At 63.5% G+C, this 41274-nt stretch carries 37 protein-coding genes, 1 rRNA gene and 2 pseudogenes (1 of these 40 running past the window's edge); 20 read left to right on the top strand and 20 right to left on the bottom strand.

What is annotated here, in order from left to right:
* The first annotated feature begins 99 nt into the window (after positions 1 to 99).
* Positions 100 to 213: ribosomal RNA gene (rrf, locus tag A3AC_RS0119310) — 5S ribosomal RNA — on the top strand.
* Between the two features lie 1323 nt (positions 214 to 1536).
* Here the strand turns inward: rrf and A3AC_RS0119300 are convergent.
* On the bottom strand, positions 1537 to 1791 hold the full coding sequence (locus A3AC_RS0119300) for a GlsB/YeaQ/YmgE family stress response membrane protein (protein ID WP_025600889.1): 255 nt from the start codon (positions 1789 to 1791) through the stop codon (positions 1537 to 1539).
* A gap of 350 nt (positions 1792 to 2141) precedes the next feature.
* Between A3AC_RS0119300 and A3AC_RS0119295 the strand changes: the two genes are divergently transcribed.
* Positions 2142 to 2678 carry a hypothetical protein gene (locus A3AC_RS0119295; protein WP_025600888.1) on the top strand — a complete coding sequence of 179 codons (537 nt, stop codon included), beginning with the start codon at positions 2142 to 2144 and terminating at the stop codon, positions 2676 to 2678.
* Between the two features lie 95 nt (positions 2679 to 2773).
* Here A3AC_RS0119295 and A3AC_RS0119290 read toward each other — a convergent pair whose 3' ends face one another.
* Complete coding sequence (locus tag A3AC_RS0119290) at positions 2774 to 3937, bottom strand: metallophosphoesterase (protein WP_025600887.1); 1164 nt, start codon at positions 3935 to 3937, stop codon at positions 2774 to 2776.
* Positions 3938 to 4317: 380 nt separating this feature from the next.
* Here A3AC_RS0119290 and A3AC_RS0119285 point away from each other — a divergent pair, with 380 nt between their 5' ends.
* Positions 4318 to 4656, top strand: coding sequence for a hypothetical protein (locus A3AC_RS0119285; RefSeq protein ID WP_025600886.1), 339 nt, complete (start codon positions 4318 to 4320; stop codon positions 4654 to 4656).
* 12 nt (positions 4657 to 4668) lie between these two features.
* Here the strand turns inward: A3AC_RS0119285 and A3AC_RS29340 are convergent.
* Positions 4669 to 5240 (bottom strand): annotated as a pseudogene (locus A3AC_RS29340) (malonic semialdehyde reductase).
* Between the two features lie 265 nt (positions 5241 to 5505).
* On the opposite strand from A3AC_RS29340, the gene A3AC_RS0119275 reads away from it, so the two are divergent.
* The 5 genes from A3AC_RS0119275 to yjfF all read left to right on the top strand — a co-directional run bounded on the left by A3AC_RS0119275 (position 5506) and on the right by yjfF (position 11504).
* Positions 5506 to 6120: an alpha-ketoglutarate-dependent dioxygenase AlkB family protein gene (locus A3AC_RS0119275; protein WP_025600885.1), complete on the top strand. Its 615-nt coding sequence runs from the start codon at positions 5506 to 5508 to the stop codon at positions 6118 to 6120.
* A gap of 449 nt (positions 6121 to 6569) precedes the next feature.
* On the top strand, positions 6570 to 7508 hold the full coding sequence (locus A3AC_RS0119270) for an ABC transporter substrate-binding protein (RefSeq protein WP_198018013.1): 939 nt from the start codon (positions 6570 to 6572) through the stop codon (positions 7506 to 7508).
* A gap of 245 nt (positions 7509 to 7753) precedes the next feature.
* A complete protein-coding gene (locus A3AC_RS0119265) occupies positions 7754 to 9370 on the top strand; it encodes a sugar ABC transporter ATP-binding protein (protein ID WP_025600883.1) in 1617 nt (538 codons plus the stop codon).
* Positions 9367 to 10410 (top strand): ABC transporter permease, encoded by a 1044-nt coding sequence (locus A3AC_RS0119260; RefSeq protein WP_025600882.1) that lies wholly within the window; start codon positions 9367 to 9369, stop codon positions 10408 to 10410. The genes A3AC_RS0119265 and A3AC_RS0119260 overlap by 4 nt, the downstream gene beginning before the upstream one ends.
* Positions 10407 to 11504, top strand: coding sequence for a galactofuranose ABC transporter, permease protein YjfF (yjfF, locus tag A3AC_RS0119255; protein WP_025600881.1), 1098 nt, complete (start codon positions 10407 to 10409; stop codon positions 11502 to 11504). The genes A3AC_RS0119260 and yjfF overlap by 4 nt, the downstream gene beginning before the upstream one ends.
* A gap of 48 nt (positions 11505 to 11552) precedes the next feature.
* Here yjfF and A3AC_RS0119250 read toward each other — a convergent pair.
* The 10 genes and pseudogenes from A3AC_RS0119250 to A3AC_RS0119205 all read right to left on the bottom strand — a co-directional run.
* Positions 11553 to 11990, bottom strand: a pseudogene (locus tag A3AC_RS0119250) (MFS transporter); the annotation flags it as partial.
* A gap of 117 nt (positions 11991 to 12107) precedes the next feature.
* Positions 12108 to 13040, bottom strand: a complete 933-nt coding sequence (mdcH, locus tag A3AC_RS0119245) for a malonate decarboxylase subunit epsilon (protein WP_025600879.1) — start codon at positions 13038 to 13040, stop codon at positions 12108 to 12110.
* The gene (locus A3AC_RS0119240) at positions 13040 to 13735 is read right to left on the bottom strand and encodes a malonate decarboxylase holo-ACP synthase (protein ID WP_025600878.1); all 696 of its coding nucleotides are present in this window, start codon (positions 13733 to 13735) and stop codon (positions 13040 to 13042) included. The genes mdcH and A3AC_RS0119240 overlap by 1 nt, the downstream gene beginning before the upstream one ends.
* A complete protein-coding gene (gene mdcE, locus A3AC_RS0119235; protein WP_025600877.1) occupies positions 13735 to 14550 on the bottom strand; it encodes a biotin-independent malonate decarboxylase subunit gamma in 816 nt (271 codons plus the stop codon). Before mdcE ends, A3AC_RS0119240 begins: the two co-directional genes overlap by 1 nt.
* Positions 14547 to 15434, bottom strand: a complete 888-nt coding sequence (locus tag A3AC_RS0119230; RefSeq protein ID WP_025600876.1) for a biotin-independent malonate decarboxylase subunit beta — start codon at positions 15432 to 15434, stop codon at positions 14547 to 14549. Before A3AC_RS0119230 ends, mdcE begins: the two co-directional genes overlap by 4 nt.
* Positions 15431 to 15745, bottom strand: coding sequence for a malonate decarboxylase subunit delta (locus tag A3AC_RS0119225; protein WP_025600875.1), 315 nt, complete (start codon positions 15743 to 15745; stop codon positions 15431 to 15433). The genes A3AC_RS0119230 and A3AC_RS0119225 overlap by 4 nt, the downstream gene beginning before the upstream one ends.
* A 5-nt stretch (positions 15746 to 15750) precedes the next feature.
* Positions 15751 to 16815, bottom strand: coding sequence for a triphosphoribosyl-dephospho-CoA synthase (locus tag A3AC_RS0119220; RefSeq protein WP_025600874.1), 1065 nt, complete (start codon positions 16813 to 16815; stop codon positions 15751 to 15753).
* A complete protein-coding gene (gene mdcA / locus A3AC_RS0119215; protein WP_025600873.1) occupies positions 16815 to 18476 on the bottom strand; it encodes a malonate decarboxylase subunit alpha in 1662 nt (553 codons plus the stop codon). The genes A3AC_RS0119220 and mdcA overlap by 1 nt, the downstream gene beginning before the upstream one ends.
* Positions 18477 to 18480: 4 nt before the next feature.
* Positions 18481 to 19167, bottom strand: coding sequence for a GntR family transcriptional regulator (locus A3AC_RS0119210; protein WP_442856512.1), 687 nt, complete (start codon positions 19165 to 19167; stop codon positions 18481 to 18483).
* 261 nt (positions 19168 to 19428) lie between these two features.
* Complete coding sequence (locus A3AC_RS0119205; RefSeq protein WP_025600871.1) at positions 19429 to 20358, bottom strand: DMT family transporter; 930 nt, start codon at positions 20356 to 20358, stop codon at positions 19429 to 19431.
* 101 nt (positions 20359 to 20459) lie between these two features.
* Here A3AC_RS0119205 and A3AC_RS0119200 point away from each other — a divergent pair, with 101 nt between their 5' ends.
* Positions 20460 to 21350 carry a LysR substrate-binding domain-containing protein gene (locus tag A3AC_RS0119200; RefSeq protein ID WP_025600870.1) on the top strand — a complete coding sequence of 297 codons (891 nt, stop codon included), beginning with the start codon at positions 20460 to 20462 and terminating at the stop codon, positions 21348 to 21350.
* Between the two features lie 44 nt (positions 21351 to 21394).
* On the opposite strand, the gene A3AC_RS0119195 is transcribed toward A3AC_RS0119200, so the two are convergent.
* The gene (locus tag A3AC_RS0119195) at positions 21395 to 22939 is read right to left on the bottom strand and encodes a carbohydrate porin (protein WP_025600869.1); all 1545 of its coding nucleotides are present in this window, start codon (positions 22937 to 22939) and stop codon (positions 21395 to 21397) included.
* 320 nt (positions 22940 to 23259) lie between these two features.
* On the opposite strand from A3AC_RS0119195, the gene A3AC_RS0119190 reads away from it, so the two are divergent.
* From A3AC_RS0119190 to hutC (A3AC_RS0119150), 9 genes are all read left to right on the top strand, one after another.
* Positions 23260 to 23952: a hypothetical protein gene (locus tag A3AC_RS0119190; RefSeq protein WP_025600868.1), complete on the top strand. Its 693-nt coding sequence runs from the start codon at positions 23260 to 23262 to the stop codon at positions 23950 to 23952.
* Between the two features lie 33 nt (positions 23953 to 23985).
* The gene (locus tag A3AC_RS0119185; protein WP_025600867.1) at positions 23986 to 24822 is read left to right on the top strand and encodes an arylamine N-acetyltransferase family protein; all 837 of its coding nucleotides are present in this window, start codon (positions 23986 to 23988) and stop codon (positions 24820 to 24822) included.
* A gap of 16 nt (positions 24823 to 24838) precedes the next feature.
* Positions 24839 to 25519 carry a methyltransferase family protein gene (locus tag A3AC_RS0119180; protein ID WP_025600866.1) on the top strand — a complete coding sequence of 227 codons (681 nt, stop codon included), beginning with the start codon at positions 24839 to 24841 and terminating at the stop codon, positions 25517 to 25519.
* Positions 25520 to 25799: 280 nt separating this feature from the next.
* Positions 25800 to 26660, top strand: a complete 861-nt coding sequence (locus A3AC_RS0119175) for a transporter substrate-binding domain-containing protein (RefSeq protein ID WP_025600865.1) — start codon at positions 25800 to 25802, stop codon at positions 26658 to 26660.
* 88 nt (positions 26661 to 26748) lie between these two features.
* Complete coding sequence (locus tag A3AC_RS0119170) at positions 26749 to 27471, top strand: ABC transporter permease (protein WP_025600864.1); 723 nt, start codon at positions 26749 to 26751, stop codon at positions 27469 to 27471.
* A gap of 13 nt (positions 27472 to 27484) precedes the next feature.
* Positions 27485 to 28240, top strand: a complete 756-nt coding sequence (locus A3AC_RS0119165; RefSeq protein ID WP_025600863.1) for an ABC transporter permease — start codon at positions 27485 to 27487, stop codon at positions 28238 to 28240.
* 34 nt (positions 28241 to 28274) lie between these two features.
* Positions 28275 to 29066 carry an ABC transporter ATP-binding protein gene (locus A3AC_RS0119160; RefSeq protein WP_025600862.1) on the top strand — a complete coding sequence of 264 codons (792 nt, stop codon included), beginning with the start codon at positions 28275 to 28277 and terminating at the stop codon, positions 29064 to 29066.
* A gap of 84 nt (positions 29067 to 29150) precedes the next feature.
* Positions 29151 to 30797 carry an HAL/PAL/TAL family ammonia-lyase gene (locus tag A3AC_RS0119155; protein ID WP_025600861.1) on the top strand — a complete coding sequence of 549 codons (1647 nt, stop codon included), beginning with the start codon at positions 29151 to 29153 and terminating at the stop codon, positions 30795 to 30797.
* Between the two features lie 221 nt (positions 30798 to 31018).
* Positions 31019 to 31702 carry a histidine utilization repressor gene (gene hutC / locus A3AC_RS0119150; RefSeq protein WP_025600860.1) on the top strand — a complete coding sequence of 228 codons (684 nt, stop codon included), beginning with the start codon at positions 31019 to 31021 and terminating at the stop codon, positions 31700 to 31702.
* A 43-nt stretch (positions 31703 to 31745) separates the two neighbouring features.
* Here the strand turns inward: hutC (A3AC_RS0119150) and hutC (A3AC_RS0119145) are convergent, their stop codons facing one another.
* The 5 genes from hutC (A3AC_RS0119145) to A3AC_RS0119125 are packed head-to-tail and all read right to left on the bottom strand — an operon-like array spanning position 31746 to position 35704.
* A complete protein-coding gene (hutC, locus tag A3AC_RS0119145; RefSeq protein ID WP_025600859.1) occupies positions 31746 to 32555 on the bottom strand; it encodes a histidine utilization repressor in 810 nt (269 codons plus the stop codon).
* A gap of 48 nt (positions 32556 to 32603) precedes the next feature.
* Complete coding sequence (locus tag A3AC_RS0119140; protein WP_025600858.1) at positions 32604 to 33470, bottom strand: amino acid ABC transporter ATP-binding protein; 867 nt, start codon at positions 33468 to 33470, stop codon at positions 32604 to 32606.
* A gap of 17 nt (positions 33471 to 33487) precedes the next feature.
* Positions 33488 to 34150 carry an amino acid ABC transporter permease gene (locus tag A3AC_RS0119135; protein WP_025600857.1) on the bottom strand — a complete coding sequence of 221 codons (663 nt, stop codon included), beginning with the start codon at positions 34148 to 34150 and terminating at the stop codon, positions 33488 to 33490.
* A gap of 18 nt (positions 34151 to 34168) precedes the next feature.
* A complete protein-coding gene (locus tag A3AC_RS0119130; protein ID WP_025600856.1) occupies positions 34169 to 34819 on the bottom strand; it encodes an amino acid ABC transporter permease in 651 nt (216 codons plus the stop codon).
* 57 nt (positions 34820 to 34876) lie between these two features.
* Positions 34877 to 35704, bottom strand: coding sequence for a transporter substrate-binding domain-containing protein (locus A3AC_RS0119125; protein ID WP_025600855.1), 828 nt, complete (start codon positions 35702 to 35704; stop codon positions 34877 to 34879).
* 253 nt (positions 35705 to 35957) lie between these two features.
* On the opposite strand from A3AC_RS0119125, the gene A3AC_RS0119120 reads away from it, so the two are divergent.
* Together A3AC_RS0119120 and A3AC_RS0119115 are read left to right on the top strand one after the other, a co-directional pair.
* On the top strand, positions 35958 to 36932 hold the full coding sequence (locus A3AC_RS0119120) for an isopenicillin N synthase family dioxygenase (protein WP_025600854.1): 975 nt from the start codon (positions 35958 to 35960) through the stop codon (positions 36930 to 36932).
* Positions 36933 to 36951: 19 nt separating this feature from the next.
* Positions 36952 to 38385 carry an FAD-binding oxidoreductase gene (locus A3AC_RS0119115; RefSeq protein ID WP_025600853.1) on the top strand — a complete coding sequence of 478 codons (1434 nt, stop codon included), beginning with the start codon at positions 36952 to 36954 and terminating at the stop codon, positions 38383 to 38385.
* Between the two features lie 11 nt (positions 38386 to 38396).
* Here the strand turns inward: A3AC_RS0119115 and A3AC_RS0119110 are convergent, their stop codons facing one another.
* On the bottom strand, positions 38397 to 41274 hold the 3' portion of the coding sequence (locus tag A3AC_RS0119110) for an alpha/beta fold hydrolase (protein WP_025600852.1). 533 nt of this gene lie beyond the right edge of the window; 2878 of the gene's 3411 nt are visible here — the last part of the coding sequence; its start codon lies off the right edge, out of view; the stop codon is at positions 38397 to 38399.

Raw genomic sequence — 41274 nt, 5'->3', positions numbered from 1 at the left:
AAACAGCACAGCCCTATACCTTATAAGGAGAGGCCTCCTCTCCACTACTTCTTCCCGATTGGTTGTGCCGCCCCACAGGCGACACGACAACAAGTCATGCCTGATGACCATAGCGAGTCGGTCCCACCCCTTCCCATCCCGAACAGGACCGTGAAACGACTCCACGCCGATGATAGTGCGGATTACCCGTGTGAAAGTAGGTAATCGTCAGGCTCCCCAGCAGTGCCCGCAACCCCACCCCATCAAGGTGGGGTTGCGGCGTTTACGCGGCAGAAAAACGCGGGCTAACTCGCTGGCGTGCCGAGACCCACGGTTGCAATGTAAGCCTAGTCAGACTCATCGGCCGCTGCAACGCACCGCGAGCGCTCATCTACGTCGGCGATGCGCATATGCTGGTCGTTACCGCGGGCGGGTCAAGGGGTAGCTTGAGTCGAATAGGTCTGAAGCGAAGATCCAGGCGACATTCGCACAGCCTTCAGGATCAGGCATCTGCCACGACAGCGTCAGCGCAGTGTCGTCATCTAGAAGAAGGTCACGAGGGCGCTACATCACCGGCTGCCAGCAATGGCGACCAACACTTATCGTGGGGCGTATCGTCGATCGCGGTTCCGAGCGACTAAATCGCGTGGCGGTCCCGATCAGAGACCGTCTCTATAGCGCCGCCCGATGACACACGAGCGAGAGCCATTGCCTGCCATCCCGCAAAACTTAGGCATGAGTTATCGCGTAGAAGTGTGACGGGTCCTTTGTCGCTCTTGCAGGCGCGCATCACCGTAATCGCGATGTCGGCATTTTGGATGTTTTCGATGCGCTGTTTGACGCCATCAGAAACTACTCGTAAGTGATGCAGGACTCGATTTGCGCCTGGAGATGCCAGCAGTCGGCCGCCTTTTCAGGCATCGCTTTCGTTATCGGCTGCGCGTTACGAGCATGTGTTCGGCGAACTCAAGCGTCATCGCCGTCGCATCGTGTTGCGTACGCAAGAAGTCATAAACCAAGCTCAAGCGATTCGCCGGCATGGCCATATCGCATTGAATGCCGGGTTGATACTCGCCATTTAGGGCAACGGGAGTCAACCTGCGTCGGCAGCACACCTGCGATAGATGGCGTCGGCGCGCCCGGCGATTTTTCGCGCGATGTGTCATCTGCGTTGATGAGAGAACAAGCCGTAAGCGAAGCGCGGTTGAGTTTTCATCATTGCGTCCAGGACTTTGCATTGCGGTGCGAACAAACAGCTCGTCGACGTGGCTGCCATGCAGCAGGGCTAGGCTGACCTCAGAGGCCTACCGCCATGCTCGCAACTCGAGCCTGCGGGCATCCACAAAATCTCAGCACGCGTCGCTATGCGATGGAATTGCATTGGGAGCGGAGGCCACGCCAATTCCGCCTGCGCGAAACTTTGCCGACTGAAGCATGAGCACGCGTCCGCTCATGCAGGAGTAAGTCCAGGAAGCAAGAAAGCTCAAGCGTAAGTCGGTCAAACGTAAAGCCGGCGTCAGCCACATTTGGCTGACGCCGAAGACGCCTATGCTTGCGTCACCCGCCTCGTCGGACGAGCCGGATAATAAACAGCAGGATGACTGCGCCGATCACCGCGGTGATGATCGAGCCGATCCAGCCGTTGCCAAGCGAAATGTGCAGCACGCGGGCGAGCCAACCGCCGATGAACGCGCCCACAATCCCGACGATGATGTCGACGATAAGGCCGAAGCCACCGCCCTTGACGAGTACGCCAGCTAGCCAGCCGGCGATCGCGCCGATGACAAGCCACGCAATGATGCCGTGTTCCATAATCGAAACTCCATGGTTGTGTGTGAACAATGCACGGTGAGAGAGCTTAGTCGAAGCTTCCGGCGCAGTCCATATTCAGGATACGGAATTAACATTGTCTGAATGTGTTGCAAGCGGACTGTAGGCCACACGTGTGTATCGGCATCGCTAGGAAATTTCGACAAACTGTGCAGACCGATCCACAAACTAATACGGAGTCCAAATCTTGACGTCGACCATCACAAAAAACACACTCTTCGAACGCTCCGTGTCTGTTTGCGCATGACAACGGCTCTAAGCCCTCGCACACAATGCTGGTTCACATCACATCACAGCGCCCGCTACAGGCCGTTCACGTCAATGAGGAATGTATGAAAGCCAAAGCTCTGGGAATTATTGCCGGCGCGTTCATCGCCGCCGCTTCATTCGCGTCGTTCGCCGCAGGGCTCCCCCCGCCGGTTGAAGGAAGCAGCACCTTGCAGGCCGAAGGAGTCGTGAAGTCCGTCGACCGCGCAAAGCATTCCGTGACCGTGCTCGACGCGCAAGGCGGCGAGGCGTCATTCGAGATCACGGACAAGGGAGACATTGAGACCATCAGGCAAGGTGGAAAAGTCCACATCCGTATGATGCGCAATGCGCTGATCAGCGTCACGCGTGGCGCAGATGCGGCAGCCGCGCCTGCTGCCGCAGTTGCGTCAATCGGGACGACGAGCCCAGAGCGGAACGTCAGCGCAGAAGTGCAGGCAGTCGATCACGCTTCGGGTGTCATGGCTTTGAAGGGGCCAAACGGCTCGGTGTTCCACATCCAGGGCCGTGTTCCGGCACAACTGGCGAACGTGACGCCGGGTATGCAGGTGCTGGTGGCATTCGCGCCGCAAGTCAGTGTTGCAGTAGCGCCGGCGCCATGACGGGCATATGACCTCACGCATTGTCCCCAACGGGGCGAGCAAAGAAAGGCCTGGCTATCTAGTGCCACGGTTCGCGCTCTGCCTCGATAGTGGCATTACTCCGGCTCGCCTGGCACAAGCCGTAATCGTGTGATTTCCGAGGGCGCGCCGAGCCGCTTTGGCGGTCCCCAGTAACCGGTGCCTCGGCTCGTGTATACCCACAGTCCGTTCAAGCGGGCGAGGCCCGCAGTGAACGGTTGCTGAAACCGCACAAAGAAGTTCCAAGGGAAGAACTGACCGCCGTGCGTATGACCTGAGAGTTGCAGCGTGAAGCCGGCCTCGGCGGCGGCTTCTGCGGAGCGGGGCTGGTGCGCGAGAAGCACCTTGATCAGCACGTCGCCTGGCGCACCGGCAATCGCGGCCATTGGATCGCTGCGATGTAGCGGATCGTGATGACCGGCCGAATAGTCGGTCACGCCTGCAATGACAGCGCGCGCCCCATCGTGGTCGACGACCACGTGCTCGTTCAGCAGGACATTGAGTCCGAGGCGTCGGAACTCGTCGATCCACGCATCGGCTCCCGCGTAGTATTCGTGGTTGCCGGTTACTAGAAACGCGCCGTGACGCGCACTCAACCTCGATAGAGGCTGCGTGTGATGAGTCAGCTGCGGGACGCTGCCGTCTACCACATCGCCTGTCACAGCTATGAGGTCAGGCTTCAGACGATTCACTGCATCGACAATCGCGTCGACATAGCGGCGTTTGATGGTCGGGCCCACGTGGATGTCGCTGATCTGGACGATTGTGAAGCCGTCGAGAGCGGCGGGCAAGTCGTCGATCGGCACCTCGATCGTCACGACTCGCGCGCGGCGGCGGGCGTTGAAAAGACCGATCAGTGTCGACAGTATTGCGAGCAATGGCACGGCTGCCGCGGTGCCGGTCCGCCAGTGGGCGAGAGCGATCAGGCCAGGCCAGATGGCGTCGACGGTCATCGTTGAAGCAAGCGCCAGGTCCCGTACAAACGTCAGGACCAGCAGCGAGGAGAAGAAACCCATCGCGAGCAGGCCGATCCACGCAAGCCGGTCGCCCAGTGGCTGCCGCTTGATGGTGCGCGCGAGCATGCCTAGCGGGATAAGAATGACGGAGAGCACGAGCCAACATCCCGACAGCCAGCGGACGATGATGTTAACCGGCATGTCCGGAATCAGGCGGAAGCCGACATAAACGTGCAGCAGGATGCCAATAGCAATTAGGCGTGCAAGAAACGATGAGCGGCGCATAGAGAGGATCAAGGCGGGTAAAGCCGGCATAACTTGAGCGGAACGCCGGCGGCGGCCAGGCGCCGCGGCGAGGCGGCTAACGGGCCGGACCATTCTACCGGCATGCGTAGCAGCGTGCCGGGCGCACGAGAATTAGCCGGCAAGGCGGCCGCGCTTTGCTGCAATGCAGCGATGACCAGGGAGGCGAGCGCGTTATTGTCGAGCTGAGAACGTGGCCCGGACGCGCCCAGTACGAATGCCCCGGATAACCCTAATTAAATGGGCTTTGAATTACGGATGCACCTGGACTATGCTGGAAGTGAGCTGTCGGCACAAAGAGTCGCGACAGCGGCCAGCTCAGTTGTCGTTATCGCCGGCAAACGGCGAGGCAGGAGGCGATCATGAAGCTGCTCGGATCAGGTCATCGTTTACATCACGGGGACCCTGCGCACCGCGCGCATCACGTCGGGCACGAGGGCAGTCACGTAATGCTGCCCCTGGTTGGCGTGTCTCTGATGGCGCTCGGCTTGTATCTCGGCGTGCGCAATATCGACTTCTCCGAACTAGGCAAGAGCGCGCTGTTTGACGTTGTTATGCTCTGTGTCGCGCTGGGCATTGCGGGGCTGTTCGGCGTGGTCGGCGCATGGCTGCGCTCAAATGGCGAGGACACCGAAGAAAGCTTTTGCTTTGTTGGCGCGGTGATCGGCGTGGTGGTGTTCTACATCGCGATTTTCAGTTAGAAGCGATGCGCTTTAGTCTATCTGAGCCTCTTCGTCAAAGCTGAAGCGTGTGCTGCGCGGATACGGTTTCGACGCATCGCCGTAGCCAGGGGTGGTCAGGAAGTCTGATCTGATCGTCGGGCCGCCGAAGAACGCCCGATCCACTTTCGCGGCCTCGGAGCTTGACATCGGGCCGGCGCCGAGGCCGGGCGCGCGGGCCGGGAGGATCAGATTGCCGCCCTGCAGCGTCGAATCGCGAAGCGCAGTCTCGGCAATCGCCCTTGTCGTTTCCGGTAGGTAAGCCAGCTACGAACGACGGCAGCTGCCACCAAAACGCCATGTCCATTGCGACGATTACCGTTCCCGGTGCCCCCATGGTTTTCTCGACGTTGCCAGCTCATAAGGCTGCCCCCGCAGCCTCTCCTTGGCGGCCGCGCTTTTCACAAAGACGAAACGTCCCGGACTGGAATTAGCCGACGTCGGGCCGACCAGCGTCAACTCGACCAGTTGCTCGAGCAGCGCGTCGTCGCAGGGTTCCGGCTGCAGGCATTGTAGGTGCGCGCCTCGCAAAACAGCTGGTTGAGCACTTGATCGGACACGGCCATGGCAATGGCCCACTGCAAGGTCGAGAAATGCAAAGGGCAGTTGCCGCGGAACTCAGCAAACGAAAGGCGCGACTGCTCACAGCCGCGAAGCGCAGTAGAAACACATCAAGCGGCAGCGAAATGCGCGGTGAAAACCGGAGCCCAACCGGAGTCGAGCAGAAGACGAAATCGCAACAAGATCCTAATGAAATCGCAAACGGCCGCCCTCCCGTTGCCGTCATAATATCCACCGTACCCCCGCCCAGCGCGCGCATCCCGCAATGTTATGACCGATCTTTTCGACGACCTTCCGACACCTGACGTCGACTGGCATCCCGACTGGCTTGCGCCGAAAACGGCTGGGCAGTTCCTCGCGCGCCTCATTGACGAGGTCGAATGGCGGCAGGACACCATGGGCACGCCCGGCGGCCGCGTCGCGCTGCCGCGGCTGACTGCATGGCAGGGTGACCCCGAGGCGGTGTACATCTATTCCGGCATCCGCAATGTGCCGCATCCGTGGACGCCAGCGGTCGTCGAACTCAAGACTGCTGCCGAGGCCGTCTGCGGCGCGCGGTTCAACAGCGTCCTGCTCAACCGCTATCGCAGCGGCGCGGACAGCATGGGATGGCACGCCGACCGCGAGCCGGAGCTTGGGCCCGAACCGGTGATCGCATCCGTGAGTCTGGGCGCAGCGCGCACCTTCGACCTTAGGCACAACAAGACCGGCATCGTCCGGTCGTTCTCGCTGAAAGGCGGCAGCTTGCTGGTGATGAAGGGCAAAACGCAGGCGGAATGGCGGCATCGAGTGCCGAAAGAGCCGCGTGTCACAGGCGAGCGCATCAATCTGACTTTCCGGTGGGTCACGCCGCGAACGCAGAGCGGCCTGTCATCGCGCCTGTAATCGCGCCTGTAGCGTCGCATTCGCGACGATTCCCGCGGCGCCGTCGAACCGACCGGGGCAGCGCAGGGGTCGGCTGGTAGTAAGTGCATAGAAACCAGTGACGACCCAAGCCCAAGCCCAAGCCCAAGCCCAAGCCCACGCCCACGCCCAAGCCCAAGCCCAAGCCCAAGCCCACGCCCAAGCCCACGCCGCGCCACCCGTACAACCTGACTCCCGCCCCACGCCCACTCACAAGAGCACCAACGCCCGTCCTATACCAAAATTGATATTGCCGACGCGAATCATATGATTGGACTGTTAACGCCTCGCACACTACGCTACATCACGATCCACGCATCGCGATGGCCGCAAGGGCCGCGGTTTCGATGGATCGCCTACACAACAACGATCAGGAGACAGTCATGGCGAATACACGACGCGCCGCATGTCGTGCGTTGGGTGCGCTCGCGATGTGTGCGGGTTTCGGTGCGCTGACGCTGGCAACGCCCGGCGCCTACGCGCAGGATAAGCAGATCACGCTGGGTTTTGCGCAGGTCGGCGCGGAAAGCGCCTGGCGAACCGCTAACACTGAGTCGGTGAAATCCGCGGCCGCCGACGCCAAGATCAAACTCAAATTCTCCGACGCGCAGCAAAAGCAGGAAAACCAGATCAAGGCGATTCGCTCGTATATCACACAAAAAGTCGATGTGATCGCGTTTTCGCCGGTCGTCGAGTCCGGTTGGGAACCGGTGCTGCGCGAGGCCAAGGCCGCGAAGATTCCGGTGATCCTGACCGACCGCAACATCGACGTCAAAGACACTTCGCTGTACGTGACCATGATCGGCTCGGACTTCCTGGAAGAGGGCCGGCGCGGAGGGAAATGGCTCGCCGACCACTATAAGGATTCGAAAGGGCCGGTCAACATCGCCGAATTGCAGGGTACAGTCGGCTCGGCGCCCGCGAATGACCGGCACGCTGGCCTGGTCGAAGTGATCAAGAGCGATCCGAAGTTCAAGATCATTGCGTCGCAAAGCGGCGACTTCACGTTGGCCGGCGGCAAGCAGGTCATGGAAGCGTTCATCAAGAGTTACGGCAATAAGATCAACGTGGTTTATGCGCATAACGACGACATGGCCCTCGGTGCGATCCAGGCCATGGAAGAAGCGGGCATGCATCCGGGCAAAGACGTCATTGTCGTTTCCTTCGATGCGACCAAGGGCGGGTTCCAGGCCATGGCCGCAGGCAAGATGAATGTCGATGTGGAATGCAGCCCGCTGCTCGGACCGCAGCTGATGTCGGCGGTCAAGGACGTGGTGGCCGGCAAGCCTTTGCCGAAGCGCATCCTCACGGAAGAGACCGTGTTCCCTATGAGCGTTGCTGCGCAGACATTGCCGACGCGCAAGTACTAGGAAAATCTACTTAGGCATCCGTAATAATACGCCTGAACACGGAATCTGTTGACGCAGCAGGAAACGCAAAACGAATCAGCAGGTAATAGTTTCTCCAGCGGTGCCTGACCGTCCGATTGCTTGGGCAGCGGACGGTCTCTTTTCACACCGATGCAGCAACTCGCCGCGCAAAAGCCACGCAGGCACCATGGCTCCACGGCACCAAAGCAGCACCACACCAACGCACCACCGCTCGAGCGAGGTCTATGACGCATCCCGCTTTCGAACCCAATCCGCCGCCCGCGAGCGCGATCAACCCGGCCGCTGCCGCCTCTCCCGACGACGGCAACGTCCGCGAGCCGATCCTCGCCACCACCGGCGTCAGCAAGACATTTCCCGGCGTGAAAGCGCTGCACGGTGTCGATTTCCGACTCTTCCCCGGCGAAATTCATACGCTGATGGGGCAGAACGGCGCCGGCAAATCGACCTTGATCAATGTGCTGACCGGTGTGCTCGCGCCCGATTCCGGCACGATCCGTCTGGCGGGCGAGGTCGTGGCATTCGCGTCGCCGCAGGAAGCCGAGGCGGCGGGCGTGCGCACGCTTTACCAGGAAGTGAACCTGTGCCCGAACCTGTCGGTCGCAGAGAACATTTTTGCCGGCCGGCAGCCGCGCCGCTTTGGCGCGATCGACTGGCCCGACATCAAACGTCGCGCACAAGCCGCGCTCGCGCGCCTCGACATAGCGCTCGACGTCACTCGCTCGCTCGACGCTTACCCAATCGCGGTCCAACAGATGGTGGCGATCGCGAGAGCGCTTTCCGTCGATGCGCGCGTGCTGATCCTCGACGAGCCCACGTCGAGCCTCGACGATAGCGAAGTCGCCCAACTATTCAAAATACTTCGGCATCTTAAGCAATCTGGAATTGCGATTCTGTTCGTCACACACTTCATCGAGCAGACGTATGCGATTTCCGACCGCATCACGGTCATGCGCAACGGCGAGCGCGAGGGCGAATACCTCGCGCGGGACCTGCCGGCGGATCTGCTGGTCTCGAAGATGGTCGGTCACGAGCGCATGAGCGAGCGTCTGCGCGAAGCCGCTCAGGAAGCATCCGATGAGCGCGAACAGACGCAAGACGAACACCCGGTGGCATCGGCGTTCATCGAACTGCGCGGCGTCGGCAAGCGTGGCACGTTGCAGCCCATCGACCTCGATGTGCAGCGTGGTCAGATACTTGGACTTGCTGGCTTGCTGGGCTCGGGGCGCACCGAAACCGCGCGACTGCTGTTCGGCGCAGACCGTGCCGACAGCGGCACGATGCTCGTCGATGGCAAGCCCGTGCGGCTGCGCTCGCCGCATGATGCGGTGCGCCACGGCATTGCCTATTGCGCGGAAGATCGCAAGAAAGAGGGCATTGTCGCGGACCTGTCGATCCGCGAGAACATCCTGCTGGCGTTGCAGGCGCGGCGCGGCTGGTGGCGCAAGATCAGCCGCCAGCGTGCGCGCGAACTGGCCGATCTGTGGATCGAGCGGCTCGGAATCAAGGCCTCCGATGCGGAGCAACCGATCGGTCTGTTGTCCGGCGGTAATCAGCAGAAAGCGCTGCTCGCGCGCTGGCTCGCCACGGATCCAAAACTGCTGATTCTGGACGAGCCCACGCGCGGTATCGACGTCGCTGCGAAATTCGACATCATGGATCGCCTGCTCGCGCTGTGCGCCAACGGGCTGAGCATTCTGTTCATTTCCTCGGAGATCAGCGAAGTGCTGCGCGTGAGCCATCGCGTCGCCGTGCTGCGCGACCGCCGCAAGATCGCTGAAGTAAAGGGCACGGCATCGAACGAAGACAACATCTATCGACTCATCGCGGGGAGCGGCGAATGAAGCTATCGAACTGGCTCGCGCGTGATGGTGTCGAGCGTCCGCTGATCTGGCCGTGCGTGACTTTGGCATTGTTGTGTGCGCTGAATCTGTGGGTCAATCCGCACTTCCTGTCGCTGCGCATGCTCGACGGCCATCTGTTCGGCGCGCCGATCGACGTGCTGAACCGCGCCGCGCCGCTCGTGCTCGTCGCGACCGGCATGACACTGGTCATCGCGACGCGCGGCATCGACATTTCGGTCGGCGCGGTGGTCGCGATTGCTGGCGCGGCGGCCGCCACGATACTCGCAACGCAACCCGTGCCGACCGGCGGCCTCATCGCTCAGGCGTTGCTGGCGGCGTTGATTGTCGGCGTGCTGAGCGGCATGTGGAACGGCTTGCTGGTGTCTTTCATCGGCATGCAGCCGATCATCGCTACCTTGATTCTGATGGTCGCGGGCCGCGGTATCGCGCAACTGCTGACGGCGGGGCAAATCATCCCGATCGGTGCGCCCGGCTATCTGTTCGTCGGCGGCGGATACTGGCTCGGTGTGCCGTGCTCGGTATGGATTGCGACGCTCGCCGTGCTGGCCACCGCCGCGCTCGTCGAAGGAACGGCGCTGGGGCTTTTTATCCGCGCTATCGGTGTGAATCCGGTTGCCACTCGCCTCGTTGGCCTGCGCTCCAAAGCGCTGGTTTTTGCCGTGTATGCATTCTCCGGATTAACGGCCGCGATGGCGGGCATTCTGATCAGCTCGAACGTGCGCAGCGCTGACGGCAACAACGCGGGGCTGTTATTGGAACTCGACGCGATTCTCGCGGTGACGCTCGGCGGAACCTCGCTGCTCGGCGGCCGCTTCAGTCTCGCGGGAACAGTGCTCGGTGCGCTGATCATCCAGACGCTGACCTACACGACGTATTCGATCGGCGTGCCGCCGGAAGCGACATTGGTCGTCAAAGCGGCGGTCGTGCTGGCGGTCAGCGTGATCCAGTCGCCAGCTGCGCGAGCAATCGCAGTATCGTTCGGAATGCAGATCATCAAGCAACGCGGGGTGGCGCGATGAGACGTTTTTTTGCAGCGTGGGCGAACCTCGTCGATCCACGCACCTTGCCCATTGCGGTCACTATCCTGCTGTTCTGCGCGCTGTTTGGCTTCGGCTCAGTAATGTACAACGGCTTTTTCTCGTGGCAGGTGCTGCTCGATCTGCTCGTCGACAATGCCTTTCTGCTAATCGTGGCCATCGGCATGACGTTCGTGATCGTGTCGGGCGGCATCGATCTGTCGGTGGGTTCTGTCGTCGCACTGACCACCATCGTCGAAGCGGTATTGGCCGAGCGCCTGCATCTGTCGGTGTGGATCATTCTGCCGATCGTTCTGCTCATGGGCACCGTATTCGGTGCCGTGCAGGGCGCGCTGATTCACTTCTTTCGCCTGCAGGCGTTTATCGTGACGCTGGCCGGCATGTTCTTCGCGCGCGGCTTGTGCTTCCTGATCACTACGCAGTCCATCACGATCACCGATCCAACCTTTCACACAATCTCCGCGTTCCGGCTGGACATCGGCATTGGGTCCGTCACTGCCAATGTACTGATCGCGTTCGTCGCACTCGTCGGTGCCATTTACGTCGCGCACTTCACGCGCTTTGGCCGCAACGTGTACGCGGTGGGAGGCAATGCTCGCTCTGCATTGCTGATGGGTTTGCCGGTCGCGCGTACACGCATCGGCGTCTACGCGCTAAGCGGTTTCTGCTCCGCGCTCGGCGGCGCGGTTTTCACTTTCTATGTGCTGTCGGGCTACGGTTTGCAAGGGCAGGGCATGGAGCTGGACGCCATCGCAGCCACCGTGATCGGCGGAACGCTGCTGACGGGCGGTGTCGGCTATGTGATCGGCTCGCTCTTTGGCGTCGGCATTCTCGGCACGATCCAGACGTTGATCACCTTCGACGGTACGCTCAGTTCGTGGTGGACCCGCATCGTGATAGGCGCGCTCCTTTGCGCTTTCTGTTTGCTGCAGCGGCTGATTGAACGACATGCAAAGTCGGTACGGCGTCCTGGCGGCACGGGAGCAGTCGTGACAGCGGGACGCGAACGCACGCATGGCGAGGCTTCGACTGCATCCGACTCGCATGTGATAGGCCGCGCGCCGGAACAGGCCTGACGAGCGCTCAACAAGGCGGCCGCAACGCAACCCGCCGGCCGCGTTGCGTCACTGCTCGAGCGCGCGACGTTTCGTTTCCGGCAACGTGAGCGCGGCGAGAATCACGATGCCGTACGCCGCCGCTGCGAATGCGCCGATTGCGTGGCCGAGCGTCATCGTCTGCGACACGTAGCCGATCAGGAAAGGGAAAGTAGCGCCGATAGCCCGCCCGACGTTGTAGCAGAAGCCCTGACCCGAACCGCGAATGCGCGTGGGAAAGAGTTCGGTCAAAAACGCGCCCATGCCCGAAAATGCCGGACGCGCAAAACCGAGCGGGAAACCGAGCACGAGCATCGAGAAGCTGTCCAGCGGAAGCTGCGTATAGATGGACGCAATCGCGCATGAAGCGAGAGCGAACACGATGAACGCGCGCTTGCGGCCAATACGGTCGCTCACATATGCGCCGGTCAGATAGCCGCAATACGATCCCACGGCGATGACTCCGACGTTGGCGTGCTTGCGGCAGCGCGCGTCGCGCGCAATGCATGCGACCAGTACGCGAAGGCGATGGGGCGTCAGTTGATCGAGCGGCGCCAGATCAAACCGGGATGAAGCGCGGTTCGCTTACCCGGTTTGCAGGCGTCGCCGCGCCGTTGCCGTGAGCCGTTCGAACGGAAGCGTACTGGCAGCGAGCGCCGCGATCTCCGGATAATGTTCGCGCGCGATATCGGTCAGCACCTGGCCAGGCGGCGCTTCAATCGCGACGCGCGCACCCATTTCCTGCATGACCGTGAGCGCGTCGAACCAACGTACGGTATAGCGCATGTTGGTCGCGAGATCGTCGCGAATTGCGTCGGCGGTATACAGGGGCCGGCCGCCGCGATTGCCGATATACACGCTGTGCGGCGCGCGAAACGGAACCGAGCGCGCGTAGGCGCTCAGTTCGTCGCTCGCGTGCACGAGTAGTTCGCAATGCGAAGGAACACTGACCGCAAGGCGCGTGGCCTTGCGTGCACCGGCGGCCAGCACACGGTCGATAAAACTGTCCAGCGCAGCGTTCGCCCCCGCCATCACGATCTGGCGCGGCGCGTTCACATTGCCGATGTAAACCGGCGGTTCACCTTGGTCGCTGTGTCGCGCGGCCAGCGTTGCGACCTCGTGCTCCGTCAGGCCGGAGATCGCGGCAAGTCCGTAGCCGGACGGATAGGCAGCTTCCATCAGTTCCGCGCGGCGGCGAACCATCTTCAAGGCGTCGCGGAAAGCAAGCGCTCCACAGCTGACCGCCGCCGGATACGCGCCCACCGACAAGCCGGCGTTCATGTCCGGGCTCAAGCCTTCCTCCGCGAGCGCGCGGGCGAGCGCCACGCCCGCGACAGTCAACGCGCATTGCACGGCAACGGTCGAGCGCAATGCATCGGCCGTGTCGAGGGTGAGCACGTCGGCGCCGAGCACGTCGGACGCCTCGTCGAGTGAGGCGCGCACGGCGGGATGCGACGGCAGCCGATGCAGGAAGCCGTCGGTCTGCGCGCCCTGGCCCGGGAAGATCAGCGCAAGCATCAGATTGCCGTCTCGCGATCGGCAGACCAGGGATCGGCAAGCAGCCGTGGACCGCTTGCATGGCGCGCCATCACGCGTGCTTTGCCTGCGGCCCACTCGGTGAGCGCGACGCCGCCTGCGGGCGTTTCGAGTTGCGCGTCGATGCGGATGCCGGTTTGGAGAGCAACCGTTTGCAGATGATTCAGCAAGTGCGCGGCGCACTCGCGTGTTAATTGTTCGGGGGTCCGAATCAATAAGTCGAGATCGCTCGATGGCGTCACGGTATCTGTATGTGTGGCCAGTTCGAAGCCCGCGCTGCCGGTCGGACCCCACGTCAACGCGTTTAATGGGCTAAGGGTGTCCCGCTTCAACTTGGCGAGTGCAGCGAAAGCGGACAACGCGGCGCGTCCGGCAAGCGGCTCGCTGCACACCAATGCTTCGGGCGCAACGACTTCGACAATCTCCGTCAACGTTGTCCACGTGCCGTAGCGCTGCGACCGCTGCGGGCCACGCACGCCAATCGCCACCACGCCGTGCGCGCTGAGTGCGCGCCGGACCACCGCATATGGCGCGCGCTCGAAAGCGTCGCGGACCCACGACGGTTCGCCTTCAAATGCAGCAAGGCACCGCAAACGCAGCAGATCATGCGCACGCCAGCGCTCATCGCACGACATGGCGAGTTCGCTTGCAAACGGCGGCGCGGCACAGACCGGCATTACACGGCATCCCATTGTTCGGCGAGACGCCGCCGCACTTCGATGGACGCCGCGCGGTTCTTCTGCGCAGCCGCCGATTCAAGCCGGCGCGCGAGCTTGCGGCTGCCTTCACGCGCGCTGCCGATCTGCTCGCGCAACACCTGCTGCACGCGCGCGATCTGCGCGGCGTCCGGCGCATCGGCGTCGATGCCTTCGATCAATTGATCGAGCAGCCCGAGCTTCGCGAACGAGGCCATCGAATAAGACATTGGCACGATGGTCTCGCCAAGCGCGTCGAGCGCCTCGACGGTGCGGCGCGTGACGCGCGCCGCGGCTTCCTTGCCCATTGCGTGAACCATGGTGCCGGGCGCGTCGAGCGCGACGATGCGATTGGCCTGGTAGCCGTGCGCGAGAAAGGCGCCCGACATCGCGGGTCCGACGATCAGCGCGATCACCGGATGCCCCGCATCGCGAGCCGATGCATAGGCGTCCACAGCCGCCGCACACGCGAGATGAATGCCGAGCATTTCTTCACGATAACCATAGGCCTGGCTTTTGACATCGACAATCGCGACGATCGGCCGACGCGTGCCGCGTGCCGCATCGTCGGCGATTGCCTCGCGCACGGCGCGCGCGAGCTGCCAGCCCTGTTCAAGGCCGACCACGTTGTCGGTCGCGCGCGGAAAGCGGTTGTCGGGATCGGGCACGACCGTGATGAAACGTGCGGTCTCGTCGCCGAGCGGCGCGTCGGCGCTCCACACGGGAGCGGCGCTGCGGGAGTGACCGGCGAGCGCCTGGAACCAGCACGCGCCGCGGCTCAGTGGGGTGTCGCTCATGCTTGCTCCTTGCGCGGCCGCGAATGTGCCGCTTGGTCCGAAAAGACTTCGCGCATGCTTGCGGGCGTGACGCTAGCCGGATCGATTTGCGCGAGCCGTTGCAGGAACGTGTCGACCTGTTCACTGCGATGCGCGGCCGGCACGCCTTGCCCGAACGCGGAATGCACGGCGGCGCGCACGGCTTGCGCGTCGTCGTCGACGAGTCGATCCGCGAGCGAACTCGCCACGCGCTGTTCGCCGCCGATCAACTGCCACACGCGGCGCCGATCGGTGGCATCGAGTTCGTCGATGCCCGCTTCCTGCTCAATCACCTCTGGTCCATTCATGCCGAGCCGCCCCTGCTTCGTCACGACGAGATACGAGCACAGCGCGGCCGCGAGGGACATGCCGCCAAAGCAGCCCACCATGCCGGCGATCACGCCGACCACCGGCACATGGCGGCGCAGCGCGACGATTGCCGCCTGAATCTCCGCGATCACGGCGAGGCCCAGGTTCGCTTCCTGAAGCCGCACGCCGCCCGTTTCGAACAGCACGACCGGCCGCACGATCTTGCCGCGCTCGCAATCGCGCAAGGCCAGTTCCAGCGCGGCGGCGATCTTGCTGCCCGACACTTCGCCGATGCTGCCGCCCTGGAAGGCCGATTCGATCGCGGCGACCACCGCGGGCTCGCCGTCGATCGTGCCGCGCGCGATCACGCAGCCGTCATCGGCCTGGCACACCACGCCTTGCAGCGGCAGCCACGGCGACTCGATTCTGTCGAACGGCCCGAGCAATTCGCGGAAGCTGCCGGCGTCCAGCAGCGAGCGGGCGCGCTCGCGTGCGGGCAATTCAATGAAACTCTCGCGCAGCAGCGGCGCGGCGTGGGGCGTGGCGAGCGTGCTCATGCGTCGTCTCCCTGTTCGGCGGCTTCCACGGCTTCCGCGAGCCGCAATGCGACGACGCCGGGTGTGGCGCCGAAATCGTTGATCTCGATCTGCGCGGCACCGTCGTAGCGGGTGAAAAAGCGGTCCAGCACGCTTTTCCAGATGTGGCTGTAGCCGTCCACGCTCGTGCGCACGACGACGTGTGCGCTGAGCGCGCTGGCTTTATCGGCGGGCGAGAGCAGCACTTCAAGATCGCCCGAACCGACCACGCCGACGTGCGCGCGAGTCGTGACGGCGCGTTGCGCCGGATAGTCGAAGGTCAGATGTTCCATGTGGCTCAGCTCCCGCCAGCGCCGCGACGCGCCAGCATGTCGAGAAAAAGGGCGGCGGCGAGCAGATCGGCTGCGCCGCCGGGCGATGCATTGAGCGACAGCAGTTCGCGCTCGAGCGCGGCGAGCGCGGTCTTGCCTTCGCATGTCGAGCTGCCGCCGGCTTCCAGCACGCGCCGCGCGCCGTGCTGACCCGCATGCAGGCCGGCAAGACCCGCTCGGTGCAGCAGGCAGGTGTCGTCGAGCGAGGCCATGATCGCGAGCAGGGCGTCGACGCGCGCGGCGTCTTCGTCAATGCCGCGCTCGCGTGCCGCAAGCAAAGCGGGCAAGCCCGTCGCGATCACATGCGGGAAACCTTCCTGCGCTTCGCGGCGCGCGCCGCCTACCTGATAGCGCTGCCGCGCGCGTTCGCCGTGACTGCCGGTGGGCGCCGCGAAGCGGTCGGGAAAGCAGGCGATTTGCGCCGCGCGCCGGCAGATGGCCGTCGCGTCGAGTCGCGCCCCGTCAACCGCTAACGACGCGCCCGCGACCAGCAGCCCGACGATCCAGATCGCGCCGCGATGCGCGTTGCTGCCGTTCGTGGCGCGCAGCATGTGCTGCTCGCCAGCGCGGCCGATCTGCGCGAGTTCGGTGCGTAACAGCGCCGACGGTTCGCCGCGGCGGCGCGCCGTGCGCGCGAGCGCGGCGAAGGTCGGTTCGAGCGCATGCGCCGAGCGCCGCATGATCGCGAGATCGAGGTCGCGGTGCGCGCCGCTGCCGCGGCGGTCGACGAGTGCGGGTTTGGGTGTGAGCTCCGCCTCTTCGATCAGCGCGGTGACGGCGTAATGGGCCAGTTGCGCGTCGGTGGGCAAGTGGCGCGTGAGCTTGTCGGCGGGGGCGAGCTCCAATCCGGCGCGCTCGGGCGAAGCAGTAGACGCTCCCATCCGCAGCTTCTGCAATTGCGCGATCTGTGCGCACGTCGCGTGGTCGTAGCGCGCAGGCAAGGCATCGGCCGATCGCGCAGACCTTTCCTCCACTTGCGCGGTCTGCGCCGACAACGCCTGCTCGCGCTCCAGCAAAGCAGCGGCTCTCATCACCAGCTCCTGAAGCGCCCGGGCGGCGCATACAGGCCGCCCGACCACGTGACGAGATCGTCGATGCTGCGTGCCGCGAGCAGCGAACGCTTCGCTTCGCCGCGCCGAATGCCGAGATCTTCGGGATACGCCACGATGCCGCGCCGGCGCAGCTCGGCCGTCTTTTCCGGCTTCGCGCGCAAGCCGATTGGCGTGACGCCGGCGACGGCGGCAATCGCCGCGCGCCGTTCGTCGACGCCCTCGGCCCTGTGCAGATGCGCAATGCCTTCTTCGGTGACGACGTGGCTCACGTCGTCGCCATAGATCATGACGGGCGCGATAGGCATGCCGCTTTTCGCGCCGACTGCGACCGCATCCAGTTCATCGACGAAAGTGGGTTCGCCGCCTTTCTTGTATGTCTCGGCCAGTTGCACCACCAGCTTCTGGCCGCGCGATACGGGCCCCTGGTCTTTCAGCAGCTTGAGCCACGCTTCACTCGAATGACGCCGGCCACGCGGATCGTGGCCCATGTTCGGCGCACCGCCGAAGCCGGCGAGGCGGCCGCGCGTTACCGTGGACGAATTGGCGTCCGCGTCGATTTGCAGCGTCGAGCCGATGAAGAGGTCCACACCATATTGCCCCGCCAGTTGGCACAGCACGCGGTTCGAGCGCAGCGTGCCGTCGTTGCCGGTAAAGAACACGTCGGGACGCGCCTCGATGTACGCCTCCATGCCGACCTCGCTGCCGAAGCAATGGATGCTGTCGACCCAGCCAGATTCGATGGCCGGAATCATCGTGGGATGCGGATTGAGCGTCCAGTTGCGGCAGATCTTGCCCTTCAGGCCGAGCGACTCGCCGTAGGTGGGCAGCAGCAATTCGATTGCCGCGGTATCGAAGCCGATGCCGTGGTTCAACGACGTCACGCCGTACGGCTCGTAGATGCCGCGTATCACCATCATCGCGGTCAGCACCTGCAGATCGCCGATATGGCGCGGGTCGCGCGTGAATAGCGGTTCCACGGCAAAGGGCCGGTCGGCCTGCACGACCACGTCGACCCACGAGCCGGGAATGTCGACGCGCGGCAGTTCGTCGACGATTTCGTTGACCTGCACGATCACAATGCCATGACGAAACGCTGCCGCCTCGGCGATGGTGGGCGTGTCCTCGGTATTCGGACCGGTGTAGAGATTGCCATGCCGGTCGGCCTTTTCCGCGCACAGCAGCGCGACATGCGGCGTGAGGTCCACGAACATGCGTGCATATAGTTCGACGTACGTATAAATTGCGCCGATTTCCAATTGCCCGTCTTCGAGCAGCTGCGCGACGCGCAGGCTTTGCGGGCCGGCAAACGCAAAATCCACTTTATGCGCGATGCCGCGCTCGAAGAGCGTCAGATGTTCAGGACGACTGATGCTCGAAATCAGCAGATGCACGTCGTGCAGTTTCTGCGGATCGACCTTGGCGAGCGAGCGCGACAGGAAGTCGGCCTGCTTCTGGTTGTCGCCTTCCAGCGCGACGCGTTCGCCCGGCTGGATCAGCGTTTCGAGCGCATCGACAATGCGCGCTGACGGCAGCACGCCGTCCTCAAGCCACGGCGCAATGGCTGCGAGGCGGCGCTTCTTTTCGTCGCGCCGTGTGGTCCACGAACGAGCGGCGGAGGATGCTTCGGCGGGTGCGTTCATCGGCTCAATCAACTCCCGGTGAGGGCGCGCGGGGGCGGCCGCGCGGCTTGGGTCGGTTCGCGAGCGCGGCTTCCGCCTGCGCGCGTTCGGTCAGGAAACGGTGCAGCAACTCGCCCGTGCCGAGCAGATGCCCGGCGACGAGCGCCTGGGCGGCCGGCACGTCGCCGCGCCTGACGGCGTCGAGCAATTCGGTGTGTTCATGGTCGGACTCGCCTTTGTACGACGGCAGGCCGAATTTGAGGCGCAAGTAACGCTCGCCGCGCCGATGCAGCACGCGGATCAGGTCCTCGAGCTGGGGACGCGCGGCAGGTGCATACAGGCTCATGTGAAACGCGGCGTTGCGCGCGACGTATAGCGACGGGTCGGGCTCGCGCCCGGCCGCCTTGCACAGCGCAGTGCATTCGCGCAACGTCGCCGGCGTGTGTCTGGGAATGGCGAGCCCGATTGCGAGACTTTCGAGCGCCGAGCGGATTTCATAGATCTCGCGCGCTTCATCCGCCGATAAAGGCGCGACCGTTGCACCTTTATGCACCGCGACTTTCGCCCAGCCTTCGGTTTCAAGCAGGCGCAAAGCCTCGCGCACCGGAATCGCACTGACCGAGAAGTGCCGCGCGATCGCGTCCTGGCGAAGCGGCGCGCCAGGCGCGAGCGTGCCGTCGATGATCGCTTCGCGCAACGCCTCCGCGATCACGCGCGACGTGCTTTCCCGCGGCGCCGCTGCAGGCAGCAGCGGGGAGCGGGCGGGGGTCTCCGGGCGCAGAGGATTTGTCGTTGCGTCGTTCATCGTTCAAATATTATATATGAAACGATGACATTTAAACGCGGGCAAACCCGGAATTCCAGCTGGCTGGAAGATCGAAGTGATGGAGCGAGGCTTTTGCTATGGCGAGCGAGTGACGCACGATGCACCCGTAAGCGATCGCGCACACATCGTCAGGCCCATGCACACGACTCACTCGGCCCGTCGCGCGCGCCCGCCCGGAATGACCAGAGAAACCAGCGGCCAGCCAAGGTTGACCCCCAGACTCGCGACGACAATCAGCGCCATGCCGGCCAACTGCGGCAGGGAAAGCGCGCGGCCGTACACGATCGCATCGACGGCAATGGCGGTGAGCGGATAGACGAACAGCAGCACGGCGATGACCGGCGTGGTGAGCTTCGGCAGCGCGCCATAGATCAGCACATACGAGAGCCCCGTATGCAGCACGCCCATGCCGACGATCCAGAACCACTGCATCGGCTGGATATGCGCGGCGTCAAAGGGCGCAACGAGCGGCGCGATAAACGGCAGACAGATCACGCCCACTGCGCATTGCATCAGCGTGAGCAAATGCGGGCGCAAGTCGCCGAGCCCTTTGGCGATCAACGTAACGCCGGCATAGAGCACCGAGCCCGCCAATGCTTCGCCGATGCCGACCAGGTAGCTCGTGTGCCCCTGCAGACTGGCCGTGGCCGCCACGCCCGACGCGAGCACGAGCCCCACGAAAGCGGTCGCGATCCAGCCGAGCCGGTCCGCGCCGAGCCGTTCGTTGAAAAGCGCCGCGCCGATCAGCACGACCCAGAACGGCTGTACATGGAACACCACGGTCGCGACTGCAATGCTCGTGCGATGGATCGCGTCGAAAAAGCCGACCCATTGTGTAACCATCAGCACGCCGGAGACGAGTGCAAGCGCGAGTGTGCGTCGCGTGAAATGTGCGCGCGTGAAGAACCCTTTCCACGCGCAATACGCGGCCAGCGACAGAAAGCCGAACAGACAGCGGAAAAACACCAACGTCAGCGCGCCGAGCCGCGCTTCCTCGACGAACACGCCGAGCGTGCCCATCAAGAGTCCGCCGCCGGCCAGTGTGATTGCGCCACGTTGACCTTGGGTGAGGGACATGCGAAGCGTCTCCGTGAGGTCGAGACCCAAGTATTGCGCCGGTTGCCGGATGTCCACAAACGAATTAAATTTAGAAATTCCATAAGCGGAATTTATAAATCATGCATCCAGAATTCGACGTCGATTTGCTGCGCACGTTTGTAGCCGTGGTGGACGCGGGCAGTTTCACGAAGGCATCGGCCATCGTGCACCGGTCTCAGGCCGCTGTCAGCATGCAGGTCAAGCGGCTGGAAACCATGCTCGGCACCACGCTGTTCGCGCGCAACACGCGCAATCTCTCGCTGACGCGGCCCGGCACCACGCTGCTCGAATATGCGAGGCGCGTGCTTGCATTGCACGAGGAAGCGTGGTCTGCGATCGTGCGGCCGGAGGTGACCGGCCGCGTGGTGCTCGGCGCGCCGGACGACTACGTGTCGTCGCTGTTGTCGCCGGTGTTGCGGCGCTTTTCGAAGCTGTATCCGCACGTGGAAATCGAAATTGTCTGCGCGCAAAGCACGTCGCTTGCGCCGATGCTCGCGGACAACAAGATCGACCTCGCCTTCGTTACGCGCGACCGCAAGATGCGCGGCGAATTCGTGCGCAGCGAGCCGATGGTGTGGGTGGGTGCTGGCGTCGATACACCGGTGCTGGCGGCTTCGCCGTTGCCGGTCGGTCTTTACGAGCCCGGCTGTGTGGCGCGTCGGCACACGCTCGCCGCGCTCGACGGCGCGCGGATCCGCTACCGCGCGGCCTTCAGCAGCGCGAGCCTGATGGGCCTCGTCGCCACGGTGGATGCGGGCTTGTCGGTGGTTGCGCTCACGCGATGCAGCGTGCCGTCGCGGCTTGCCATTCTCGGCGAAGCGCAAGGCTTGCCGCGCATCGAGCCGCTGGAAATCGTGGTGGCGCGCAGCGCGAAGTCGGACCGGCCGACTTGCGACTATCTGGCTGCGCAGATGGTGCAGGACCTGTCGTTGCCGGCGCAGCCGCGCGGCTCCACCGCTGCGGCTTCGTGACAGGCGCCGCGCGGCTCATGCGAGCGATCGCCGCGCGAGGGGCATCAGAACGCGATGTTGGTGCGCACGCCGACCACGAACGTGTTGCGCAGCGGCTTCGTCGGATCGTTAGGATTCTGCCCGGCGCCCGCGTTGAACGTGTATTGCGCGTCAGCTTGCAGCATCCACCAGGGTGCAATCTGATACTGATAGGTTGCTTCGAGCGCGGTTTCGCTGCTGCGAACGCCGTACGGGCCGCCGCTGATTGCCAGGTTATCCTGATCGATCCCGCGCGCGTGGCTGCCGACCTTGATGTAGGTGAGCGCAAGACCAGCGCTGTCATTGTCGCGGCCGGCGAACGGCGCCTTCAGCACGACGCCCAGGTTCGCCGCGAGGCTCACGAGATTGCGGTCGCCCGGCGCGCCCATCACGCGCGCGAATACGCCGAGGCTGCGCGCGCCGCCGGGATCCGGACGCCAGATGGTCTGATCGGCGACCGCGTAGAAGCTGTAGTCGCCGCGATGGTTCGCGGCGACGCCGGTGGACGCAGGGCTCGCGAGCGACACCCCGTTGTTGTCGTAGCGCTGATCCGCAAAGCGGCCATTGTTGTACCAGACGCCGATCTTGTAGGTGCCCGGCAGTCCGCCGCGAGCAGGGGATGCCGCCGCGCCTGCCGCAGTGGCAGCGTCCGCTTCGTCAGGTTGATTGATCGCATACTGCAACTCGCCGATGAACAGCGTGCCGTTATGCAGATTGAAGTTGGTGCCGCTGCGGTTGTTCGGATTGTTGCCGAGCGGATCGCCGTCGAACACGCCGGCAAGCGCCGTCAACGAAGGCGTGATCTGTCCGCGCACGCGCACGCCGAGCGCCGACAGCGGATACGCGGGGCCGCCCGACGGCATGTCGTACGAAGGCAGCGCCGGCCAGCCGAACATCGTGTTGATGAAAAGCGCGGAGTACGTGCTCGAGATGAATTCCTGATCGATGCTTTGCTGACCGATCTTCACATCGACGCGTTTGTTCAGGAACGACTGCTGATACCACAACTCCCAAAGACGCGTGGTGTCGTCCGCTTCGATGCCGCTTGCGGTGTTCAACGTGCCGAGCTTGTCGCTGCTGAGATTGCGTCCGTGAATCTGCAATGCGCTGACGTTGAACTGACCGCCCGCGAGGCCAAAGGCCTTTTCCGTATCCAGTTGCAATGTTGCGGTCGTTACGCCGTCGTAAGCGACGCCGCGCGCGAGGCCGCCGCGCAGGTTGCCGAGCAGTTCGCTGGTTTCCGTGAGCGCAAAAGTCACGCCGTATTTGCCGAGCCAGGGCCGCAAGCCGCCCATGTCGCCGAACAGTTGGTCGCGGCCCCAGAGTCCCGCTTCATTCGCCGGCGCGTTGTTCGCATCCGCCGCCTTCGCCTGTGTGCCTTCGCCTGAGGCATCGGGACTGGTTTGCGCAAAAGCCGCGCCCGAAACGGAAGCCCACGTCAGTGCCGCGCACAACGCCGTGCGGCGCAGCAACAGGAGGGGCGCTCGCAGGACGGTGCTGTCGTTTGCCGGGCTAATGTGGCAAGGGCCAGGGAAGTTGGCAACGCGTCGAATGGATCGGGCGAACTTCATAAAAATGCCTTTAATGTTGTTGTGGATTGCCCGGCGTCTCGCTTCGTTGGCTGTTTCATGTGCCTGAGGTGCCTGAGGTGCCTGAGGTGCCTGAGGTGCCTGACGTGCTTGAGGCGCTGAACGTGCGCGTCCGGGCATCGGTTCGCGGAAATGACGGAATGGGCGTGATCGTACCGACGCGGGTTGGGGGCGTCAACGAGACCGGCCGACGCGCGTCCGCCCGCGAGAAGTTCACAAATTGATGATTTCGCGCGAACGCACGGTGACGTGGCTTGTCGAAACCGCACGAGTTTTTGCAGCCACTTACAAGGAGTTACATCATGAATAAGCGCGTCCTCTTGATTTCGTTGCTGGCAAGTGCTGGCGTTGTCGCAAGCGGCGTCGCAAACGCACAGTTGAATCTCAAGCAATTCGGCATTGGCGGCGCGCAAACCTCGGCGGATGCGGGCGGCGCGGCGTCCCCGGGCGGTCTGTCGCAGCTATTGCAAACGTATGTGGGCGCGAATCAGCAAGTGCTGAGCGGACAGTCCACGCTGGCGTCCGCAATGGGCTTGAGCGGCGCGGCCGGCCAGGCGCAGCAGGCGGCCGGCTTGCTGAGCGGCGGCGGCACGCCGTCTGTGAGTCAGTTGACGCAGGTCGGCAGCACGCAGCAGTCGCTGTCGCAAACGCTTACACAGGCTTTCGCGAACCGCGCAGGCGGCGCGAGCGGTGGCTCGCAAGCGCCCGTCAACAAACAGGCATTCACAGAGGGCCTCTCGTCGCTCGCCAAAGGCGTGAACCAGTATTCGAGCATGCAGTCGGGGCTCGGCAGCATTGGGCAGATGAATCCGTCGTCGCTGTTGCAGGCCGGCATGAACCCGCAGACCATGCAAAGCGCGTCGTATATCGCGCAGTCGGCGCCAGGGCAGTTGCAATCGCTGATGTCCACCCTCAGTTCCGCGGTACAGTTTGCGTCGAGCCACGGTATCAGCGTGCCGCAGATCGCGACGTCGGCACTCGGAGGCGGGCAGTAGTACAACGAAAGCCATATCACTGGATCAATGCCGATGTCACACACACTGAATCTGGACAACTACTTCAAGCGCATCGGCTACAAGGGGCCGCGCGCAGCGACGCTCGAGGTACTGCAGGCCATACACCGCCTGCATCCACGAGCCATTCCGTTTGAGAACCTTAACCCGCTCGCGCGTCGCGCGGTGAAGCTCGACCTCGAATCCGTCGAAAGAAAACTTGTCGACGATCGTCGCGGCGGCTACTGCTTCGAACAGAACACGCTGCTCGCGAATGTGCTTCAGGAGCTGGGTTTTCGCGTGACGCCGCTGCTCGGACGCGTGCTGTGGGGCCGTGAGCCGGACGCGGTGCCCCCTCGCACGCACATGGTGTTGCAAATTGATCTGGATAACGAAGCATGGATCGCCGACGTGGGCTTCGGCAGCGTCACGCTAACTGCGCCGCTGCGCCTGTCTCCAGGTCTCGCGCAGCACACCGAACTCGGCACCTTCCGGCTCGCGGACGCCTCGCACAACGCGCTGTACCTCGAAGTGCAGGCACGCGACGAAACATGGTCGCGGGTGTATCGCTTCGACTTGCATCCGGTGGAGTGGATCGATTACGAAACCTCGAACTGGTACACGTCGACCTCGCCAGAAGCGATTTTCGCGAGCAATCTGATCGTGTGCCGCGTGTTGCCCGAAGCGCGGCTCACGCTGCTCAACGATCAACTGAACGAACGTGCGGCAGACGGCAGTCTTCTCGCCGGGCAGCGCCTCGCGAATGCCGACGAACTCGCGGCCTGTCTGCGCGACCGCTTCGGTCTTAACACCGGCGATATCGACATTGCCGGCCTCTTCGAGCGCGTGCGCAGTCAGGCGGATTCCGCCTGAGCCGCAAGCAACGGCCATGGTCGCGCGCCTCGTGGTGCAAACCGTGCTGTGGCTCGCGGGCATGGGCGTGCTGCTGTTCGGCGCCGCCGGCACGCTCGCGTGGCCGGCCGCGTGGTGGTATCTGATCGAACTTGGCGTATTGAGCCTGTGGATCGGCCTGTGGCTCGCGCGCCATGATCCCGCGTTGCTCGCGGAACGTCTCGCGCCTTTCGTGCAGAAGCAGCAAAGCCGCTGGGACCGGCTCTTCATGGTGGCCGTGGCATGCGTGTGGTGCGGCTGGCTGATCGCGATGGGGCTCGACGCGATGCGCTTTCGCTGGTCCGCGCCGCTGCCCGTCGCGCTGGTGAGCCTCGGCTCGCTGTGCGTGCTGGTCTGCATTGCGATGTGCCGCTTCGTTTTCGGGGCGAACAGCTATGCGGCTCCGGTCGTGAAGATCCAGGCGAGCCGCGGTCACAAGGTGATCGACAGCGGCCCGTATGCGCACGTGCGTCATCCGATGTATTCGGCGGCGCTGTTGTTCTTCGTGGGCACGCCGTTGCTGCTCGGCTCGTGGTGGGGCCTCGCGTTCGTTCCGGTCATGGTGTTCGGGCTCGGCTGGCGCGCGGTGCGCGAAGAGCAGGTGCTTGCCGAGCGACTCGATGGCTATACCGCGTACATGGCGCGCGTGCGCTTTCGCTTCATTCCCTTCATCTGGTAGACGCACCGGTCGCCGCACCTTGGCGGCGCACGCGTGAACCTGTCTAGACAAAATGCACCGCGTCGAAGCATCGCCAGATTTGCCGTGGCTGCTTGCGACTGTCTCCGTGAGTCCCCGAAAGCCCCGTTCCGCCTTGATCTCTAGGGGCTTACCCGATGATTGGCGCAATTTTGCGCGAATCCTCTTGCGACAGCTTTTTGACTCATGCAGACTTGTCTATACAAATTAAGCGGCGGTTAAACATTCGGCTCGACGGTTTCCTCAATCAAGGAGTTTCGACGTGAAAGTGAAACGCACCACGGCAGCAAAAGCATTGATCGGCGCCGTGTTCGGCGCCGCGGCGATTTTTGCGGCACCGGCACAGGCCAAAGACTGGAAGACGGTGACGATCGCGCTGGAAGGCGGCTACGCCCCGTGGAACCTGACCTTGCCCGGCGGCAAGCTCGGCGGCTTCGAACCCGAACTGGTCGCCACTCTTTGCGAGCGCATCAAGCTGCAATGCAACCTGGTCGCGCAAGACTGGGACGGCATGATCCCCGGCCTCCAGGCGGGCAAGTTCGACGTGCTGATGGACGCCATTTCGATCACGCCGGAGCGCGAGAAGATCATCGCGTTCTCGAAGCCGTATGCAGCCACGCCGGCCACCTTCGCCGTCGCGGATGCCAAAGTGCTGCCCAAGGCCGCGCCGGGCGCCGCCGTCGTCAAACTCTCGGGCGATCCGAAAGCCGATCAGCCAACCGTCGACGCACTGCGCAAGCAGTTGAAGGGCAAGACGATCGGCATCCAGTCCGGCACCGTCTATACGAAGTTCATCAACGAGGGCTTCAAGGACATCGCCACGATCCGCGTCTACAAGACCTCGCCGGAGCGCGATCTGGATCTGGCGAACGGCCGCATCGACGCTTCGTTCGACGATGTAACGTATTACGCCGCGAACGTCGACAAGAAAGAAACCGCGTCGATCGCAATGGCCGGCCCCAAGATCGGCGGCCCGATCTGGGGCCCGGGCGAGGGCCTCGCGTTCCGCAAACAGGACGCCGACCTCAAAGCCAAATTCGACACCGCGATCAGCGCGGCGCTTGCCGACGGCACCGTCAAGAAGCTGTCCGCCAAGTGGTTCAAGACCGACGTCACGCCCTGATTCAGGAAACTTCGCAGCAAGCGGCACGTGCGGGCGCGAGCTCGCGCGTGCGGCTGGTTCATCGGCTGTCATGAACGAGAGGTAGGCAATGGCTCTGATACAGATGCTCGGCTTCGGGCCGGAAGGCTGGGGCGGCGTGCTGCTGCTCGCGGCCTTGATGACCGTCGCGCTTACGCTGGCGGCGCTTGCGGTCGGCGCCGTGTTCGGCGCACTGGTCGCCGCGGCCAAGCTGTCGCGCGTGCGCGTGCTGCGCGTGATCGGCGACATCTATACGACGGTGTTTCGCGGCGTGCCCGAACTGCTCGTCATCTATCTGTTCTACTTCGGCGGCTCCACGCTCGTGACCACGGTCGGCCAGTGGTTCGGCGCCGAAGGCTTTGTCGGCGTGCCGCCGTTCGTGATCGGCGCGCTTGCTGTCGGCATGATTTCGGGCGCTTACCAAGCCGAGGTGTATCGCTCGGCGGTGCTTGCCGTGTCGCGCGGCGAACTGGAAGCGGCCCGTTCCATCGGCATGCCGACCCTGACCATGGCGCGCCGCATCCTGATTCCGCAAGTGCTGCGTTTTGCGTTGCCGGGCATCGGCAATGTCTGGCAGTTGAGCCTGAAGGATTCCGCGCTGATCTCGGTTACGGGTCTTGCCGAACTGCTGCGCACGAGCCAGGTGGCGGCGGGCTCCACGCATCAGTACTTCACGTTCTTCGTGGTCGGCGGCGCGCTGTATCTGCTGATGACCAGCATCTCGAACCGGGTCTTCAACCACGCCGAGGCGCGCGTGGGCCGGTCCTTCAAGCGCAACTTCGCGCGCAACTGACGGCAACGGCATCATGAACTTCGACTTCGACTTTCTGCTCGATACGGTCAGGCAATTGCTCGCCGCCGTGCCCACCACGCTCGGCCTGTTTTTCTGCTCGCTGATTCTCGGCGGATTGCTGTCGCTCGTGATCGTCACGATGCGCGTGTCGCCGCACTGGCTGCCCAACCGCTTTGCGCGCGCCTATATCCTGGTCTTTCGCGGCTCGCCGCTTCTGATCCAGATGTTCCTCGTCTATTACGGCATGGGCCAGTTCGGCGTGATTCGCGAGAGCTTTCTCTGGCCGGTGCTGCGCGAGCCGTACATGTGCGCGGTTTTATCGCTTGCCTTGTGCACGGCCGGCTATACCGCGGAAATCATTCGCGGCGGCCTGATGGCTGTTCCCGTCGGCCAGATCGAGGCGGGTTATTCGATTGGCCTTTCGGGTTTCGCGCTGCTGCGCCGCGTGATCGGTCCGATCGCACTGCGCCAGTGTCTGCCGGCGTATTCGACAGAAGCGGTGCTGCTCGTCAAATCGACGGCGCTCGCGAGTCTCGTCACCGTGTGGGAAGTGACGGGCGTCGCGCAGCAGATCATTCAGCAAACATATCGCACGACTGAAGTTTTCATCTGCGCCGCGCTCATCTATCTGTTTCTGAACTTCGTTATCGTGCGCGCGCTCGGCATGCTCGAAACGCGTCTGTCGCGGCATCTGCGCGCGGCGCCGCAGCCGTTGGCGCCGAAGCGCCCGGTGTCCGCCACCACCGAAGCACGCCGCGCCGCGCCCTGAGCGCCGGCCATTACGGATGAACCTGGAGAATTCCATGAACGCTACGGCACCTGTTGCACTGTCGGTTAAGAACATTCACAAATCGTTCGGCGATCATCACGTGCTCAAAGGCATTTCGCTCGACGCTCATCAGGGCGACGTGATTTCGATTCTCGGCGCGAGCGGTTCGGGCAAGAGCACGTTTCTGCGCTGCCTGAATCTGCTCGAGACGCCCGATGAGGGTTCGGTCGCGCTCGCCGGCGAAGAACTGAAAATGAAACGCCGCGGCGACGGCAAGCTGCAACCTGGCGACCGCCGTCAGGTCGACCGTGTGCGCTCGCAGCTCGGCATGGTGTTCCAGAACTTCAACCTCTGGTCGCATATGACCGTGCTTGAAAACCTGATCGAAGGACCAATGCGTGTGCAGAAACGCAGCCGCGCAGAATCGGTGGAAGAGGCCGAGGCGCTGCTCGCGAAAGTCGGTCTCGCGGAAAAGCGCGGTCACTATCCGGCGCATCTGTCGGGCGGTCAGCAACAACGCGTGGCGATTGCGCGCGCGCTGGCTATGCATCCGAAGGTCATGCTGTTCGATGAACCGACTTCCGCGCTCGATCCGGAACTGGTCGGCGAAGTGCTGCGCGTGATGCGCTCGCTTGCCGAGGAAGGCCGCACGATGCTCGTCGTCACGCATGAAATGGGTTTCGCGCGTCACGTGTCGAATCGCGTGATGTTCCTGCATCAAGGGCAGGTAGAAGCGGAGGGCACGCCCGACGAAGTATTCGTCGAATGCAAGTCCGAGCGCTTCCGGCAATTCGTGTCGAGTCACCACGACCGCACGACGAACTGAGCGGCGCATCGTCAGCAGATCGCCGCATTGCAGGCGGCATTCAACACCTCACTTAACACGTTACTTATCGCGCAGAGCACCATCATGGCCGTGATCCGTTCCGATCGTCCACTCGACTGGGCACAGGTGGCGGCAGTCGCCGCAGGCGAGCCGCTCGAGCTTTCCGCCGACGCCCGCGCGCGCATCGCGGCGGCGCGCGTGCTCGTCGAGCAGATCGTCGAGCGCGGCATCCGCGCTTATGGCGTGAATACCGGCGTGGGCGCGTTGTGCGATGTGATCGTCTCGCCGACCGAGCAGCGCACGCTGTCGCGCAACATTCTGATGAGCCACGCTGTCGGCGTCGGCGCGCCGCTTGGCGTTGCGGAGACGCGCGCGATCATGGCCGCCGCGGTCAACAATTTCGCGCATGGGCACTCGGGTATCCGCCTCGAAGTGGCGGATCAACTCGTGGCCTTGCTCAATGCCGATTGTCTGCCCGAAGTCCCCGCGTTCGGTTCCGTCGGTTATCTGAGTCATATGGCGCATATCGCGCTGGTATGCATCGGCGAGGGACATGTGCGGTATCGCGGCGAGCGTCTGAAGGGCCGCGACGCGCTGCGTCTGCTCGGCCGCGAGCCGCTCGTGCTGGAAGCGAAAGAAGGCTTAAGCCTCATCAACGGCACGCCGTGTGTGACCGGACTTGCGGCGCTTGCGCTCGCGCGTGGTGTGCGGCTGCTCGACTGGACCGATCTGGTCGCGGCCATGAGCTTCGAGAATCTGCGCGGCCAGCTCGCCGCGTTCGCTGAAGACTCGCTCGCCTTGCGCATCTCGCCGGGGCTCAACCTGGTGGGCGAACGCATGCGCACCGCGCTCGCCGACAGCGGCATTCTCGCGGCGGTGGTCGGCCAGCGCACGCAAGACCCGCTCAGCATGCGCACCATTCCTCATGTGCACGGCGCCGCACGCGACGTGCTTGCCGCGACCGCGGAGGTGGTGAACCGCGAACTCGCGTCGATTACCGATAACCCGATCGTCGCCGGCACGCCCGAAGACCCGCGCGTGTATTCGCAGGCGCATGCGGTGGGCGCATCCATTGCTCTTGCGATGGACAGCCTCGCCACCGCGATCGCACAGGTCGCGGCGATGGCCGAGCGGCGTCTCGACCGCCTCGTCAATCCGCTCGTGAGCGGCTTGCCCGCTTTTCTCGCCGAGCCGGGCGGCACGTGCTCCGGCTTCATGATCGCGCAGTACACGGCGGCGTCGCTCGTCGCGCAGAACCGGCGTCTTGCGCTGCCCGCGAGTCTCGATGGCGGCATCACGTCGGGCTTGCAGGAGGACCACCTGTGTCACGCTACGCCCGCCGCGCTCAAGGCGCTGGAGATCGTCGACAACGCGGGGCGCATCGTCGCAATCGAACTGCTGGCCGCGGCGCAAGCCTACGATCTGCAAGCCGGCGACGCACCCCGCGCGCCGCATACGCAAGCCTTGTGGCAACGCGTGCGGCAGATCGTGCCAACGTATCGCGACGACCGTCCGCTCGCCGACGACATGAGCGTCGCGTTCCAGATGATCGCGGGCGAGGCGCCGCCGCCGCTGCCGGGTCCGGGTAAGATCAAGCCGCATAACGCAACGCCAGGCGGCGGCACGGAGTTCGTTGCAGGCGCATCGATCGCGGGCGTGGCCGCTGCGAGTGTTTTTCCGGCAGCCGCGAACAGCCCCGGCAACATGCTGGGCACGGCGCACGTGGCCTGATTCGACGAGGCCAATGCGCAGGCTATCCGCGGGTCAACTGGCGCTTCCTGCGGGCGACGGGCGGCACGACGGCGACGACCCAAACCACCCCAACCACCCACGAGGTCGGTGTGAACACAATTACAGATACTCAGGAACAGGGGCACAACCCGGCGCAGCCTGGCGCGTCGGGCGCGGGCGTTGCTCAGCATGCCGCTTGCAAGGAGACTCCGGCGAAAGCCATGCCCGCATATGAGCAGATCAAGCGCTACGTGATCCGGCGCATCAGCGACGGCGACTGGAAGCCGGGCGGGCTGATTCCTTCCGAAATGGAACTGGTGAAGGAGTTCGGCGTGGCGCGCATGACCGTGTCGCGCGCGCTGCGCGAGTTGACCGCCGAACGCGTGCTGACGCGTGTGCAGGGTTCGGGTACCTTCGTCGCGCCGCAGCGGTACGAGTCTACCGTGCTGGAAATCCGCAACATCGCCGACGAAATCGCCGCGCGCGGACATCGTCATTCGGCGCGCGTGTTGATGCTCGAACCGAGCGACGATCCGCAGGCGCTCCAAGCACTCGGCCTTGCCAGCGGCCCCGCATTTCATTCGTGCATTGTCCATAGCGAGGAGGGCGAGCCGATTCAGTACGAGGATCGCTACGTCAACCCAAAGGTGTTTCCCGAGTATCTGCAACAGGACTTCACCGTCGAGACGCCGAATCACTACATGGTGCGTCTCGCGCCGATTCAGCGCGCGGAGTTTCGCATCTATGCGCAAAAGCCCGACGCATATGTGCGGCGTCATCTGTCGATGGAAATCGGCGAGCCTTGCTTGCTGCTATGGCGTCGCACGTGGGTAGGGGACGATGTCGCGACGTCCGTGCAGTTATGGCATCCGGCGTCGCGTTTTCATCTGGCGGGGAATGTCTAGCTGACGAGCGGGGCGTTGCCTCGCTGTCAACGAACGCATGGCGTCAGCCTTGCCGTTGCGACAGATCGGGCGAGAAGCGGCAGCCGAGCCGGTAACGCGAACCTGGATGCACGAAGCGCGCGAAGGTGACAGCAATGCCGCTCGTCCACGTTCGCCGCACGAGCGTAAGGCAGGGTTCTTCCGCGCGAATGCCGAGCAGTTCCGCCTCGGCGCGCGTGGGCAGTCCCGCGTCGACGATGTGTTCGACGTCGTGCGCCGGCACCGTTTCGTATAGATATTCCGACGGCCTGATCACCGAGAAATCCTGCTGCAGAAAATCCGGCGCGATGGCGGGGTTCACGTAGCGGTCTTCCAGTTGCACCGGCAGGCCGTTCTCCCGATGCACGCAAATCACATGAAAGACCGAAGCGCCAGGCGCGAGCCCTAACGCATTCGATACCACGACAGACGCGGTCTCGCGCTGCAAAAGCACCGTGCGGTAACTGTATTCGTGTCCACGCGAACGGATCTCGTCGCCGATATGCGCGATCATCAGCAGCGTGGATTGCGGCCTTGCCTGCGCAACGAAGGTGCCCACGCCCGAGACGCGCGTCACGAGCCCTTCATGCGCCAGCTCGCGCAGCGCACGATTGACCGTCATACGCGAGACGCCCAGCGTCGCGACCAGATCGAGTTCGGAAGGCAGGCGCTCGCCGGCGCGCCGCGCGCCGGATTCGATAATGCCGCGAATGTGATGCTTGACCTGCTCATAGCGGGCAGCCGGCGCATGCGCTGCGGCGCGTGCGCTTTTAGCCGCGTCGGCTAGCGGCCTCTCGTCGGCATGGTGGCTCTTGCTGCGAAGCATGGCGGACATCGGCAGCCCCTTTCACGGTTTGCGCATTGCGAAGCGCAGTGCGCGCGCTCATAGCGTGTTAGCGTCGTCGGGGCCGCGCGCCCAGAATGCGTTGCGGTCGAAGTAGTTTTGCAGGAACTGCCGCAAGCGCGGCTGTCCGGAATCATGAAAGACCTCGCGCGGTTTGCCCTGCACGGCAATGCGTCCTTCGTCGATGAACACGACCTTGTCCGCGACTTGCGCAGCAAAGCCCATTTCGTGCGTGACGACGGCCATGGTCATGCCGTCGCGTGCGAGCTGCTTCATCACTTGCAGTACTTCGCCGACCAGTTCGGGATCGAGCGCGGACGTGGGTTCGTCGAACAACATGATGTGCGGCTCCATGGCGAGCGCTCGCGCGATCGCCACGCGCTGCTGCTGCCCGCCCGAGAGCTTCGCCGGATAGGCATCGCCCTTGTGCGAAAGGCCCACGGTTTCCAGCATTTTGTTCGCGCGGCCGCGCGCTTCGTCGTGCGACAGACGCCGCACGCGCAGCAGCGCTTCCATCACGTTGCCGAGCGCCGTCATGTGCGGCCATAAATTGAACTGCTGAAACACCATGCCGACGTTGCGCCGCACACGGTTGATGTCCGCCTGCGACGCACGCGCGCGGCGGCCGTTGCGCTCGCTATAGCCAAGCAGTTCGCCTTCTATGCGCACGTCGCCGTGATCGTAGGTTTCGAGCGCGGCAAGGCAGCGCAGCAGCGTGCTTTTTCCTGAGCCCGAAGGACCGATGATGCACACCACTTCCGAGCGCGCAATCTCGAGATCGACGCCGCGCAGCACTTCCACGTCACCGAAGCGCTTGCGCAGATCGCGGACTTCGATCAACGGTGCTAAGCGCTGTGCGTCGGCAACGGTGGATGCGGAAGAGGGCATGTCGGCAATGGCGTTCATGATGGGATCCAATTCCTTTATGCCATGAAACGGGCGATGCGTGCTTCGGCCCACATGCCCGCGCGCGAAGTCAGTTCGACGAGCGCGAGATAGCACACGCAGAGCATGAGCAGGGTCTCGACGAAAGCAAAGGTCGCCGAGCCGATGCCGGTCAGCACGAAAGTCAGCTCGGGCACGGTGACGATAGACAGCACAGCCGTTTCCTTGCTGAGCACGATGATCAGGTTCGTGAGCGCCGGCACGATGAGCACGAGCATTTGCGGCATCTGGATGCGCAGCACCGCTTGCGTGCGCGTCAGGCCGAGGCACGACGCTGCCTCGAGATGACCCGGCGGCACTGATTGAAATCCCGAGCGGAACGCCTCGGCGAAATAGGCGCCGCCGTAGAGGCCGAGACCGAGCACGCCGGCTGTCATGGGCTCGAGTGTGAGGCCGAACGACGGGCCGCCGTAATAGAGCAGAAATAGTTGCACGAGAAAGGGCGTGCCGCGAAAAAGCTCGATATAAAAGCGCAACAGGCCGCGTACCCAGCGTCCGCAAAAGAGCTGCAGCACCGCAATGACAAAGCCGATCAGCATGCCGATGACGACACCCGCGGCCCAGGTGCCGAGCGTCGTCGCAAGGCCCGCTGCAATCGGCTGAAGATTGTGCGTGATGACGGTGGGATCGAACTGTTGCATCGCATGCGCTCCGGTCGATCAGGCGTGCTTAAGACGGTACTCGGCGGCATGCGCGACGAGTGCGAGCGCGCCGCAGATCACGAAGTAAATGAGCCCGGCGGCGAGATACGCTTCGAGCGGCCGGTAGGTGCTTGCCGCAATGTTCTGCGCGGTGCGCGTCAACTCCGCGACGCCCACCACCGAGATCAGCGACGAAGCCTTGATCAGCAGCACCATCTCATTGACGAGCGACGGCAACGTCAGACGGAACGCCTGCGGCACGAGAATGCGCCGCAGCGTGTCGAACGGCGATAGGCCGAGCATGCGCGCGGCTTCGACATGGCCCGGCGGAATGCTGAGAAAACCGCCGCGCAGAATTTCAGCGATGTACGACGCGGAGCACAGCGACACGGCGCTGATCGCCGCAACGAGCGGTGCGACGTTGATGCCCGCGAACGGCAGCAGGTAGTACACGAGCAGCAGTTGCACGAGCATCGGCACGCCGCGAAAGAAGAACACGTATGCACCGCCGAACCGTCGCGCCGCGCGATTGCCCGACAGCCGCGCCGCACACACGCCCACCGCCACGAAAAAGCCGATGAACAGGCCCGTCAGCGAAACGCCGATGGTGGCGAGCGCCGCGTGCAGCAGCAGCGGCATGCCCTGAACGAAGACGGTCGTGCTGAACATGAGCGTCGCCCTCGCTGATTTGCTGTCAATATGCGTTCAACGTAAGTACCGGGCGCGTCAGTAGTTGGGCGTGGGCATGGTGGTCGGTGCGTCCATCGCGACGCCGAACCACTTCTTCTGCAGGGCGGCGAGGCGTCCGTCGTTGTGCATCTTCACGAGCGCCGCATTGAAGGCGTCGGCGAGCGGCTTGCTGTCCGCGTCCTTGCGCATGCAGTACGCGAAGTACACTTTCGCGCCGAACGGCGGTTGCACCACCGCGAAAGTTTCCGGGCGCTGCTTGGCCACATAAGCGATGTTGGTCATGGAGTTCGCGACTGCCGCAATGCGGCCGGCGGCGAGATCGGCATAGGCCTGGTTGTTGTCGACGTATTCGCGGATTTCAGGCTGCTTCGGCAAGGTGGCGACATATGCCTTCAACTGGTCGAGCTGCGCCGAGCCCTTGCCCGCGCCGACGGTCTTGCCCGCGATGTCAGACGATTGCTTGAGCGCCGTATCGTTCGCGCGTTTGAGCAGCGCGTCGGTGGCATCCGCGACGGGCAGCGTGTACGTGTAGCGCTCCATGCGCGCCTTGGTGACCGTGAGCGGGCCGCCCACCATATCGAACTTGCCTGCTTCGAGGCCAGGCAGCACACTGGGCCACGGCAGGTCGATGAAGCGCACTTTGACGCCCAGTTCCTTGCCGACTTCGGCGAAGAGATCCTTGTTGAAACCCGCTTGCTGACCGTTTTCGAGGAAGTCAAAAGGCGCGAACTGCATCTCGGTGCCGACCACCAGCTCGCCGGCTTTCTTCACCTTGGCCAATTGATCTTCCGCATGAGCGCCGACACTCGCCGCGCACAACGCCAGCATGACTAAACGACACTTCCAGCCTGCAAGGATGCTCATGAGATTCTCCAGTTGGCAAAGCGAGGTCGCACACGTGATGCATGCGCAAGCGGCACGAAATACCGGCTCGGCGCGAGTCATGCAATGCAGTATATACCGCAGTTTTTCCGCAAAATAAATAAACGCGCGAGTAGAGAAAAGCCCTTACATGCAGTGGCGCAAGTTCACTTGCGAGTGCGCTTTTGGCGGTATATACCACTGCAATGACCTTGCGCTCGCGCTCACTGTCCGACGCTATCACCGGAGTAACACAATGCCTGTGACCCGTATTCCGCTCATCGACTTTGCCGGCGTTCGCGCGGGCGATTCGCGTGCGTTGCAAGACGTGGCGCGGCAGATCCGCGAGGCTTGCACAACCATTGGCTTCTTCTACATCGTCAATCACGGCGTGCCGCAAGCGACTATCGACGCCGCCGCGCAAGCCGCGCGTACGTTCTTTGCATTTCCGGTCGAGACCAAGCGGCGCGCGGCGGTGAATCACCGGCATCGCGGTTTCAATGCGCTTGGCGATGCCACCATGTACCAGGCAAAGCGGCCCGATTACAAGGAGTTTTTCAGCATCGGACTCGAGTTGCCAGAAGACGATCCGGATGTGCTCGCAGGCCAGGCGCTGCGTGGACCGAACAACTGGCCGGATTTCATGCCCGGGTTGCGTCCCGTGTTGTACGGCTACTATGAGGCGGTGGGCGCATGCGGCGCCGATCTGTTGCGTGCGGTCGCGGTAAGCCTCGGCGTCGACGAGCATTTTTTCGCGTCGCGTTATACGAAGCGGATGCAGCGCACGCAAATGGTCTACTATCCGCCGCAGCCGCCCCAGTCCGACAAAGATCAGTTCGGCGTCGCGCCGCATACGGACTACGGTTGCATCACGTTGCTGTGGCAGGATCAGGTGGGCGGCTTGCAGGTGCGCGAAATCGCCAACGATACGTGGATCGAAGCGCCGCCCGTGGAGGGCAGCTTCGTGGTGAACGTCGGCGATCTGCTCGCGCGCTGGACCAACGACCGTTTTCGCTCGACGCTGCACCGCGTGATCAATGCGTCCGGGCGCGAGCGTTATTCGATCGCGACGTTCTACGATCCGACCTACGGCGCGATGGTCGACCCGCGCGATCTCGGCGCGAGTGCGGAAGACCTCAAGTATCAGCCGGTGGCGGCGGGCGACTATATTCTGGGGCGCATCAACGATTCGATGGGTTATCGAAAGAAGCACGCCGCGCAAACTACCTGAGCACAGCAAGGAATACTGCATGACGCATGACGACACCGCGTACGACGACGCGAACGCACGAGCCTGTACCGCGCCGCTTCCCGCCACGCTCGACGCGTTGCGTGCCGAACTCGGCGCCGATGCTGTGCGCGTTGGCGAGCAGATCGGCGAACGCGCGATGACCGACTGGACGCGCCACGCTCCGACGCGCCCCGCAGCCTTGCTGCTGCCGCGCAGCACCGACGAAGTCGCGCGCGCGCTTGCCATTTGCCACGCGGCGTATCAGCCTGTGGTGCCGCAAGGCGGCATGACGGGGCTCGCGGGCGGCGCGATTGCACGCGCAACGGATATTGCGTTGTCGCTGGAACGCCTGAGCGGCGTCGAGGAAATCGATGCGGCTTCGGCAACCCTCACCGTTCGTGCAGGCACCACACTGCAAACCGCGCAGGAAGCCGCTGCGGAAGCTGGCTTCGAACTCGCGCTCGATCTCGGCGCCCGCGGCTCCTGCCAGATCGGCGGCAATCTCGCGACCAATGCGGGCGGCAATCGCGTCATTCAATCGGGCACCGCACGCGACCAGGTGCTGGGGCTCGAGGTCGTGCTCGCCAATGGCGACGTGCTGAGCTCGCTCGGCAAGATGGTCAAGAACAATACCGGTTATGACCTGAAGCACTGGTTCATCGGTTCTGAAGGCACGCTTGGCGTCATCACGCGTGCGGTGTTGCGGCTTCATCCGCAACGAGCCGCGCGTCATACCGCGCTCGTCGCGCTCAACGGCTACGACGCCGCGGTGAATCTGCTTCGGCGCCTGTCGACGCGCTTTGGCAACGACATCGGCGCATTCGAAATCATGTGGCCGGACTTCTATGACTTCGGTGTGAAACTGACGGGCAAGCGCTCGCCGTTTGACAGCACGCATCCGCTCTACGCGCTGATCGAACATGCGAGCTTCGATTCGGGCGACCACGGCGAACGCTTTGCCGCTGCGCTGACCGAGGCGCTCGACGAAGGTGCGATACGCGACGCGGTAATCGCGCAATCGGTGGCGGACGCGCGCGCTTTATGGGCGATTCGCGAATGCACGGCCGAATTTCCCGTGCGGCTCGACGCGATCAACTTCGACGTGAGTCTGCCGATCAGCGTGATTGGCGACTTTGTCGAGCGTTGCCGCGCGGCGTTGAACGAACGCTGGCCCGGCAACGAATCGTATTTTTTCGGCCATATCGGCGATTCGAATCTGCATGTCACGGTGGACGGCCATTCGATTCCCGGCGTCGATCATCACGCGGTGTACGCGTTCGTTTATGAAATGCTCGGACCGCTGCACGGCTCGGTGTCGGCGGAACACGGCATTGGCTTGCTCAAGCGCGAGTTCCTGCCGATCTCGCGCTCGTCCACGGAACTGGCGGCGATGGCTGCAATCAGGCATGCGCTCGATCCGCACGGCATTCTGAATCCGGGCAAGCTGTTCTAGACTGCGGATTTTCAGTGCGCGTTCAGGTAGCTCGCGATAGCCGGATAAACATCGACCGCAGCATTCTTGCCGAAGATGCAGTCGATATGTCCATAGCCCGGAATCAGATGGCGCTCATAAGGCTGCTCGGGGAATGCATCGGCGAGCATTTCATAGGTCAGCGCGGTGCTTTTCGGCACATAGGTTTCGTTGCGGTCGCCGTGAATGAAACCAATCGGAATGCGCATGCCCTTCAGGCCTTTCATGCCGCGTGCGCCGCGCAGATAGACATCGTTCCCCTCAGCGTCGACGACCTTGCCCGCGCGCACCATTGCCGCCAGATGCCTGAACACGCCGACATCATGCACGCCGAGCAGTTCCTGCAGATTGGAATGAAGCGTCCCGTTCACCTGCGCGTGTTCGTAGAGCAGCCCGTACATGAAAGTCGCGCGATGGCAGATCGGATTGCCGCAGCCCTCGTCGTGATCGATGGGGTAGAGCCGCAGTGCTTCATCGAAAAGATTGTGCGGCCACCGTTCGTCTTTCGTGTAGGCGGTGAGATCGGTCACGCCGAGGTGCTGCATGATGTCCGGAATGTGCAGCCCCGCCTTGATCCGGCCGAGCGTGCCCGGGACCGGATGCGCTGCAACCTGCGAAATTACCGCCGAGCGCACGCCTTCTAGTCCCGCCATCAGCGACATGCTCAACGCGAGCCCACCCATGCAGTGGCCGAGCGCCTGGATAGAGGCCGCGCCGGTCACCTCGCGAATCTTCGCCACTGCTGCGGGAATGTCCTCGAGCGCGACTTTATCGACGTTGGTCGGCACGAACACGCTCGGCATTTCGATGCTCACGCGCAGATCGACGAGCCATACGTCGTCGCCCGCTGCGCACAGATACTCCACGAGGTTAGTGCCTATCAGATCCGTGGAATAGATGCGGCTCGATACGCCGGAGCCGTGAATCAGCAACACGGGACGCGCGTTCTTGCGCGCCGGATCGACATAGCGCGTGAGCCGCAGACGCGTGCGGTCCGGCGTCTCGAAGAAGAACACCTGCGGCGCCGGCGCGCGCAACGCGCGCTTCAAACGCGGTGCCGCTTCGGGGTCGTAATACTGCAAAGGCGCGGCCACGCCGCCGTATTCGCTAAACAGCACGCCCGCGAAGAACTTGCCGAACTTGAGCGTCCATTCGAGGCGGGTCTTCAGATCCGGCGCGTTAGTGACTTCTAGCGTGCGCTGCTGCTTGAGGAAATTCTCCGGCGTGATGATCAGCGTCGCATTGCCGATGGGCGGCGCGTCAGCTTTGGGTGCTTCGAAAACCTGCGCATAAAGCGTATTGGTTTGCTCCCACAACTCGAGCGGCGACGTGCGCGTGATGATCTTTTGTCCGATCAGATAGTAGGTCTTGCCTTCCACGGCGTTGAGCGTCATTCGGTAGTTCATGTTGCGCTCGTCGACATCCTGCGGGTCGACCACGAACAGATTGAAGGTGCCGTTGGAGATGGTCATCGGCTGCTCTGACAATGCGAGGCAGGTCAGCGTCCCGGCGGTTCGCGCCAGATGGTTCGGATCCCGAAGCATGACGTCAAGATCGTCGGACTCGACGGTCAGCGTGAATGCCATCGGGCTGGCCATGTCCTTGCTCGCGCCGGCCGGCGTGTAATGACCGACCATCGTTTCGGTGAAGCGCAAGCCGATTTTTTGCGCGGGCGGTGTCGCGGCGCTGCCTTTCGAATCGTAGTCGATGGTCCAGCCTCGCGACGCAGCGAGCAGCGCGCAGTTGCGCTCGGCGAGCGCGGAGATGGTCCACAGCGGATTGACGCCGAGCGACATCGGCATGACCGCGCCGTCCATCACGTAGAGGCCGTCGTGCACGCCCGTGCCGGACATGCCGCTGAACACGCGGCCCGTATCATCAACCACGCCGTGCGCGGCGTCCTCGCCCATCGGGCAGCCGCCGAGCGGATGCACGGTTACGGTACGGTTGCCGAAGATGTCGTTCGAAATCGGGTCGCGCAGGTATTTGCCGCCTAGCGGCACCGTCGCTTTCTTCAGCGTCTCTTCGACGGTGTCGTAAATCGGCTGCTTGCCGGCCTTGTCCCATGCGATGCGCGGCCGGCCCTTGTCGTTCACGCTGATCTGGCCGCTTTCGTCGTCGTGCGCCATCACGAGGTAGCTTTGCGTGTGGTTGAGCGCGCCGCGGTATGGACCATGCAGGACACCTTCGACAACGCGCGCATCGTACGCGAGTTGCTGCTCGACCGAGCGCGGTCCCGAGACGTCGACGCCCGAAAGCGGCGCGGCAGCGCCCAGCATGCCGACGAGCGCGGCGCCCACCGGCCCGGCGAGCGAGCCTTCCTCGATCACGAAACCGTCTTTGACGTCCGCCGTATTGCGATGATCGATCAGCCCTGTGATGGTCGGTCCCACAGGCGGGATCTCGCCTTCCAGATGCGCGCCCCAGCCGACGCCGTTGACGATGTCGTCGGTGTTATACGCGAAGGCCAGCACGTCGCCGTTGCCGGTGAAGCGCTGGCCGAGCATGCCCGATACGCTCAAGCCTTCGTTGCGCGAGCGCAATAGCAACGCGGTCGAGCCGATCGTTCCCGCCGACACGATGACGACATCCGCGTTCACGAAAAGCTCAGGCGCGTCGTAGCTCTCGCGCCCAAGGCGCACGAGTTGATAGCCCACTTGCCACTTTTGCGTATCCGGGTTGCGCGTTACCGAATGAACCGCGGCGCCCGTAAAAATCTGCGCCCCGTGCGAGACTGCATCGGGCAGATAGTTCATGTGCGTCGAATTTTTCGCGTCGTAGTTGCAGCCCGAATTGCAGTCGCCGCATCCTGTGCAGGCCTTCTGCGCGACGCCGGCCGCGTTCATGCGATCTTCAAAAGTGACGGTTACG

Origin of the sequence: Burkholderia sp. WSM2230 (assembly GCF_000472445.1) — a bacterium.
Taxonomy (GTDB): domain Bacteria; phylum Pseudomonadota; class Gammaproteobacteria; order Burkholderiales; family Burkholderiaceae; genus Paraburkholderia.
This window is presented reverse-complemented; position numbering and strand designations above follow the sequence as displayed.

Excerpts from the sequence above, each read along its gene's own strand:
- A3AC_RS0119300 (WP_025600889.1), bottom strand. The coding sequence starts at position 1,791 with ATGGAACACGGCATCATTGCGTGGCTTGTCATCGGCGCGATCGCCGGC.
- A3AC_RS0119295 (WP_025600888.1), top strand. The coding sequence starts at position 2,142 with ATGAAAGCCAAAGCTCTGGGAATTATTGCCGGCGCGTTCATCGCCGCC.
- A3AC_RS0119290 (WP_025600887.1), bottom strand. The coding sequence starts at position 3,937 with ATGCGCCGCTCATCGTTTCTTGCACGCCTAATTGCTATTGGCATCCTG.
- A3AC_RS0119285 (WP_025600886.1), top strand. The coding sequence starts at position 4,318 with ATGAAGCTGCTCGGATCAGGTCATCGTTTACATCACGGGGACCCTGCG.
- A3AC_RS0119275 (WP_025600885.1), top strand. The coding sequence starts at position 5,506 with ATGACCGATCTTTTCGACGACCTTCCGACACCTGACGTCGACTGGCAT.
- A3AC_RS0119270 (WP_198018013.1), top strand. The coding sequence starts at position 6,570 with ATGTGTGCGGGTTTCGGTGCGCTGACGCTGGCAACGCCCGGCGCCTAC.
- A3AC_RS0119265 (WP_025600883.1), top strand. The coding sequence starts at position 7,754 with ATGACGCATCCCGCTTTCGAACCCAATCCGCCGCCCGCGAGCGCGATC.
- A3AC_RS0119260 (WP_025600882.1), top strand. The coding sequence starts at position 9,367 with ATGAAGCTATCGAACTGGCTCGCGCGTGATGGTGTCGAGCGTCCGCTG.
- yjfF (WP_025600881.1), top strand. The coding sequence starts at position 10,407 with ATGAGACGTTTTTTTGCAGCGTGGGCGAACCTCGTCGATCCACGCACC.
- mdcH (WP_025600879.1), bottom strand. The coding sequence starts at position 13,040 with ATGCTTGCGCTGATCTTCCCGGGCCAGGGCGCGCAGACCGACGGCTTC.
- A3AC_RS0119240 (WP_025600878.1), bottom strand. The coding sequence starts at position 13,735 with ATGCCGGTCTGTGCCGCGCCGCCGTTTGCAAGCGAACTCGCCATGTCG.
- mdcE (WP_025600877.1), bottom strand. The coding sequence starts at position 14,550 with ATGAGCGACACCCCACTGAGCCGCGGCGCGTGCTGGTTCCAGGCGCTC.
- A3AC_RS0119230 (WP_025600876.1), bottom strand. The coding sequence starts at position 15,434 with ATGAGCACGCTCGCCACGCCCCACGCCGCGCCGCTGCTGCGCGAGAGT.
- A3AC_RS0119225 (WP_025600875.1), bottom strand. The coding sequence starts at position 15,745 with ATGGAACATCTGACCTTCGACTATCCGGCGCAACGCGCCGTCACGACT.
- A3AC_RS0119220 (WP_025600874.1), bottom strand. The coding sequence starts at position 16,815 with ATGAGAGCCGCTGCTTTGCTGGAGCGCGAGCAGGCGTTGTCGGCGCAG.
- mdcA (WP_025600873.1), bottom strand. The coding sequence starts at position 18,476 with ATGAACGCACCCGCCGAAGCATCCTCCGCCGCTCGTTCGTGGACCACA.
- A3AC_RS0119205 (WP_025600871.1), bottom strand. The coding sequence starts at position 20,358 with ATGTCCCTCACCCAAGGTCAACGTGGCGCAATCACACTGGCCGGCGGC.
- A3AC_RS0119200 (WP_025600870.1), top strand. The coding sequence starts at position 20,460 with ATGCATCCAGAATTCGACGTCGATTTGCTGCGCACGTTTGTAGCCGTG.
- A3AC_RS0119195 (WP_025600869.1), bottom strand. The coding sequence starts at position 22,939 with ATGAAGTTCGCCCGATCCATTCGACGCGTTGCCAACTTCCCTGGCCCT.
- A3AC_RS0119190 (WP_025600868.1), top strand. The coding sequence starts at position 23,260 with ATGAATAAGCGCGTCCTCTTGATTTCGTTGCTGGCAAGTGCTGGCGTT.
- A3AC_RS0119185 (WP_025600867.1), top strand. The coding sequence starts at position 23,986 with ATGTCACACACACTGAATCTGGACAACTACTTCAAGCGCATCGGCTAC.
- A3AC_RS0119180 (WP_025600866.1), top strand. The coding sequence starts at position 24,839 with ATGGTCGCGCGCCTCGTGGTGCAAACCGTGCTGTGGCTCGCGGGCATG.
- A3AC_RS0119170 (WP_025600864.1), top strand. The coding sequence starts at position 26,749 with ATGGCTCTGATACAGATGCTCGGCTTCGGGCCGGAAGGCTGGGGCGGC.
- A3AC_RS0119165 (WP_025600863.1), top strand. The coding sequence starts at position 27,485 with ATGAACTTCGACTTCGACTTTCTGCTCGATACGGTCAGGCAATTGCTC.
- A3AC_RS0119160 (WP_025600862.1), top strand. The coding sequence starts at position 28,275 with ATGAACGCTACGGCACCTGTTGCACTGTCGGTTAAGAACATTCACAAA.
- A3AC_RS0119155 (WP_025600861.1), top strand. The coding sequence starts at position 29,151 with ATGGCCGTGATCCGTTCCGATCGTCCACTCGACTGGGCACAGGTGGCG.
- hutC (WP_025600860.1), top strand. The coding sequence starts at position 31,019 with ATGCCCGCATATGAGCAGATCAAGCGCTACGTGATCCGGCGCATCAGC.
- hutC (WP_025600859.1), bottom strand. The coding sequence starts at position 32,555 with ATGTCCGCCATGCTTCGCAGCAAGAGCCACCATGCCGACGAGAGGCCG.
- A3AC_RS0119140 (WP_025600858.1), bottom strand. The coding sequence starts at position 33,470 with ATGAACGCCATTGCCGACATGCCCTCTTCCGCATCCACCGTTGCCGAC.
- A3AC_RS0119135 (WP_025600857.1), bottom strand. The coding sequence starts at position 34,150 with ATGCAACAGTTCGATCCCACCGTCATCACGCACAATCTTCAGCCGATT.
- A3AC_RS0119130 (WP_025600856.1), bottom strand. The coding sequence starts at position 34,819 with ATGTTCAGCACGACCGTCTTCGTTCAGGGCATGCCGCTGCTGCTGCAC.
- A3AC_RS0119125 (WP_025600855.1), bottom strand. The coding sequence starts at position 35,704 with ATGAGCATCCTTGCAGGCTGGAAGTGTCGTTTAGTCATGCTGGCGTTG.
- A3AC_RS0119120 (WP_025600854.1), top strand. The coding sequence starts at position 35,958 with ATGCCTGTGACCCGTATTCCGCTCATCGACTTTGCCGGCGTTCGCGCG.
- A3AC_RS0119115 (WP_025600853.1), top strand. The coding sequence starts at position 36,952 with ATGACGCATGACGACACCGCGTACGACGACGCGAACGCACGAGCCTGT.